At 44.1% G+C, this 57,671-nt stretch carries 55 protein-coding genes, 6 tRNA genes and 2 pseudogenes (1 of these 63 running past the window's edge); 7 read left to right on the top strand and 56 right to left on the bottom strand.

The annotated features are described in order from the left end of the window. From FKX92_RS07280 to FKX92_RS07270, 3 genes are all read right to left on the bottom strand, one after another. Nucleotides 1-995, bottom strand: partial view of a sensor histidine kinase gene (locus FKX92_RS07280; protein ID WP_002928969.1) — the 5' portion only. 319 nt of this gene lie to the left of the window's left edge; only the first 995 of its 1,314 coding nucleotides appear in the window; it begins with the start codon at nt 993-995; its stop codon lies off the left edge, out of view. Beyond that, a complete protein-coding gene (locus FKX92_RS07275) occupies nt 995-1,981 on the bottom strand; it encodes a substrate-binding domain-containing protein (protein WP_149565949.1) in 987 nt (328 codons plus the stop codon). Before FKX92_RS07275 ends, FKX92_RS07280 begins: the two co-directional genes overlap by 1 nt. 280 nt (nt 1,982-2,261) lie before the next feature. Next, entirely contained in the window at nt 2,262-2,657 is a 396-nt protein-coding gene (locus tag FKX92_RS07270; protein ID WP_002896737.1) for a single-stranded DNA-binding protein, read from the bottom strand. A 128-nt stretch (nt 2,658-2,785) separates the two neighbouring features. On the opposite strand from FKX92_RS07270, the pseudogene FKX92_RS07265 reads away from it, so the two are divergent. Then, nucleotides 2,786-3,372: pseudogene (locus FKX92_RS07265) on the top strand (hypothetical protein). An 80-nt stretch (nt 3,373-3,452) separates the two neighbouring features. Here FKX92_RS07265 and ytpR read toward each other — a convergent pair. The 3 genes from ytpR to FKX92_RS07250 are packed head-to-tail and all read right to left on the bottom strand — an operon-like array spanning nt 3,453 to nt 4,695. Next, a complete protein-coding gene (gene ytpR / locus FKX92_RS07260) occupies nt 3,453-4,079 on the bottom strand; it encodes a YtpR family tRNA-binding protein (RefSeq protein WP_060976223.1) in 627 nt (208 codons plus the stop codon). Continuing rightward, the gene (locus tag FKX92_RS07255; RefSeq protein ID WP_149565948.1) at nt 4,076-4,411 is read right to left on the bottom strand and encodes a thioredoxin family protein; all 336 of its coding nucleotides are present in this window, start codon (nt 4,409-4,411) and stop codon (nt 4,076-4,078) included. Before FKX92_RS07255 ends, ytpR begins: the two co-directional genes overlap by 4 nt. Further along, a complete protein-coding gene (locus tag FKX92_RS07250) occupies nt 4,408-4,695 on the bottom strand; it encodes a DUF4651 domain-containing protein (protein WP_002903480.1) in 288 nt (95 codons plus the stop codon). The genes FKX92_RS07255 and FKX92_RS07250 overlap by 4 nt, the downstream gene beginning before the upstream one ends. A 170-nt stretch (nt 4,696-4,865) precedes the next feature. Here FKX92_RS07250 and pepA point away from each other — a divergent pair, with 170 nt between their 5' ends. Together pepA and FKX92_RS07240 are read left to right on the top strand one after the other, a co-directional pair. Then, nucleotides 4,866-5,930, top strand: a complete 1,065-nt coding sequence (gene pepA / locus FKX92_RS07245) for a glutamyl aminopeptidase (RefSeq protein WP_149565947.1) — start codon at nt 4,866-4,868, stop codon at nt 5,928-5,930. Nucleotides 5,931-6,049: 119 nt separating this feature from the next. Then, nucleotides 6,050-7,534 carry a DUF1846 domain-containing protein gene (locus FKX92_RS07240; RefSeq protein WP_149565946.1) on the top strand — a complete coding sequence of 495 codons (1,485 nt, stop codon included), beginning with the start codon at nt 6,050-6,052 and terminating at the stop codon, nt 7,532-7,534. Between the two features lie 54 nt (nt 7,535-7,588). Here the strand turns inward: FKX92_RS07240 and FKX92_RS07235 are convergent, their stop codons facing one another. The 34 genes and pseudogenes from FKX92_RS07235 to pbp1b all read right to left on the bottom strand — a co-directional run bounded on the left by FKX92_RS07235 (nt 7,589) and on the right by pbp1b (nt 41,574). Further along, a complete protein-coding gene (locus tag FKX92_RS07235) occupies nt 7,589-8,023 on the bottom strand; it encodes a hypothetical protein (RefSeq protein ID WP_149565945.1) in 435 nt (144 codons plus the stop codon). 9 nt (nt 8,024-8,032) lie between these two features. Continuing rightward, on the bottom strand, nt 8,033-8,197 hold the full coding sequence (locus FKX92_RS07230; RefSeq protein ID WP_149565944.1) for a hypothetical protein: 165 nt from the start codon (nt 8,195-8,197) through the stop codon (nt 8,033-8,035). Further along, nucleotides 8,194-8,397, bottom strand: a complete 204-nt coding sequence (locus FKX92_RS07225; protein ID WP_002896748.1) for a helix-turn-helix transcriptional regulator — start codon at nt 8,395-8,397, stop codon at nt 8,194-8,196. Before FKX92_RS07225 ends, FKX92_RS07230 begins: the two co-directional genes overlap by 4 nt. A 148-nt stretch (nt 8,398-8,545) precedes the next feature. Continuing rightward, a complete protein-coding gene (locus tag FKX92_RS07220) occupies nt 8,546-9,583 on the bottom strand; it encodes a sensor histidine kinase (RefSeq protein WP_149565943.1) in 1,038 nt (345 codons plus the stop codon). Continuing rightward, a complete protein-coding gene (locus tag FKX92_RS07215; RefSeq protein WP_149565942.1) occupies nt 9,550-10,248 on the bottom strand; it encodes a response regulator transcription factor in 699 nt (232 codons plus the stop codon). Before FKX92_RS07215 ends, FKX92_RS07220 begins: the two co-directional genes overlap by 34 nt. Nucleotides 10,249-10,260: 12 nt before the next feature. Continuing rightward, nucleotides 10,261-10,983, bottom strand: coding sequence for a lantibiotic ABC transporter permease (locus FKX92_RS07210; RefSeq protein ID WP_149565941.1), 723 nt, complete (start codon nt 10,981-10,983; stop codon nt 10,261-10,263). Further along, nucleotides 10,983-11,771 carry a lantibiotic ABC transporter permease gene (locus FKX92_RS07205; protein WP_149565940.1) on the bottom strand — a complete coding sequence of 263 codons (789 nt, stop codon included), beginning with the start codon at nt 11,769-11,771 and terminating at the stop codon, nt 10,983-10,985. Before FKX92_RS07205 ends, FKX92_RS07210 begins: the two co-directional genes overlap by 1 nt. Nucleotide 11,772: 1 nt before the next feature. Beyond that, nucleotides 11,773-12,480 (bottom strand): ABC transporter ATP-binding protein, encoded by a 708-nt coding sequence (locus FKX92_RS07200; protein WP_149565939.1) that lies wholly within the window; start codon nt 12,478-12,480, stop codon nt 11,773-11,775. After that, complete coding sequence (locus tag FKX92_RS07195) at nt 12,434-12,622, bottom strand: hypothetical protein (RefSeq protein ID WP_149565938.1); 189 nt, start codon at nt 12,620-12,622, stop codon at nt 12,434-12,436. Before FKX92_RS07195 ends, FKX92_RS07200 begins: the two co-directional genes overlap by 47 nt. Continuing rightward, complete coding sequence (locus FKX92_RS07190; protein WP_149565937.1) at nt 12,615-13,535, bottom strand: hypothetical protein; 921 nt, start codon at nt 13,533-13,535, stop codon at nt 12,615-12,617. Before FKX92_RS07190 ends, FKX92_RS07195 begins: the two co-directional genes overlap by 8 nt. 235 nt (nt 13,536-13,770) lie before the next feature. Further along, nucleotides 13,771-14,583 carry a 2-amino-4-hydroxy-6-hydroxymethyldihydropteridine diphosphokinase gene (gene folK / locus FKX92_RS07185; RefSeq protein WP_149565936.1) on the bottom strand — a complete coding sequence of 271 codons (813 nt, stop codon included), beginning with the start codon at nt 14,581-14,583 and terminating at the stop codon, nt 13,771-13,773. A gap of 87 nt (nt 14,584-14,670) precedes the next feature. Next, nucleotides 14,671-15,225 carry a GTP cyclohydrolase I FolE gene (gene folE, locus FKX92_RS07180; protein ID WP_002896758.1) on the bottom strand — a complete coding sequence of 185 codons (555 nt, stop codon included), beginning with the start codon at nt 15,223-15,225 and terminating at the stop codon, nt 14,671-14,673. Continuing rightward, nucleotides 15,206-16,599: pseudogene (locus tag FKX92_RS07175) on the bottom strand (bifunctional folylpolyglutamate synthase/dihydrofolate synthase). Before FKX92_RS07175 ends, folE begins: the two are co-directional and overlap by 20 nt. Nucleotide 16,600: 1 nt before the next feature. Further along, nucleotides 16,601-17,557 carry a dihydropteroate synthase gene (folP, locus tag FKX92_RS07170; protein ID WP_149565934.1) on the bottom strand — a complete coding sequence of 319 codons (957 nt, stop codon included), beginning with the start codon at nt 17,555-17,557 and terminating at the stop codon, nt 16,601-16,603. A gap of 194 nt (nt 17,558-17,751) precedes the next feature. Next, nucleotides 17,752-18,390 carry a CPBP family glutamic-type intramembrane protease gene (locus FKX92_RS07165; protein WP_149565933.1) on the bottom strand — a complete coding sequence of 213 codons (639 nt, stop codon included), beginning with the start codon at nt 18,388-18,390 and terminating at the stop codon, nt 17,752-17,754. 117 nt (nt 18,391-18,507) lie between these two features. After that, nucleotides 18,508-19,257 carry a CPBP family intramembrane glutamic endopeptidase gene (locus tag FKX92_RS07160; RefSeq protein WP_187759406.1) on the bottom strand — a complete coding sequence of 250 codons (750 nt, stop codon included), beginning with the start codon at nt 19,255-19,257 and terminating at the stop codon, nt 18,508-18,510. A gap of 143 nt (nt 19,258-19,400) precedes the next feature. Further along, a complete protein-coding gene (locus FKX92_RS07155) occupies nt 19,401-20,594 on the bottom strand; it encodes an acetate kinase (RefSeq protein WP_049553022.1) in 1,194 nt (397 codons plus the stop codon). A gap of 36 nt (nt 20,595-20,630) precedes the next feature. Next, nucleotides 20,631-21,596, bottom strand: a complete 966-nt coding sequence (locus FKX92_RS07150) for a class I SAM-dependent methyltransferase (protein WP_149565931.1) — start codon at nt 21,594-21,596, stop codon at nt 20,631-20,633. 81 nt (nt 21,597-21,677) lie between these two features. After that, a complete protein-coding gene (gene comGG / locus FKX92_RS07145; protein WP_149565930.1) occupies nt 21,678-22,070 on the bottom strand; it encodes a competence type IV pilus minor pilin ComGG in 393 nt (130 codons plus the stop codon). After that, on the bottom strand, nt 22,051-22,488 hold the full coding sequence (gene comGF, locus FKX92_RS07140; RefSeq protein WP_149565929.1) for a competence type IV pilus minor pilin ComGF: 438 nt from the start codon (nt 22,486-22,488) through the stop codon (nt 22,051-22,053). The genes comGG and comGF overlap by 20 nt, the downstream gene beginning before the upstream one ends. Next, a complete protein-coding gene (gene comGE, locus FKX92_RS07135) occupies nt 22,472-22,765 on the bottom strand; it encodes a competence type IV pilus minor pilin ComGE (RefSeq protein ID WP_002911065.1) in 294 nt (97 codons plus the stop codon). Before comGE ends, comGF begins: the two co-directional genes overlap by 17 nt. Beyond that, nucleotides 22,731-23,165, bottom strand: coding sequence for a competence type IV pilus minor pilin ComGD (gene comGD / locus FKX92_RS07130; RefSeq protein ID WP_187759405.1), 435 nt, complete (start codon nt 23,163-23,165; stop codon nt 22,731-22,733). Before comGD ends, comGE begins: the two co-directional genes overlap by 35 nt. Next, nucleotides 23,125-23,442, bottom strand: a complete 318-nt coding sequence (gene comGC / locus FKX92_RS07125) for a competence type IV pilus major pilin ComGC (RefSeq protein WP_002896769.1) — start codon at nt 23,440-23,442, stop codon at nt 23,125-23,127. Before comGC ends, comGD begins: the two co-directional genes overlap by 41 nt. Further along, the gene (gene comGB, locus FKX92_RS07120; protein ID WP_262405265.1) at nt 23,442-24,476 is read right to left on the bottom strand and encodes a competence type IV pilus assembly protein ComGB; all 1,035 of its coding nucleotides are present in this window, start codon (nt 24,474-24,476) and stop codon (nt 23,442-23,444) included. The genes comGC and comGB overlap by 1 nt, the downstream gene beginning before the upstream one ends. Further along, nucleotides 24,406-25,347 carry a competence type IV pilus ATPase ComGA gene (gene comGA / locus FKX92_RS07115; protein WP_149565926.1) on the bottom strand — a complete coding sequence of 314 codons (942 nt, stop codon included), beginning with the start codon at nt 25,345-25,347 and terminating at the stop codon, nt 24,406-24,408. The genes comGB and comGA overlap by 71 nt, the downstream gene beginning before the upstream one ends. A gap of 130 nt (nt 25,348-25,477) precedes the next feature. Then, on the bottom strand, nt 25,478-25,858 hold the full coding sequence (locus FKX92_RS07110; protein ID WP_149565925.1) for a DUF1033 family protein: 381 nt from the start codon (nt 25,856-25,858) through the stop codon (nt 25,478-25,480). Between the two features lie 377 nt (nt 25,859-26,235). Beyond that, on the bottom strand, nt 26,236-27,342 hold the full coding sequence (locus FKX92_RS07105) for a glycosyl hydrolase family 8 (protein ID WP_187759404.1): 1,107 nt from the start codon (nt 27,340-27,342) through the stop codon (nt 26,236-26,238). Between the two features lie 8 nt (nt 27,343-27,350). Next, the gene (locus FKX92_RS07100) at nt 27,351-28,661 is read right to left on the bottom strand and encodes a glycosyltransferase family 2 protein (protein ID WP_002910859.1); all 1,311 of its coding nucleotides are present in this window, start codon (nt 28,659-28,661) and stop codon (nt 27,351-27,353) included. Further along, complete coding sequence (locus FKX92_RS07095; RefSeq protein ID WP_002896778.1) at nt 28,654-28,797, bottom strand: hypothetical protein; 144 nt, start codon at nt 28,795-28,797, stop codon at nt 28,654-28,656. Before FKX92_RS07095 ends, FKX92_RS07100 begins: the two co-directional genes overlap by 8 nt. An 11-nt stretch (nt 28,798-28,808) precedes the next feature. Beyond that, on the bottom strand, nt 28,809-29,597 hold the full coding sequence (locus FKX92_RS07090) for a hypothetical protein (RefSeq protein ID WP_002896779.1): 789 nt from the start codon (nt 29,595-29,597) through the stop codon (nt 28,809-28,811). Then, a complete protein-coding gene (gene wecB / locus FKX92_RS07085; protein WP_002911057.1) occupies nt 29,590-30,747 on the bottom strand; it encodes a non-hydrolyzing UDP-N-acetylglucosamine 2-epimerase in 1,158 nt (385 codons plus the stop codon). The genes FKX92_RS07090 and wecB overlap by 8 nt, the downstream gene beginning before the upstream one ends. A gap of 763 nt (nt 30,748-31,510) precedes the next feature. Further along, nucleotides 31,511-35,158 carry a DNA-directed RNA polymerase subunit beta' gene (rpoC, locus tag FKX92_RS07080; protein WP_149565924.1) on the bottom strand — a complete coding sequence of 1,216 codons (3,648 nt, stop codon included), beginning with the start codon at nt 35,156-35,158 and terminating at the stop codon, nt 31,511-31,513. 40 nt (nt 35,159-35,198) lie between these two features. Beyond that, on the bottom strand, nt 35,199-38,765 hold the full coding sequence (rpoB, locus tag FKX92_RS07075; RefSeq protein ID WP_149565923.1) for a DNA-directed RNA polymerase subunit beta: 3,567 nt from the start codon (nt 38,763-38,765) through the stop codon (nt 35,199-35,201). A 394-nt stretch (nt 38,766-39,159) separates the two neighbouring features. Further along, entirely contained in the window at nt 39,160-41,574 is a 2,415-nt protein-coding gene (gene pbp1b / locus FKX92_RS07070; RefSeq protein WP_149565922.1) for a penicillin-binding protein PBP1B, read from the bottom strand. A 154-nt stretch (nt 41,575-41,728) separates the two neighbouring features. Here pbp1b and tyrS point away from each other — a divergent pair, with 154 nt between their 5' ends. Together tyrS and FKX92_RS07060 are read left to right on the top strand one after the other, a co-directional pair. Next, entirely contained in the window at nt 41,729-42,985 is a 1,257-nt protein-coding gene (gene tyrS / locus FKX92_RS07065) for a tyrosine--tRNA ligase (RefSeq protein WP_149566099.1), read from the top strand. A gap of 92 nt (nt 42,986-43,077) precedes the next feature. Then, nucleotides 43,078-43,926, top strand: coding sequence for a putative RNA methyltransferase (locus FKX92_RS07060; RefSeq protein WP_149565921.1), 849 nt, complete (start codon nt 43,078-43,080; stop codon nt 43,924-43,926). 79 nt (nt 43,927-44,005) lie between these two features. Here FKX92_RS07060 and FKX92_RS07055 read toward each other — a convergent pair whose 3' ends face one another. Next, nucleotides 44,006-45,136 (bottom strand): ABC transporter ATP-binding protein, encoded by a 1,131-nt coding sequence (locus tag FKX92_RS07055; RefSeq protein ID WP_149565920.1) that lies wholly within the window; start codon nt 45,134-45,136, stop codon nt 44,006-44,008. A 176-nt stretch (nt 45,137-45,312) separates the two neighbouring features. Beyond that, nucleotides 45,313-47,706 (bottom strand): SIALI-17 repeat-containing surface protein, encoded by a 2,394-nt coding sequence (locus FKX92_RS07050; protein ID WP_149565919.1) that lies wholly within the window; start codon nt 47,704-47,706, stop codon nt 45,313-45,315. Nucleotides 47,707-48,061: 355 nt separating this feature from the next. On the opposite strand from FKX92_RS07050, the gene FKX92_RS07045 reads away from it, so the two are divergent. Further along, nucleotides 48,062-48,664, top strand: a complete 603-nt coding sequence (locus FKX92_RS07045; RefSeq protein WP_002898690.1) for a TetR/AcrR family transcriptional regulator — start codon at nt 48,062-48,064, stop codon at nt 48,662-48,664. A 212-nt stretch (nt 48,665-48,876) separates the two neighbouring features. Beyond that, nucleotides 48,877-49,449, top strand: a complete 573-nt coding sequence (locus FKX92_RS07040; RefSeq protein ID WP_149565918.1) for a TetR/AcrR family transcriptional regulator — start codon at nt 48,877-48,879, stop codon at nt 49,447-49,449. 141 nt (nt 49,450-49,590) lie between these two features. Here the strand turns inward: FKX92_RS07040 and FKX92_RS12060 are convergent, their stop codons facing one another. The 14 genes from FKX92_RS12060 to FKX92_RS06965 form a co-directional block, all read right to left on the bottom strand. Further along, nucleotides 49,591-50,193, bottom strand: a complete 603-nt coding sequence (locus FKX92_RS12060; RefSeq protein WP_187759403.1) for a DUF6287 domain-containing protein — start codon at nt 50,191-50,193, stop codon at nt 49,591-49,593. Between the two features lie 85 nt (nt 50,194-50,278). Continuing rightward, nucleotides 50,279-50,497 carry a heavy-metal-associated domain-containing protein gene (locus FKX92_RS07025; protein ID WP_149565917.1) on the bottom strand — a complete coding sequence of 73 codons (219 nt, stop codon included), beginning with the start codon at nt 50,495-50,497 and terminating at the stop codon, nt 50,279-50,281. Between the two features lie 20 nt (nt 50,498-50,517). After that, on the bottom strand, nt 50,518-52,761 hold the full coding sequence (locus FKX92_RS07020) for a heavy metal translocating P-type ATPase (protein WP_149565916.1): 2,244 nt from the start codon (nt 52,759-52,761) through the stop codon (nt 50,518-50,520). Then, a complete protein-coding gene (locus FKX92_RS07015) occupies nt 52,761-53,204 on the bottom strand; it encodes a CopY/TcrY family copper transport repressor (protein ID WP_149565915.1) in 444 nt (147 codons plus the stop codon). The genes FKX92_RS07020 and FKX92_RS07015 overlap by 1 nt, the downstream gene beginning before the upstream one ends. Nucleotides 53,205-53,353: 149 nt before the next feature. Then, the gene (locus FKX92_RS07010) at nt 53,354-54,856 is read right to left on the bottom strand and encodes a zinc ABC transporter substrate-binding protein AdcA (protein ID WP_149565914.1); all 1,503 of its coding nucleotides are present in this window, start codon (nt 54,854-54,856) and stop codon (nt 53,354-53,356) included. A gap of 9 nt (nt 54,857-54,865) precedes the next feature. After that, nucleotides 54,866-55,672, bottom strand: a complete 807-nt coding sequence (locus FKX92_RS07005) for a metal ABC transporter permease (protein ID WP_149565913.1) — start codon at nt 55,670-55,672, stop codon at nt 54,866-54,868. Continuing rightward, a complete protein-coding gene (locus FKX92_RS07000; protein ID WP_149565912.1) occupies nt 55,665-56,375 on the bottom strand; it encodes a metal ABC transporter ATP-binding protein in 711 nt (236 codons plus the stop codon). The genes FKX92_RS07005 and FKX92_RS07000 overlap by 8 nt, the downstream gene beginning before the upstream one ends. Then, entirely contained in the window at nt 56,372-56,815 is a 444-nt protein-coding gene (locus FKX92_RS06995; RefSeq protein WP_002896843.1) for a zinc-dependent MarR family transcriptional regulator, read from the bottom strand. The genes FKX92_RS07000 and FKX92_RS06995 overlap by 4 nt, the downstream gene beginning before the upstream one ends. 352 nt (nt 56,816-57,167) lie before the next feature. Further along, a tRNA-Leu gene (locus FKX92_RS06990) sits at nt 57,168-57,251 on the bottom strand. 12 nt (nt 57,252-57,263) lie between these two features. Next, nucleotides 57,264-57,335, bottom strand: a tRNA-Gln gene (locus tag FKX92_RS06985). Nucleotides 57,336-57,348: 13 nt separating this feature from the next. Beyond that, nucleotides 57,349-57,421: transfer RNA gene (locus tag FKX92_RS06980), tRNA-His, on the bottom strand. A gap of 10 nt (nt 57,422-57,431) precedes the next feature. Then, nucleotides 57,432-57,502: transfer RNA gene (locus tag FKX92_RS06975), tRNA-Trp, on the bottom strand. A gap of 8 nt (nt 57,503-57,510) precedes the next feature. After that, nucleotides 57,511-57,591 (bottom strand) — tRNA-Tyr (locus FKX92_RS06970). Nucleotides 57,592-57,604: 13 nt separating this feature from the next. Continuing rightward, nucleotides 57,605-57,671, bottom strand: a tRNA-Phe gene (locus FKX92_RS06965).

Raw genomic sequence — 57,671 nt, 5'->3', positions numbered from 1 at the left:
ATCTCCAAATTAGAGATGGCTTCATACTCACGGATAATCTTAATCAGAGCTTCCTTCAAAGTGTTATTTTCCAGAGCTCCCGGTCGCATCTTATTGAGCGAGCCGCGGACATCACGGATACCATCTCGAACGACGACAGAGACATTATTGAGCTGCTCCTTAGCCCGATTGGTATCAATATCAACCAAGACCTTGACCGCATCAATACCCGCTGAAATTCCCGTTAGGGCATGGCCCAATGTATCATGAATTTCTCTGGCAATCCGCTTCCGCTCTCGATCTTCTGCTATTTTTTCGGACAAGGCCAGATAAGAGTTCAACTCGCGATTGGCCTGAGAAGCCATGCGCAGCTCTTCCTCAATCCGATGACGCTCCGTAATGGCTGACAAGATGTAGAAGAGCAAGGAAATCATAAAGACGACGATATTGAGGGAATAGAGGAAGTTCTTACCAAAAAGCAGTAACAGCCGGACGGACTCTGGGTAAAACCGAATATAGGTATCTAAAGAAGGAAGCTTGATAAAGAGCGACATAAGGTCATAGTTGGACAAAAGCAGCATGCCAAAGCTCAAAATAATGAAAGAAAACCAATACTTCTTGTCCTTGGAAGCATTGAACTCCTTAGAGCCATAGAAAATATCCGCAAACACCAAGAGAATCAAGCCATTGTAGGACGAGTGCAGGACGGAAAAGATGACCAGCATGAGCAGGATTTCAATAATAGTCGCCTTGTCATAGACGGACAGCTGATTGGGGTGGCGCTCGCGATAGTACATGACCAAAAGCAAACTACCATAGAGGCTAATTGATACCCAGAAAATCAAGCTGGGAGAGCCCGGAATAGCATCCAAACGCTCCAAAAGCGAGTGACTGAAGCCCTTAGCTGCTACATAGTTGGTCGCAAAGAGATAGATGGACGCATTATAGACAATGGCAACCAGATTGATGACCATCAGGGCTATTTTGCTGTAAAATATACTTTTTTGAGGTCTCATTATTGCCACCCTGTAACTGTGTATTGACTGATATTATCCCTGTTGACTAAGTGAACTGGAATCAGGTATTGGCTGTCGTAGGATTTCCCCTCTTGCATCAGCTCAATTACCTGCGCCACCTTGCGTCCCATCTGAATGGGCGATTGGGCCACGGTTCCCTCTATATCGCTAGTCGTAGCCAGAAAGTTTTTGATATCTGGTGAGCCATCCACGCCATAGATTGAGATTTTCTTATCAAGGCCTTGATTTTTAATAGCAGCCAAGGCCCCGATGGCTGCTCGATCATTGAGCGCCATAACTACATTAAAGTCTAAACCTTCATCCAGAGCCCCTTTGACCTGTGGCATGGTTTCCTCAGTCTGGCCTAGTGTTTCTTTCTGGGAAATAATCTTGTAGCTACGCTGTTTTTCAATCGTATCAATAAATCCCTGAATCCGGTCCATGGCAGAGACGGCATTGCGGTGCTCTAGAAGGAGAATATTGGCAGAAGGCAGGCGCTTCATCATATCCTGGGCAATCAGGACACCTGCTTGATAGTTATCAGACACAATGGTCGTATCCACTTTTACATCCTGACTGATAGGCGCATCCACTACGATGATTTTAATCCCAGCTTTCTTGGCCTTTTGAAGAGAGGAAATAATACTTGGACTATTGCTTTTCACCGGATTGATGACAATGACATCAACCTTTTCTCGGACAAAAAAGTCAATCTGCTGGCTCTGCTTGCCCTCATCCAGCTCAGGATCCCGAACGTAGAGCCTGCTGCCCTGCTGGTTGGTTTTCTTCTCCAGCTCCGCATTTAAGGTCTTGTAAAAGTCATTGTTCATGGTCATGTAGGTCACCCCGATCTTGACCTGCTTCTCATCTGGCAGAACGCCCTTGAAATAAACAAAAAGCAAAACCAAGATAAGCAGAATGAAAAGCGGCCAGAGAGCCTTCTTCTGATAATGCTGTATCCGTTTTTTGACCTTAGTTGATACCATTTTTCACCCCCTATGCCGTAAGCGCCTTTATGAAACATATAGGATTATTATATTACAAAGCCACCAAAAAGCAAAATCTTTCCAGAAACGGCTATAATAAAAGAGGTGAGACAGAATCTAAAAAATCCATGATTTTTGATTCTTGGTCCCACCTCGGTAATCATAATTAAACTTTTAAAAGCTTGATAGAAAGAGACTTTCACTCCCACAGATCTTGCATCCTGCAAAACTGAATGATGATTTTTTAGAGCAAGGTCATTTCCCAGTCTTTGCTTCTTGCTTAAAAGGGAAGTTCCTCTTCTTCCAACACCAAATCTGCTAAATCAGCTCCGCTATTATTTTCACGCAGAGCGCGCTGAGCCCGACTTTCCAGCAGCTGGAAGCTATGACAGAGCACCTCTGTCACATAATGAGTCGCCCCCTCCTTTTCATAGCGACGAGTCCGCAACTCACCATCTAGAGAAATCAAGCTGCCCTTACTTGCATAGCTGGCTAAAGTCTCAGCTAGACGCCCCCAGACAACCACATTTACAAAATCCGCCTCACGCTCACCGCTCTGAGATTTATAACGGCGATTAACCGCGACTGTTGCGCGGGCCACAGATTTTTCATTCGCAGTCTTGTGCAGTTCAGGCGTAGCCGTCAGCCGGCCGATTACAATTACTTTATTATACATTTTATATCCTCCTAACTTATCATTCGTAAAAGGAGGCAAAAAGTGAAAAAAATATGGTATAGTATAGATAAAAAGGAAAGTTGCAGCTTCTGTCCCTTTCCTATTAGACTTGTACAAGGGAGGCTCCGATGACCATTAAACATTCGCCTGTGAAAAATATTCTTTTTATCTTAATCTCTCTGTGGTTCGGAGGTTTTCTGTCTGGGCTGCCGTAGACTACCTAACTAGCTCCAACCCCTACAAAGACACTAGTTTCTTTGTCCTTAGTCTGCTGGTTGCTGCTTTCTTCTTACTGCTCCTTATCTTTGCTATTCGCAGGCTAACCATTCATGCGACTATCCTCTCCTTTGACCACGAAAATGTAACCTACTATTATAGCGGACTCTTATCAGCTGCCACCTACTGCATTCCTATGCAGCAGATTAGTCATGCTCGCTACAGCCGAGACAGTGAAGAATCCGAGATTAGTCTTTGGATGGAGGACGGTTTCCATGACTTTGCAGCCTTTAACCATCCCCGCCACAAAATTTATCCCTATCCTGACAGCCAGCTCATCGGCATTGTTTTCAAGAGAAAGCGCCTCAAAGCATTGGAAGACCACAGCCTAAACAGCCTTATCTACCAATACAAATACAGCACTCCGAGCCAAATTCCCACAGCCACTCCTCAATCATCAACCGACTCGCAAAGCAATAGCGACAGCGTCTTCTTTTGAGACAGTGTGGACACGAGCCATAAGTTTCTAACAAAAAAGCTCAGAAATTCTGAGCTTTTTAGAATGTTAAATCCTCTACCTTATCCCTGCCAATGTTTGGCTGGGTCAAAGGCAGTTCCAACTAGTTCACTATCGGCTAATTCAATGATGCCGCGTTTTTGAGGCGCATTAGGTAACTGAAGTTCCCGTGGGCTGCACATCATCCCAAAACTCTTTTCGCCTCGAAGTTCTCCCGGGAAAATCAAATTCCCTTTCGGCATCATAGCACCCGGCAGAGCCACAATCGTTTTGAGGCCGACTTTGGCATTAGGAGCACCGGCCACGATTTGAACGGTCTTATCAGCAGCTACCTGCACTTGGCAGATATTCAGGTGGTCACTATCTGGATGAGCTACCATATCAACGATTTCTCCAACCACAAACTTCGGTTGGCTGTCATTAACCAAGTCCGCTGGGAAGCCTTCCTTGCTCAGCTCCTGATTGAGAATAGCCACTTGCTCATCTGTCAAAAAGACCTGTCCTCGCTCTGCAATTTCAAAAAGGTCTGACTGCTCAAAAATATTCCAAGCAACAGTCTGGCCATTATCTTCGCGGTAAACACGCGCTACCCGTCCTTTGCGCTCAGCTGCCAGTTTAGCTCCTTGATTGTCCGCAGCAATAATCATCAGCACGTCGCCGACATACTCTTTATTATAGGTAAAAATCATTTTACGCTCCCTTTTTCTCTTATACTCGCTAAAAATTCATTGATTTGGCCCTTGGTCTTGCGGTCACGATTGACCAGACGGCCAATTTCCTGTCCCTTTTCCAGCACTACTAAGCTGGGAATCCCGTAAATGTCCCACTCTTTGGCCAGATCCAAATAGGTATCACGGTCCACTTGGATAAAGCGATAGTCAGGATTTTCCCCTTCTATCTCTGGCAAAAAAGGTTGGATAAATCGGCAATCTCCGCACCAGTCAGCCGTGAAAAAGAAGACAGTCTTCTCCCCATCATTGACATAAGAAGCCAATTCCTCTATATTTACAGGAAAAATCATGCTTCTTCCTCGTAGCTTAGCTGACCATTTTCATAGACAAAGGCAAAATGACGGTCGTCCTCTAGGACCAGACCGCCAACCAAGCGGTCATCTGTGGACTCGTAGAGCTTGACATAAAGGCAGGAAATAGTACCCTGACTGGAAAAGAAATCTCGCACAAGCTCGACGATTTCCTCCCGATTACGCAGTCGTTTCTGCTCCTGTACGACTTTGGCTGCCCCAAAAGCCAGCGCTCCAGCCCCCAAAAGGGCGGTTGTGGTTAAAATGATTTTTTTAGCTTTCATGTAGAATATTTTAACACAAAAGAGCAGAGGCGACAAACAATATTCCAGATTTTCCTGGGAGAAGCTGGATTCTTGAATGGGCAGTCCTGTTGATTCAGGCAAGCTACAAGATTTCCCTACTCATTTACCGCAAAAAGTGATAAAATAGGGGACAGAAAGAAGGTAAGTTTATGACAACATTATTTTCAAAAATCAAGGAAGTAACAGAGCTTTCTGCTATTTCGGGTCACGAGGCACCTGTTCGCAGCTACCTGCGGGATAAACTCACTCCCCATGTCGATGAGGTTGTCACTGACGGTCTGGGCGGTATCTTTGGGGTACGCCATGCAGAAGCTGAAAATGCTCCCCGTGTATTGGTAGCGGCCCACATGGACGAGGTTGGCTTTATGGTCAGCGAGATCAAAGCTGACGGGACCTTCCGCGTGGTGGAAATCGGCGGCTGGAACCCTCTGGTCGTTAGCAGCCAACGATTCAAACTCTTTACCCGTGAAGGTCGGGAAATCCCTCTTATCTCAGGCTCTGTCCCTCCTCATCTGACGCGCGGATCTGGCGGACCAGTTATGCCACAGATTGCAGATATTGTCTTTGACGGTGGCTTTGCGGACAAGGCCGAAGCTGAAAGCTACGGTATCCGTCCAGGAGACACGATCGTGCCAGACAGCTCTGCTATTCTCACAGCTAACGGCAAGAACATCATCTCCAAAGCCTGGGACAACCGCTACGGCGTCCTTATGGTCAGCGAATTAGCTCAAGCCTTGTCTGGTCAATCACTAGGCAGCCAACTCTATGTCGGCGCCAATGTTCAAGAAGAGGTTGGCCTGCGTGGTGCTCATGCTTCAACAACAAAATTTGCCCCTGAGGTCTTTCTGGCTGTGGATTGCTCCCCAGCGGGCGACATCTATGGCGGCCAAGGAGCCATCGGAGACGGAACGCTGATTCGCTTCTTTGACCCTGGTCATCTCATGCTGCCAGCTATGAAAGACTTCCTCTTGACAACTGCTGAAGAAGCTGGCATCAAGTATCAATATTACTGCGGCAAGGGCGGAACGGATGCTGGTGCTGCCCATCTCCAAAGTGGCGGCGTACCATCTACTACCATTGGTGTCTGCGCCCGCTACATTCATTCTCACCAAACTCTCTATGCCATGGACGATTTCCTACAAGCACAAGCTTTCCTGCAAGCTCTGGTCAAAAAGCTGGATCGCTCAACGGTGAACACGATTACCAACTACTAATTTTAAAAGGCAGCCCGTTCTTCATTCGGGCTGCTATCTCTTTTATCTGATACTTCCCCTTTCAACTTTCCAATTTGAAGAAAATTTTGTTATAATGCTTAGCAGAGGTGAAAATATACATGAAAAAAATTGCTTTTGATTCTGAGAAATACTTAAACCTGCAGCGCGACCATATCTTGGAGCGCATTAATCAATTTGAGGGCAAACTTTACATGGAATTCGGCGGTAAAATGCTGGAAGACTTCCATGCTGCCCGTGTCCTGCCAGGCTATGAGCCGGATAATAAAATCAGACTTCTCAAAGAGCTCAAGGACCAAGTAGAGATTGTCATTGCTATCAATGCCAACAATATTGAGCACTCTAAGGCGCGTGGTGATTTGGGCATTTCCTATGATCAGGAAGTGCTGCGACTAATCGATACCTTTAACGAGCTGGATATTTATGTAGGCTCAGTGGTCATCACCCAGTATTCCGGTCAGCCGGCGGCGGACCTCTTCCGCAGCCAGCTGGAAAAGAATGGCATCGCCTCCTACATCCACTACCCGATCAAGGGCTACCCGACCGACATGGACCATATCATCTCGCCTGAAGGTATGGGAAAAAACGACTACATCAAAACCAGCCGTAATCTAGTCGTAGTAACCGCACCTGGTCCTGGTTCTGGTAAATTGGCTACTTGCCTATCCAATATGTACCACGACCAAATCAATGGCATCAAATCAGGCTACGCCAAGTTTGAAACCTTCCCCGTTTGGAATCTGCCCCTGCACCATCCGGTCAATTTAGCTTATGAGGCAGCGACGGCAGACCTGGACGATGTCAACATGATCGATCCTTTCCACCTGCAAACCTACGGAAAAACCACAGTCAACTACAATCGCGATATTGAAATTTTCCCAGTTCTCAAACGTATGCTAGAGCGCATCCTTGGAAAATCACCTTATGCTTCTCCAACGGATATGGGCGTCAACATGGTCGGCTTTGCCATTGTAGATAATGATGCAGCTATCGAGGCATCTCAACAGGAAATCATCCGTCGCTACTACCAGACGCTTCTGGACTTCAAGGCAGAGCGCGTTTCTGAATCTGCTGTCAAGAAAATCGAACTCTTGATGAACGATTTGGGCATCACACCGCTGGACCGTAAGGTAACAGTTGCTGCGCGTGCCAAGGCTGAAAGCACTGGTGAGCCAGCTCTGGCCTTGGAATTGCCAAACGGTGAAATCGTAACCGGTAAGACCTCTGAACTCTTTGGTCCTACGGCAGCTGTATTGATTAATGCCATTAAGAAACTAGCCAATATTGCCAAAGAGACCAAGCTGATCGAGCCTGAGTATGTCAAGCCAATCCAAGGCCTGAAAATCAATCATCTGGGCAGCCGCAATCCTCGCCTCCACTCAAACGAAATCTTGATGGCTCTGGCAATCACAGCCATGGAAAATCAAGATGCTGCGCATGCTATGCAGCAACTCGGCAATCTCAAGGGCAGCGAGGCCCACTCCACCGTCACTCTGACTGATGAAGACAAAAACGTCCTGCGTAAGCTAGGTATCCATGTAACCATGGACCCCGTTTACCAGTATGATCGACTTTATAGAAAATAAAAACAAGCTCTGTTAAAAGCTTGTTGAGAAAGCTGGCGACGCCAGCTTTTTTTGTTAATAACGCTTAGACAGGAGAAAACGCAAAAGATAGTAAAGTCCCAAAACCAGAATAATGGTCAGGGTCAGAAACTGATTGAGACTTAAGATGATTGGGAAAATCATAGACAAAACGCTCAAGCAGGCTGCCAGCAGCAAAAGGATATTAAAAAGCAAAGTACGAGTCTTTTCGTCAATCATGCGATTGCGCTCGTCAGTCACCTGAATGTAGAGCTTCTCAAAATTTTCCTCCCGTCTTAGGACCAGATTATACCGAATGGTCATCAAAGAAAGCCCCAGCAGGATGCCGACCATGACTCCTTCCTGCTGATTATCCAGAGAGTGAAAGTGGCTCCAGGCCAGTCCTGCCAAGATGATAAAGGTTAAGATACGCCCCACGATAACTTTCCTTTGAAGTTTTTTCCGAAATTCTTGTTTAGTTAATGTTTCCATGTCAGCCTCCTATTTTTCATACGCTTGAAAAATTTTCAACATCACCACAATCAGGAACATTCCCACGAAAGGCAGGATTTCCTTAGGGATAAAATTGGCTTGCAAATGGAGATAAAATAAGCCAACCACCACCAAAATAGCCAATATCCATTTACACAAATAAGTCCATTTCATGATTCATCCTCCTCAAAGAGAAACACTTCTTCAATCCTTAAATTGAAAAAGGATGCAATTTTATGAGCCAAAAGCAGCGAGGCATTGTAGCGGCCTTTTTCCAAAGAAATAATCGTTTGTCTCGTGACCTCTAGCTTCTCAGCCAGCTCCTCCTGGCTGAGCTTTTTTCTTTTTCGTAATTCTTGAATTCGATTTTCCAAGGCTGCCTCCTTTTCATAATGTAAAACAAACTTTACTTTTCAAACATAGTATAGTCTCCTTTACATATTTTGTCAAGAAGAAAGCGGCAAAAAAGAACTGAAACTTTAAATATTTCAGTCCTTTTAGCATCTTTATTGATTTCCTTTGTTATTTGCTTTTTAAAGCCACAGTCAACTCGACACAGGCTCCTCCTTGGTCTGGACTGAGCAGGGTCAGACGACCACCGTGCAAGAGAGCTACCTGCTTAGAAAAGGCTAAGCCGATACCATGATGGGGATTAGCTGAATTGCGGCTTTGGTCACTCTGATAAAAGAGCTGTTCCGCTCCCAGCAGCATCTCCTCTGAAAATGCAGGGCCATTGTTCCAGATAGAAAAAACCAACTGGTCCTGCTGCACTGATACCATCAGCTTCACTTCCTTTTGGTCCTGATTAGCATGTTCAAGCGCATTCAGTAAAATATTGAGCAAAGCCCGTTTGAGATAGTCTAAATGAATTGACAAAATCAGACTAAGCTCACAATCTTCTTGGAGATAAAAACGATAGCTTTCCTGTTTGCTGAACAGTGCCCAATCGTCCTGGAGATAAGCCAAAAAGTCCCCTAAGGAAAGCTGACTGAACTGATTAGAATCAATCTGAAAAGTCTTAGCGTAATCAATCAAAGAGCCACAATACTCTTCCATCTTGTGACTGGCCTGCAAAATCTCAGCAGCATAGTCTGCCTGTGGCTGGCCCAACTGCGCCAATTCCAAGAGCTCAGCATTCCCTTTAATCACAGTTAGGGGCGTCTTCAAATCGTGCGATGTCGCTGATAGCTGTAAAATCAACTCCTGATTATGCTGCTGCTCTTTTTCTAGAAGACGAGCATTTTCTTGACGGCTGCTCCGTAAATCGCTATAGACTTCTAGCATTTCCTCGATCCGAAAAAGCTGGCTTTGATTGTCTTCTAAAAGCTTCTCGCTCTTTAGCATTTTTATTTCCCTGTCGATTTTTCGGAGTAATTTCAAAATATGATAAAAAGTAATCAGCAGCAAGCTCCCTGCCCAAAAGAACAAGGTGAAAAGAACGTGATTACTTCCTTGCGTAAATTCATAGCCTATAAGCACAAAAATCAAAACATGAAAAAAGACGATTTTTAAACTGGTTGTCCAGACTAGGCTTTTGAAATTTCGGGTTCTAATTGCCATCTATAGCCTACTCCTCTCACTGTTGCGATTGCTTGCAGCCCTTCTTGTTTGCATTTTTGGCGAATCTGATATACGTATTCTGAGATGGAGCGAAGCTGTGTTTCTGAGCTTTCTGGGTAAAGCAAGGTATGCAGGCGTTCAGCTGAAAAGGTCTGCTTGGGATTGCTAGCTAGTAAATGCAGCAACTTAAACTCTCGCTCTGAAAATTTCAAGACTTTACCAAAACAGGCAACTTCATAGCGCTCAGGATAAAATTGACAAGAAGCAATCTCAGAATAGCGCTCCTCACGTCTTTCCTCCCGCCGAAGATGAGCACTGACACGCGCCAGCAATTCTTTGGTTCCAAAAGGCTTGACAATATAGTCATCTGCTCCGCGAAAGAGCCCTTCCACTTTGTCCGCCTCCAATTCCTTGGCCGTCAGAAAGATGATTGGACACGAAAGATGAGGACGAATGTAGGAACACAGCTCAAAACCATTAACAGGCTCCATCATCACATCCAGCAGAATCAAGTCATATCCGACAAAATGCAGCAGCTCTAGCTCTTCTATCCGATCAAGCGTCGTCACATCATAAGCGTCGATCTCTAGGACGTTTTTCACTAGCTTCAAAATGCTCCGGTCGTCATCAACCACCAAAATACGATACTGTCTCATGATTTCCATTATAGCATACCTCTAGCGAACATCTCGTTTCAAGGTTAAGAATATAGCAGAGCTCCAAACCAAAGCTAACCATAACAGCTGTATTCCCAGCCCTGAGAGATCTGTTGAATGCTGAAGCCCTTCATACTCAAAAAGATTTAGGGTAGCCAGATCGGGCAGGTATTTTGCTTCTTTGATGAACATTGCCAACAAACGACTGAGACCAATCAAGAGAGGAAAGAGCACCGACACCGGCACAACCCAAGATTGAAAGAGCAAAGCGAGGCCGGCAGTTAAAAAAGCCAGAAAAAGATTGCTGAGAAGACCAAAAGAGCTGTAATAGAGGAATTTCCCCAGTAAGGACCAGCTAAAGTCTAGGTCAAAACGAGCCAGCATAACAAGGAAACAGCTGCCTATCATGATACTGTAGAGGATCAGGAGCAGCACGGCCAGAAAAAGGATTTTCCCAGCTAACCAAGCCTTTCTATTTGATACAGTTAGAAAATTCGTTCGCATCCCAGACTTGACAAACTCCTGGGCAAAATAGAGGGAAGTAAAGATGACGATGACAGGCTGCGCCAGATAGAGGGCATGCAAAGCCTCGCTCAGAGCCTTCGTCTGGCCAACTGCTGTCTGACTGTAGTCAAGATTCATTAGAAAAAATGGAACAGCTACCAGAGCCACCAAGGCTGCACCAAGAGCGAGATAGTAAGAACGGAACTTAATCCATTCACTTTTAAGCAGAACTTTTATCATCAGTATCGCCCTCCTAAATCAGTCTTCAAAAAGCGCAGAGAGGTCATGCCGCCGATGACTAGTAACCATGCACCAAGTATCAACAGTCCTTGTGAGGGATTGTTGGCATATTGGGAAGTCGGCGTTGCCGCAAACAATTCTCCTGCCGGCTGTGGCAAATAAGCCCCCCAACTCGTGTGAGCAGCTAGGTAGTTTCCTAAATTATAGATTTGGGGTACGAGAAATAGCAGAGGAACTAGCATGGTCCGAGCCCATAAACCTAACAAAAATGAAAGGATTCCCAATAGGGTTAGAGATAAGGTTTTCCACAAAATCAGACTCCAAGCTGCCTGATTGAGCAGAATCGGATCAAGCCCTTCCTTTCCTAAAGCCAGGTGCATGACCATATAACTAAAGTAGATTGATAAAAAGCTACTGGCAAGAGAAAAGCAAGCAAAGGTCATGAGTTTCCCCACAAGCAACTTCAGGCGGTTATTACAGGTCAAAAGACTGGTTCTCAAGCTATGAGACTGAAATTCCATAGCTCCCAAAATTCCAGCTAAGATGACCAAAACCATGCCCACCATAGAGGCACCATTGAGACCTAGATATTCCAGCGGATCAATGGCTTCTGCCAGCCCAGGAACCGTTTCAGGTGTGGCATCCAAGCCGACAGATAAATACTGTCGACCCTCCAGCCAGGATACGACAGGCACCAATAGCAACATGAAAGCCATACTCACTTTGAAAGCCTTGGTTGAGCAAATTTTCAACCATTCTGAATGCAATAAGGACATCGTTTCTTTCATCTTAAACCTCCTCTGTCAAATCAAAGAAGAGATCTTCTAGACTGTCTGAATCTTGCAGCACCTCTTCCAATCGTCCCTGCTCAATAATTCGCCCATGATGAATCAAGACCACATCATCTGTCACCATTTGCACCTCTGACAGGATATGGGAAGATAGAAGTACCGTTTTCCCTAAATCAGCCTGCTGACGGATGAACTTTCTAAACCACTTAATCCCACTTGGATCTAGTCCATTAGTCGGCTCATCTAATATAAGAAACTGAGGATCACCCAGCAAAGCTGCTGCCAAACCCAACCGCTGACCTTCCCCCAGAGACAGGCTTGACAAGAGTTCCTTCCTCTTATGAGCGATTCCAGTCATCTCCAAAACCTCATCGATCCGAGACTTGGGAATGGCATTACTCGCCGCAATAATCCTCAAGTGGTCATAGACCTTTCGATTTGGCAGACCGCCAATGCCGTCAAAGGCTGCACCTACCGTTCTGAGCGGATAGGTCATTGACTGATAGGTTTGCCCATCAAAAGCCGCAGTCCCAGACGTCGCCCGATCTAACCCCAAGAGAATCCTCAAGGTCGAGCTTTTTCCTGCGCCATTTGGGCCCAGAAAAGCTGTAATCCGACCGCTTTTAGCTGTAAAAGAAATATCTTCTAAAATCTGCTTGCTACCATGCTTTTTGCAGACTCCTTCTATTTTCACCATATGTTCCATACTGAACTCCTTTTGATTTTTCTTTAGTATACAGGGGCAAGTTCAGAGAAAGTTCAGACAATAAAAAAACTTGCCTTGCGACAAGCTTCTTTTCTATACTTTCAGTTTTCTCAATATGAATTTCTTTTCTTGACTTACTCACTTAGTCCACCTCTTTTACCATTATAGTAATTTTTTAATTCATCATAGGAGTGAATCTCATGTTCTTGACCATCTACAGAATAGTCAGCTTTGATTTTAACTCCAGACAAAGTTTCCTCTCCCTTAGGCGCAAACCAATGAAGGAGTGTATCGAAGATCTCGGCATTCCCCATTCGATCATAGCGCATGGATAACTTTTCATCTCCCTTAATTATCCCCTTCTCTATATTAGGGAATATACTGAATAGGTTGATGTTAGAATCAGGCTTTACATTACTAGAGTTAGTAATACTTCTATAATCAGTTGCATAGTAATAACCTATGTCAGAAATACGATCACTTAAATTTGTCATGGAAAGTGAAATAACATCTAATTCTTTTGTGCTAGGAATTTTATCTGAATCAGTCGGACTATAATATTCTTCCTTTCCAAGATTATAGTAAAGTTTTTTCACTTCGGAGATAGGTTTTCCAGCTTCTAACACCTCAATATAAATAGTATCTTTATAGGCTGGTCCTCCAAATGTAGGAAGCCCAATACGTATAACTTCATTTTTTTTATTCTTTTTACGAACTTTTTCTAACACATTGACCGTAGAGCCTTTCTGAGTATCTAAATCATAGTAAGAAAAACTAATAAATTCTGTATTTATGCTCTTAGAATCTTTCACTCCTCTTTCCTTGTAGCTTCTGCCAAAAAGATACCGTCCCCCTACTAACACTGTATCAGCACCAGAAAGAATGTATTTCTTTTCATCCCCTAGCACTTTAATTTTATTTATATCCAATTCATTTACTGATTTAATAATTTTGGGTTCAGATTCTTTTTCTGAAGAACTCTGATGAAAATAAACGACTCCAAGAACTATAAAAGAAATTGTTACAATCATCCCAATCCAATATCTATATCTCATCGTCTCATCCCCTTATATCAAAACGTTGTATTAGAGCCTACTAAATTTGAAAAATACTTAGAATCCGTCGTTTGCCAATCTGCATAGGAGAAACCTCCTGTCTTAGATAAACTCTGTAATCCGTCATATATAACCTGAAAACGAATTTTTTTCTTATTTTTATCACTAATAATATGATTATAATTAACTTGAAATGATTCCTTTACATTAAAAAGTCTTACAACGAGTTCTTAGTTTATTTTTCAACCTCATCCCAGAGTTGGCGGATGCTTTTTTTCTGCACCGGATCGACAAAGTGTGGGGCGATTTCCACCAGAGATTGCAAGACAAAAGCCCTATCAGCCACATAAGGATGAGGAACAATCAAGTCCGGACTGTATAGCTCTTCTTGTCCTATGTAAAGGATATCCAGATCAATCACACGAGGTCCCCATTTGACCTCCCGCACACGCCCTAAATCCGCTTCGATGGCTAAGAGCGTCTGCATTAAGTCCTCAGGATTGAGCCAGGTTTCAATTTCAACAACTTGATTGAGAAACGGATCCTGCTCAATGCCACCCCAAGGATCTGTCTCAATACGGCTTGATGCCTGCAAAACTCTTAGATTTTGCTCTGCCATTTTTTCCAGAGCCGCATCCAGATTGGCAGCTGGGCTGCCTTGATTGCTGCCCAGAGCGATAAAGGCTTTCCGCTTTCGACGTACTAACTTGACTGAGCAAGTCTCTAAAGGCAGCGGCACCGGTGCCCAAGGTTTTTTGACCTCCAAACTGACCTTCTGCACCAAAGGATGAGTCAGAAAAATCCGATCAATCAACTTGTGAGCCAGCGTCTCAATCAAGTCCTCCTTGCTTTCCTGACACCAGTGGGTCAAATCCTGAGCCAATTCTCCATAGTGGATAGAAGCTGTCAGGTCGCCTGTTTTGGCAGCCCGAGTCATATCATAATCCAAAATCAGATCCAGCACAAAACGCTGGCCCAATTCTTTCTCTGCTCCAAACAGACCGTGATAAGCATATACTTCCAAATCCTTTATGCGCAGCTGATCCATTCTCTTATCCTTTCTGATTCAAGTTTCTGCATTTCATCCTTGATAAAACTATCTAGCCTTTCCCGACACGCTCCACTACTGATAAGATCAATGTCCCATCAGTTTGTAAGCTTCATTTTTCAGGTCCTTATCTGTCGCTAAAACGCCACGCGCCGCTGTTGTAACCGTTGCAGTGCCAGGCTTTCTGACTCCGCGCATATTCATACACATATGCTCAGCTTCCACCCAGACCAGAGCCCCTTGAGCACCCAGATAGTCCATCAAGGCTTCAGCAATCTCTACGGTCAATCGCTCTTGAATCTGCGGTTTCTTGGCATAGACCTCTACCGTTCGAGCCAGCTTGGACAAGCCTGCTACCCGACCATTAGGCACATAGGCGATGTGAACCTTCCCGTAAAATGGCAGGAAGTGGTGCTCACACATGGAATGAAAGAAAATATCCTTCTCCACTACCATATTATTGTCAATGATTTCAAAAGACTTGGCCAGATGCTCCTCAGCCGTCTCACCCAGCCCAGCAAAGATTTCCTGGTACATTTTAGCAATGCGCTGTGGCGTCTCCTGCAAACCTTCGCGGCTTCCGTCTTCTCCAACCGCCTCAATAATCTGGGCTACAGCTGCTTCAATTTTCTTCGTGTCCATATATGCTCCTATGTTCATTTTTTTTTTTGATAACTGACTTGACTGAGAAGGACGCTCAGCAAAGTCTAACTTGCGATTCTCAAGGATTGATTTTCTAACCTGAGCTAGAAAATAAAGAGAACCCGTAATCAGCAAAAGCTCATCTGACTCATGCTCTACTGCTAAATAATCTGCTAAATAATCCGGCCATTCTTTGTAAGACAGCCCTTGCTGCTCGGCCAAGGCTTGCATACTTTCTTTAGAAAAACTCCGCGGATCAGCAAAGGCTGTCAAGCTTATAGCTGCTTTGGGAATCTTTTGCAGTAGCTCCACCATATCATCCAAGGCTTTGGTTTGGATACAAGCAAATAAAATGTGCTTCTTATAAGTCGGATAATGCTGGTCCAGTGTCGCAGCTAGCGACCGCAGAGCATGGGGATTATGGGCTCCATCCAGAAGAATAAGCGGCTGAACCGATATCCTTTCCAAACGACCAGGCCATACAGCAGCAAGCAAGGCTGTCTCAACCTCTGCTTTTGTCAATAAGGGCAGCGACTGCAGCTGACAGTATAGGTCACACAAGTGCAGAGCTAGTCCAGCATTGTCCGCCTGATGCAGTCCCATCAAAGCTGTTTGATACGAGTCTTTGGCCCGATAGGCATTCGAAAAGGAAAAGCTCTCCCCCTTCTCTGACTCTTGATGTTCCACTTGATAGTCTTGAGACCAAGAAAAGAGCGGGGCATCTTTTTCAGCAGCCTTCTGCTCGACTACTGCCAGAGCCTCCGGCTCCAACCTACCGGTCACCATGGGAACTCCAGGCTTGATAATGCCAGCTTTCTGCTGGGCAATAGCCTCTAGACTGTCCCCCAGCAAGGCCACATGATCCAGACCAACTGTCGTGATAGCAGTCAGTAAGGGCTGGCAGACATTGGTACTGTCCAAAAGCCCACCCATACCGACCTCCATAATAGCCACATCCACCTGCTGCTGGGCAAAGTAATCATAAGCTAGGGCAGTTACAATTTCAAACTCAGTCACTCCCTGTAAACTAGAGTCAGCCGCATGCTGGGCCAAAAGCTCTTGGTAAATAGAAAGTAATCTCTGAAAGTCTTGGTCGGAGATCTCATTGCCATTAATGGCAATCTGCTCATTGTAGCTGACCAGATAAGGAGAGGTAAAGGTGCCAACACGCAGGTCTCGCACCTCCAAAAGTTGGCGCAGATGGGCAATGGTTGAACCCTTGCCATTCGTCCCTGCAATATGAATGACTGGCAGCTGCAAATGCGGATCCCCCCGCAACTCCAGCAAAAGCTCCATCCGCTCCAAGCCAAAATGGGGACTGGCTGTCCGATAGGCTTCCAGCCAACTTAAATCAGGTAATTCTTGTTTTTTCATCTTACTTATACTGACCTAGATTGAGATCTTCTGTCTGCTGCGCTAGACGAATCGCATCGCCAACGGCAGCAGCCATCCGGTGCTTAGCCACTTCGTGCACTCTGACAACTTCAACGCCTCTGCTAGCCGCAAGGGTAGTCAGATGGGCTGAAGCTGTATCACGGTTTTCGAAGCCTTCCTGAGTCTCAGGATTGACCTCAAAGTCGTTTTCTTCTAAGATACTAACGAGAAACCGCTTACGAGAAACCCCAAGAAAAATAGGGAAACCAGCCTGATGGAGACTATCCAGCTCCTGCAAAATGAGAAGATTCTCCCGCTTGGTCAAACCGAAACCAATCCCTGGATCCAGCATGATATTATCACGCGAAAGACCGGCGTTTTCGGCCACCTCCAAAGATTTCTCAAAACACTTCCACATCAGTTCTGCAATCGGCAGCTCTGCAAAAAGAGATAACTCTTCCTTAGTAAAAGCAGGGCTAAAGCCAAATTCTGGGAAAATCCTTGAGCTGGCATGTTGAGGACGAGCCATCACTGGATTAAACATGACAATGACTGGCGCGCCATATTTCGCAGCAGTCTCTGCCATCTTTTCATCACCCAAAAGACCGGTAATATCGTTGATGATATCTGCACCCGCAGCCAAAGCCGCTGCTGCCACTCCCGACTTCCAAGTGTCCACAGAAATCAGAATATCACTTTCCTGACGAATAGCTTCAATGACTGGCACTACCCGCTCTATCTCTTCTTGAATAGCCACAAAATAATGACTGCCTGGCCGAGTAGACTCACCACCAATATCCAGCATGTGAGCTCCCTCAGCAATCAGTTTTCTAGCCTGAGCCAATGCCGTCTCAACCGTGTTGTAGCGCCCACCATCTGAAAAGGAATCCGGCGTCGCATTGATAATACCACAGAGGCCCGTTCGGCCATCTGGAACAATTGCTTTTAGATTTACCATTTGACTTTCATCTCATTTCTATTTGCTGCCCTGCTCTTCAACAAAAAAGGCACACTCATCTAGTGTACCGCAAAGCTCTCAGCAGATGCAGCATCCAGTCCTATGAACTACACTCGACTTCACAAGAAGACCTTATCTAGTCCCTTGTTTCATTTACCATTTTACCATAATTCTTCTATTTGACAAAACACTTTCTAAAAGCAAAAGGGTAAAAGGCTGAGAATAATCATATTTCGGAGAATATGGGCCAGCATAGACAGCTCCAAACGCTGAAAATAAGGCCTGAGGAGATGGGCAAAGACTAGTCCCAAAACTAGATAGGAGAGAAAACACAGAGTCTCCTGAGGATTTTTCGCAAGGGAAAAGCAGAGCAAACCTAATGCAATCCCCCAGCTCTTCCGATAGCGAAGGGAGAAGTCACTGTCAACAAATTTCGGTGCTGCAGGGGATAAAACGGCTATATCAATCCCCAGAAGCAAAAGAGAAGATGACAGAAAACTCTCCGTTAGTACCTGCTCCAACGCCTGAGCTGACTCGACCTCCTTGCCACACAGCAGAAGAACCCCCGCAGCATTGACCAAAATCATCAAAAAATACAAGAAAAGCAGGTGTCGATAATTGCTTGACTGACGCAGGGAACCTTTGATTTCCTGCAGTTGTCTGGAAAAATAAAAGGCACAACAAAAAAGCAATCCCAGCAAGCCCACCATAAAAAGCAGATTAGCCTGACTAAAGACCAAGCGATGAGGCATTGGATGAAGCATGAGTAGCAATCCCGTCTGAGTTAACATAGCCAGTAGTAACAATTGAATGATTTTTTCTAATTTCAGCATATTCTCTCCATTCTTCTCTTATCATTATAGAAGAAGTAAGAGCAAACTGGGAGAAATCCCCTCAAATGTCCTAATTTGTGCCTCAAATGACAAAAAAAGCAGATATTCTCTGCTTTCCTACTTGTTCACCAAACCTGTCAGTATCATAATGAGTACTGCAACTCCATTTCTCAGCATGTGCGCCAAAATAGACATTTCCAAACGCTTAAATATGTAAGCAATCGCGGCTAAAACAGCACCCATACCTGCATATATAACAAAACTACCGATATTGGTCGGACCATGGAAAAGACCGAAAAGAATGACTCCTACAACCAAGCCCCAAACATAATGCTTGGTAAAAATTTTCTGAGGAATCAAGCCGCGAAAGACTACTTCCTCCAAGATAGGAGCCTGAATCACAGCACCTACCACTAATAAAATCTTGGGTACATGCTGAAATAATGCGTTCAAGGCATCCTGATTGGCAGTAGAAATAGCCTGACCTTCCAGCAGCATAATAATTGCTCCCAACATGTTGACCCCAATCATGACAACATTAGAAACAGCTAACCAGCCAAACGAAGACCATTTAAAAAAGCTAAAGTCAAGGCTCAGCAGTTCTTCTTGCTTAGCCATTCTCAGAACAAAAAAGACAATCAAAAGATATACAACCAGCACAAAGATAGTCTGTCCAGCTGAAAAACTCTTCTCAGAAGATGTCATTTGCCGGATAAATATAAATGGTATCTGGCTGAGAAATAAGACAAACAAAGTCAGTAGAATGTACTCTAATTTTTTTAGAATTGCTTTCATGTCTTCCTCCTTTTCCTTCCTAGTATAGCTCAATTTTCTCTTTTTGTATAGACAATTCTTAACTGCAAGCATTTTGTATATCACTTATTGAAAACTAGTGCTGATAGTGACTATGAGAACGAATCGCTCAATGTTTTCAAGGCCAGCAACCAAGAAAATCCGTTCTTAAAACATACAAAAAGCCCAGTCAAACTGAGCTTTTGAATTTTCTTAATTTATTGATTTTTGAAACGTTCGACGTCACGCGCAATGACCAATTCTTCATCAGTCGGGATAACCAAGACTTTGACCTTGGCATCAGGACTGGAAATCACGCCTTCTGCACCACGCACATTCTTTTCTGGATCTACGTTACAGCCAAACCAAGAAATACCATTAATAACCAGTTCACGAATGGTCACAGAATTTTCACCGATTCCTGCAGTAAAGATGATAGCATCAGCTCCATTCAAAACAGCAAGATACTGACCAATGTATTTTTGAATCCGGTCCACAAAAATGTCATTAGCTAATTGAGCCTTGGCATCACCTGCCCGCATTGCTTCATGGATATCACGCATATCACTAGACTTCTCAGAAACTCCAAGCAAGCCAGATTCACGGTTCAAGACACGGCTAATATCTTCTGGAGTATTAAAGTCATCTGTGTATTGCATCAGGTAAGGAATGATAGCGGGGTCGATATCTCCTGTACGCGTTCCCATCATGACACCGCCAAGTGGTGTGAAGCCCATAGAGGTATCTACAGAAACGCCCTTGTCAACTGCTGTGATAGAAGCTCCATTCCCGATATGGCAAGTGATAAGCTTGAGTTCTTCAATCGGACGACCCAAAATTTTAGCAGCTTCCTTGGCTACATACTCATGGCTGGTCCCGTGAGCTCCGTACTTGCGGACCTTGTTTTCAGTGTAATATTTAGTCGGAATCGGATAGCGATATGCTTTTTCCGGCATAGTTGTATGGAAAGAGGTGTCAAAGACTACCACGCTGGTGATGTCTGGCAGAATTTCTCTAAAAGCACGGATGCCTGCAGCATTGGCTGGATTATGCAATGGAGCTAGAAGAGACAACTCCTCTACCTTTTGAATCACTTCTTCATCAACGAGGGCTGAATCCTTAAAGTATTCACCGCCAGCCACAACACGGTGGCCCACACCGGTAATCTCATCATAAGATTCAATGATATTAAAACGTTTCAAATCATCCAGCAAAATTTTTACGGCCTGCGTGTGATCTTCAATATCAAGAACCTGCTTCTCTGACCGACCATCAAACTTCACTGTTGAAATAGAATCCTTGAGACCAATCCGTTCCAGCAAGCCCTTAGCCAAGACTTTTTCTTCCGGCATCAAATAGAGTTGCCATTTTAAGCTTGAGCTTCCTGCATTAATGGAAATTGTTTTCGACATTTCTTCACCTCTTTAAGCGTTTTCAAAATTATTATATCAAAATTTTGTTTGAATTTCACTATCTTTGTACCAGTTTTGAAAACTTTGACGGAATTTAAACATTTCATCATGATCCTGCAAATCCCGCAGAGGATAGATAAAAGGCTGAATGTTATTCGCTTCTTGTTTCCTCAAGACAAAAAGAGTTTTGGCATGCTTGCTGCTTGAGAAAATAGACTCTGGCAAGGTTATCATCGCGATAAACTGAGCCTTGGCTAGGAGCCATTTTTTCAGCAGAGGAGCTTGAGCGCTGGTCAAGAGGTCATTCGGCGCCAGAAATATGGCATAGCCTCCCGGCTTCAGATATTTGAGCGATTGCTCCATTAGAAGATGATGGGCATATGTGTGCTCATCCGGACTAGCTACTTCATAACGAGAGGCGATACTGTCGTCCGGATAATAACCGACCGGTAAATCACTGATAATGATGTCACTCTCTTTCAGAACCTGAGGCCGAACCGCATCCCCCTGAGCAAAGTGAGCCTTGGAGTTCATAACCTCTGCAACACTGGCAGAAAGGTCGATTAATAAATCGTCTAGCTCCAAACCTAAGTAGTCTATCTTCTTTTGGGTATGATTGAGAATAGTCTCAGCCAAATTTCCGGTACCGCTGCCGATTTCTAATACATCAGCTTCCTCTCCGTGAGCTAGCTGGTCCAATAAGAAAGTAATCAGAAAACCAATTGTGTCAGGTGTGAATTGATGATTGACCTGCATGGGCTCCGTCTGGGCAGCCTTCATTAGGATAAACTGATAGGCTCTCCGCCACTCTTCCTTGTTCAAATGCAGAGAGCGGATTTTTTCATCGTTGGTCAGAACTTCTTGTAAGTCCGTATCTCCATCTAGGTAAATGCCGTTCTGCTCAATCAGAGCATCATAAAAATTAGTCGCCAGAGCGTTTTGGATATTCTGGACGTTTTCGAGAATCAGAGTATAAGTTTGTTCTATCTTTTCAAAATTCATGGAATCCTCCGTTTATCCTATCATACCAAAAATAAGGAACCTTTCCAAGATATATAAAATTACAAAGATTTTACATTTATATTAGTCCGATTTACCAGCTTCGTCCGAAATCGCTTTCTCTTTTTTGTCAGTTGCTTTCTTGTCTTCCTTTGCTTTATCCTCATCTTTCTTAGAAGTACTAAAAGTAAAGGAATAGGAATGACCGCTGCTGAGTCGACTGCTGATTTCAAAATTCTTTCCTTGCCTGCGGTAGACAGCCTTGCCCTGTTCAAACTCCATCTCACCGCTATCCTCCTTGGCCCCAGCTTTTGTCAGAACTGCCATTGCATAGGCTTCTGTCCTTTCCCTGTTGAAAAGCTGCAAACGCTGACTGCTGACTTGACGATTGAGATAAAACTGCAGGAGCAGGCTAAAGACAGCGGCCATCAGCAGCGCATACAGTAAAATACCAGCCTCAACTTTCTTCTTCCACACGATAGACGAACTCCCTCTCTAAGCCTTTTTCAAAGCGAAAATGAAGATGGACAAGCTTACCGTCCTGACGCACATCAGCTGCTTCCAAACCATAAATCATAGGCTGGTAGCCGCGACCGCTCTTATCTGTTTTACGGAAATCATCTCCCTTGGATTTACCCAAGGCCAGGTCCCTGCCATCCTGTCTGATGTAGATTTTATTGTCTTCTACCTTGTCAAATTGACTTCGCGAAAGCTCCGTCTCCAGTTGATCGGCAAACAAAAGCCACTCTTGCTGCTGATTATTTTCCTGCTGATGCAGTTCTGAAGATAAGAGCTGAGTCATGGCCTGAAAGACCAATATTCCACCACTAAGGACCAGCAGAGCAACCAAAGTTTCCAAGAGAGTAAAAGCCTTGACATTAAGGTTTTTGGACACGGATAACTACCTCCCCTTCGTGATAGACCAGCAGCTGCTTATCTGTCTTAAGCTGACGCACAGCAATTCCATTGATATGAAGCTCTTCTTGTCCTGTTTGCAGGGCCATACGAGCTACCCGAAGCACCTCTTCCTGCTGCAGAAGGATCTGCTGCTCTTTACGAGACCGGCTAATCTGTCCCAGAAGCAGACTGGCAATAGCCGCAAAAACTGCCATGGCCACCAGAGCTTCCAGCAGAATGCTAGCTTGAAGCTGTCGTCTTTTTAAACTTGCCATTGCCCATATAAAGCTGGTAAACAACTGTCCTATCCTCCGTCTGAAAAGTAATTTTGCTGAGTGATGAATTTCCCCCAGCCCGGTCAAACAGAATGACCTGCTGCTCATGTTCCTGCAAAGTTTGCGGAAAATCCAGTTCTTGATAGCCATTGGAAATCTGCCGTCCTGAAATCTTGAGAGAAAGCTTCTCATGCCCAGCTAAGCTCAGCCTCTGCGTCTCCTGATAGAGCCTCTCAAACTCTAAAAAGAAGAGTTGCTCTTGAACCTGATTGAAGCCAGCACTCACCGAGCCAGATAAGCCTAGTAGTAGAAAACTAACGACAAAAAGAACGAGGAGACTTTCCAGCAGTGTAAAAGCCTTAATTGGCAACCGCTTGAGTTTCGCCACTGTGTTTTCCATAGTAAGCCTTATATGAATCTGCCTGTTTCTGGCTGATATTTCCTGCACTGACTAGCTTGCTTAGGCTAGCCTTTTCATTGGTATTCTTCAGTTCATACAGCTCCGCCTGGCTTTCTACCACCTTGACCACCGCTGCAGTTCCTGTATCTGAAACAGCATCTTTTTGCTTGGTCAGATTAGGCACAAAGAGCAGCAAGAGTACGCTGATAACTAGCAAGACAATCAGCATTTCCACAAGGGTAAATGCTTGAACTTTTAAGGTATTAAGTTTTTTCATTACAAATGAACCTCCATATTCTGATAAATGGGCAAGAGCATTGCCGCATAAAGTAAAACAATCACTAAGGCAACAAAAATAAATACTAGGGGCTGAATGAAATTCATGGCTCGGTTGATACGTAGGAAAAATTCCTCCCAGGTCTTTTCAGCATAGACTTCCAGTTCACTCCCCAGCTTGGACTTGACCTCACCATACTCGATCATCAGGGACAATTCTTTCTTAAAGAAAGGATAGCTTGCTACCTTATCCGCATATCCCTGACCACCCTGCAAAGCTGCAGCCATGTCTGCTCCGATTTCCTGAAAGAGTTGGGACGGTTGATCCTGCATAATCGCAAAAATCTGACTCAGTTCCAAGCCCTGACCAATCATATTTCCCCATTCACGAGCATAATAAGCGGTCAAGTAAGCTTGTACCAAACGTCCAAAAAAGGGCAGAGCTGCTAGTTTGCTGAAAAAACGAATCTTGGATGACTTTCGATAGTAAAAGAGAGCCACTGAAACCAAGACAGCTAAAGCAAGGCTGCTCCACAAAAAGATTTGAGGCAGGTGATTAATAAGCTGAGTAGCTAGATTCTGGCTGTCCAATTGAGGCAGAAGATAGTTGCGCAATCCCAGCATGATAAGGACCAAAAAGCCCAGCAGCATGAGAGGATAGGTTCCTACCTCTATCAATTTTTTCTTAACCTTGGATAGATTTTCCAGATAGGCCTCAATTTTGCCCAGACTTAGAGTCAGATTGCCATGCAGCTCAGATAAGGACAGCTGGGTTACAACGTTGTCGGAAAATCCCAATCGACTGACAATCTCTGAAAAGGACTGACCAGCTGACAAGCCAGACCGCATTTCTGCGACATACGCTTCCTCCAGCAAGGCACTTCGTCTCAGAAAGTCTACAATCTCTGCCAAGTGAAAACCGCTGCTGAAAAGATTATGAAAGAGCTCAATAATCTTTTTCTGCTTAGGCGTAGACAATTTTTTCGGTCTGCCTTTGCTCAGCACTGATATGTCCTTCTGCAAAAAGCTGATCAATCTGCTGATTCCAGATCTCGGATTCGTGCTCTTGATAGTTTTGACTGACAAAATCAACGACACCTCCTCCCCCGATTAAACGCTGGTAACAAACACCTTGCAGCACCATTCTTAGCTCATCCTCACTGACGCCCAATTCCAAAAGCCGCTCATAGACACCTCGAACACTCTTGGCATGAATCGTTGAAAATACCGTAGCTCCAGTCAAACTTGCCCGAACCACTGCTCTAGCTGTCTCTCGATCACGGATTTCCCCTATAATCAAGAGATCCGGACGATGTCGCAGAGACAGCTTAATCAGACTGTCATAAGTCATGCCAATGGTTTCGTTCAGCTGCAGCTGCAGCATAGCCTCTTGCTTAATCTCAACCGGATCTTCAATTGACATAACCTGCTGACCAGAAAATTTGAGCTGGGCCAAATGGTACATCAAGGTCGTCTTGCCACTGCCGACCGGACCCGAGAAAAGATAGAGACCGCGAGCCTGAATTTTCTTGCGCAGCTCCGGCAATTGCTCAAACCAAAAGCGCAGCTCCCTGTCTTCATCATGAAGGAGCCGGATGACCAGACTTTCAAAACCACGGTAATCCCCAACTGTCGACAGCCGGATTGAAACCTTGGCTTCCTCGCAGTCATAATCGCAAGACCCAAGCTGACTGCGGCGTTTCTCTCCAACATTCATACCTGCGACAAACTTAAAGTGGCTGATAACAGCTGACAGAAGCTCAAAATCATAAGTTTTTATAAAGCGGCGTTCATCACCGATTCTCATATAAAGCTCATAGCAAGTAGTCTTAGGAATGAGGTAAATATCCTGCGCCCCTTCTTTTCGAGCCTGCCTAATCATTTCTTTTGCAATTTCTTGAACCATACATCCTCCTCACCTTACTATTCGCAAAAAATCCAGAAAAAGAAAAAAACAGCGGAAGAAACTTAACTTCTAACAAGTTAGGTCTCTTCTGCTGCTCTAATATCAGATTTGCAAAATATATTCTGTCGATTTAAAGAGGCTTAGAGGATTTTAGTTTAGTTGAGCAAGCTCGGTGCTTTTCAAGGCCGTTCTGCTTAGTATAGCCTGGCCGGTATTTGCTCTTAGGAATCTTGCAGTCATTCTCCAGCAAAAACAGTGAGTGGTACTGCTGAACATTCTCATCGCACTCCTCGCACCAGCGCTGATCCTCCGGATTCCAAAAAATAGTCATTAAATCACTGCGGCTCTTATACAAAGGTGACTGGTCTGCCATTTGCAGCCAGCGGTTTTTATAATACTTAAGGGCTTCATAATAATCATCGAACTGCTTCTTTGCAACGACATCCTCTTCCCAGCCATCCAGGAACCACCACGGTTCGTAATCCCCGTACATCTCAATTACACAATACATACTCGTCCTCTCTTTGTACCGTATATTATATATGAATTCTTTGACGAACAAAACTATTTTGCTCAGAATCAGAGAGCAAGAACATTATTGGAACGAAGACAAGCACATCGCTCTTCATAATATGAAGAGTAACATCATGGATGGTGCTCTTATCCATGCGAACAAATAGTGTCGGACCATTTGAACATATGACAGACTTCTCAACATCTAGAAACTGAGTAAGTCCTGATTTAACATAAACACAGGCTTTCTATTTTAACGCTTTGCGAAATAAATCTCAATCCTTTTATTCAAAAAAGGATGAGACAAACATTATTCTGTCCCACCCTATTGTCTGCATGATCTTAAGCAAAATTTTCATCTTGCTTGTTTCTGCATTATAAAGTTTCTAAAGCAATCATTGTAGTCACAGCTGCGTCATAGTAATTATCTGACGGTAAGCCTTGCATGAAGAGATATTTATTCTGCTGCACCAATTTGCGGAATTCTATATTGTTGTTAGCCGCATAGAATACTGGAGCGGTAAAGCTGCCAGCCTGATTGCTATTGAGAGCCTTGCCTTTCAGGTTGTAGCCCGCATAAATCTTTTCTTGATTGAGGAAGAAGTTCAACATCTTCTTCAGCATTTTTTGACTTTTTTCATCCTTGCTTTGAGCCAGGTTGTAAGGAAGTCGGCAGGCATTATAAGAATAATAGCCATCATTTGCAGATTCAACCGTATCAGCATCAGCTGCCCGAACTTTGTCGTCTTCAACCCAGATAAAGTCTGGTATCAAACCAGTCTTATTATCAGCACTGATTGCTTCAAGTTTGCTGAGCATGTTATCCCGGATTGTCAGCCACTGCTTATCCTTTGTCAACTCATAGAAAGCTTGGAACTGCTGCGGCAATGTATCAGAAGTCCGCATGAGATTATAAAATTTCGATTCTGCATTTGCCCAGTTCCCAACCGTCAAAATACCGTTGCTTTCATTATAGTTATATGCCAAGACATCTTTCAGAATAGCCTGAGCCTGAGCTTGGTATTCTTTAGCCTTGTCTGGCCACTGCTTAGCTGCCTGAATCAAAGCATAGGCAATGTAGAGATCGCCGTCTGTAGCATTGTTTTCGTCTTCATGATTGCTCTTACCATCCTTAATCGTCTGTTTCCAAGACATAAGCTGGGTATCTTTCAGACGATGAGCTAGATAATATTGGTAGAGCTTTTCAAAATCAGCCGAACTAGCATCGCCTTGCTTAGCTGCATCCACAGCAATCACCATGCCATAACCCTGTGCCTCAGACAACACAACATCTTCAGTCTTACTGTTTGTTGTCCTGATATAAGACAATTTGTCCTTGGTTACGACATATTCTTTAGACCATTGGCTGTATATTTTCTTTTTGATATTAGGAGTACTGCCCATGCGGGTGTACAACAGGATACTAGCCAAGACAGCCAGAATTATCACAAACCAAATAAATCTTAATCTTGTTCTTTTCACACTTTCTCCTAACCTGCAAATCGTTTTGTTTTAACCCACTTGGTTTCTTTCCGCTTCAAAATCTTGTCCAAGATAACAGATCCTACTGCATCTAAAGAAACAACGATAAAGAGCTGAGAGTAAGTCAAATAGGACACAAGGGCCAGCCAAATCTGTTTGGTAGTCGCCTGTCCAAACTGAGAAGCCAGGGCGATATTGATCTGCAAAAGATAAAGCAAAATCATCAGAAGCCAGTTAAAGAGCATCAGCTGGACGATATAGATATTCTGAGCATCAAAAGCGAAAGGAATCCGCACATCCGGGATAAAGAGCTGGGTAATCATTGCCGCTACATTGGCAAAGAAAACCAAGTCAGATAAGACAATCGCCAGATTGAACCAGAAGAAGATACAAGAATAATTGAACACTTCCAGTTTCACGCGCCAATTACCGCCGCTAAAAAGATGCTTGAAGTTGTCAATAACCACCTCATAGTTCCCCTTAGCCCAGCGCTTACGCTGCAAGTAGTAGGACTTGAGGGTCTCAGGTTCTTGCTGGAAAGCCTCGGAGTTATAAGCCAAGGCAATCAGCTTGCCGCTCTGCATAATCTTAAAGGAAATTTCCGTGTCCTCTGTCAAGGCACCGTTTTTCCAACCACCAATACTCTTAACAAACTCCGTGTTAATCAAGAAGTTCGTACCTGGAATCCGTCCAATCTTGAAGAGATGCCACATACCTACGTGGTAAACACGCTGAGTCACAACGATTTCTTGGTTGATACAGCGAGTCAGGAAGTTCTGGTTGGCATTGCGGGTCTTATTGCGTCCAAAGGAAGCAACGTGACGTTCTGGATCTTCTAGGACTTTCTTGACTAGGAAGTAGAGGGCATTCTTTTCTGGCATGGCATCCGCATCATAGACACAGATATATTCACCTTTGGCCATCTTCAGGGCATCATTCAGCACCCCTGCCTTACCTCCCGTACCAGTACGATCTGTAATTATAACATTGCGTCCAGCATACTCAGGCATAGCCTGTACTTTCAGCATTTCCTGATAGGTATCGTCCGAGCAGTTGTCCGCAAAGAGCAGCACTTCCACTCGGTCATGAGGATAGTCCAAATCCAGAATGGCCTTAGTTGTCTGAGCGATAACCACATCTTCATTGTGGGCTGGGACAACGACTGTAACCATAGGATAATGTTCCAATGGGCTGGTATCCACGTTGAAGTCACTGCGTTTCATCCAGAAATGCACGGAAGAGCATAGAATAACCAAGGCCCAAGCCAGAGACATCCAGATGGAGAACAGAGTGACAATCATAATAAGTTGACTAATCATGACGAGTCACCGCCCTAAAATTTTTATTGACCCGATTGTAAATAACCAGATAATAAATGAAGAGGACCAAAAAGCTAATAGCAAAAAAGATACTTAGCACCATAGAGATGATAAAAAATACTTCTGTTAAAGACATGTGTTTACCTCCTAGTATTCTACGATAATGTCGGTTTCAAGCTGACGCTCCAGATTGCTCAAAGCGTCATCAAAATTATGGAATTTGTCAATGTTTTGAGCGTTCAATTTTAAACTGCCGGACTGAAACTGAATTTTTTGGTCAGTTTTCTTATTCTCAAAGTGCATCATCGTTAAATCGTCACGCACTTTCTCTTGGAAATATTCCTTGACTTCCTGATCCAGATCTTCTACCAGAACGAGAAAGTTACCATTGGATACATAGTAAACTGTTTCTACATTCTGGAAGTCCCAGTTAAGCAGTCGTAAAATTCTCTTGAGCATCCGCTTGTACTCCCGAGAGTGAATTTGATAAAAATGATGATTATGCGCCCAATGGACCAACAAGGCCTGAAAGGCTGGAGCTTGTTTCTGATTTACTTTCTGAACCATTTCTTCATAGGCCTCAGCAGCATCTTCACTGTCATCCTGCACTAATCCCAAGCGCTGATGGAGATAAAAATTCACTCGACTGGTCAGCCAAGCGCTGACAGGGAAGACATAAAGCAAGAAGAGAACTTGATTATCTGGTAGGTAGGTTACATCAAAGAGCAAGATTAAAGTTGCGATAACCACACCCAGAATCATAGCCCATGTCACCAAGAGATCGGATAGGACAAAGACACTAAAAATACCTAATAAAATCAGCGCGATTCCGATATAAAATATGTTAGCTGCAAAATTCCAACTGTAGAAAAGAATTAGTCCAATTGCCAGTACAAAGACGGCTAATGATTTTTCTAGTCCTTTTTTCCTAAACATTCTTTACTCCTGTCTTAAATTCTTCCGGCCTAGCCGTCTGCTTAAAATAGTGGGCAATAGCTTGAGCAATCCGCTCAGAAGCCTTACCGTCACCATACGGATTGCTGGCTTGGGCCATTTCCTGATAAAGTGACTCATCTGTCAGCAGGGCTTCCATTGCCTCTGCTACTGCTTGAGTTTCTGTACCGACCAGCTTCAAGGTGCCGGCTTCAACTCCTTCTGGTCTCTCTGTTGTATCACGAAGTACCAGTACAGGCTTACCTAAGGAAGGTGCTTCCTCTTGTACTCCGCCTGAGTCTGACATGATAAAGTAGCTTTTAGCTGCGATATTATGGAAATCCAACACATCCAAAGGCTCAATCAGATGAATTTTCTCATTGTCACTTAGAATTTCTCTGGCCGCCTCCTGAACCGCTGGGCTCAGGTGAACCGGATAGACAATTTCCACATCATCATGGGCATCTACAATCTGTCGTAGAGTTCGAAAGACCCTTCTCATCGGCTCGCCTTGATTTTCCCGGCGATGCATGGTCACCAAAATCATCTTGCGAGCTGGATCAATACGATCAAGCACCTCATGCTGATAATCAGCCTGGACGGTCAGCTTGAGAGCGTCAATAGCTGTATTTCCTGTCACAAAAACTGTTTCTGCCGGATGGTTTTCCTTGAGCAAGTTAGCCTTACTCTGATCTGTTGGCGCAAAATACAAGTCCGTCAAAGAGTCAGTCATCTGACGATTCATCTCTTCTGGGAAAGGAGAGTATTTATTCCAAGTCCGCAAGCCAGCTTCCACGTGGCCGATACGAACTTGATTATAAAACGCTGCAAGACTAGCCGCAAAAGTTGTTGTCGTATCACCGTGCACCAGCATAATATCTGGCTTGTTTTCCTTTAAGATGTCATCTAGCTTATGCAGGATCTTGACAGTAATATCTGTCAGGGTTTGATTCTTCCCCATAATATCCAAATCATAATCAGGCTTAATCTTAAAAGTTTCAAGTACCTGATCCAGCATCTGACGATGCTGAGCAGTCACAACTGTTGTCGTTTCAAACAAGTCTGCCTGCTTCTTCAGTTCAATAACCAGTGGAGCCATCTTAATTGCTTCTGGACGAGTTCCAAAAACAACCATTACCTTAATTTTCTTCATTTTTCCTCACCAAAAATCAACATTCTTATATTAACTTTTTACTAAAAAATGTTTGTTTTAAGTAACCTTAGTTATTTTACCATCAAGCGTTTCAATAATCAAAGCATGAACTATTATTTTATACTTTCTTAATAGTAATTTACATGTTGGTAACTTATTTAAGATTATTTTAATTTTCTTAACTTAACTGTAACTTAAAATTACTGAAATTTTTTGGTTTTCTCAAAAAAATAAATAAAAAGGAAAGAACTTATAGGCTTAAAGCCCTGATTTATGCAGAATTTTGTGTTTTTTACCTATATTTTTTAATCTTTATTCATTGTAATAAAATATTATTCTATTTGTAATCTAATTGTTTTCTATTCTTTATCTTCCAAAAAACCTCCCTTCATGAATGAAACAGCTAGATAAATGCCAGCTACTGATCTTTACAATCTCCGACCACTACCATTAAAACTAACCTCCTCTTTTTAATAATTTCAAACCTACCCCTCATACTATTTTAGGAATTTTAAAATAGTATAACCTAGCGCTATCATACTACAAAAAACCAGCTACCTCCCTGATTAAAAATAAATATGGCATCTCGCATCATAGAAAAACTGAAACAGGAAATCTTGAATATTTCTTCTATAGTCGTTGATCCATAAAGGAGAGCTTAAAAACAACTTTCTAAGTATATTATGGGATAATATTTAGTTGCGAGCAAGAAATTATCGGCTGCAACAAAAAATCCCTCCCGAAAATCGGGAGGGAAAGTTCTTTATTTAAGAACAATATTTTCTTCAGTTTCAAATCCATCTGGCAGTTCTGTCACTTCGTCAATAATTTCAACTTCATTGACAGCCTGAGGCTCCAGATTGCGGTAGCGGGCCATACCAGTACCTGCTGGGATAATCTTACCGATGATAACATTTTCCTTGAGGCCAAGGAGATGGTCTTTCTTACCACGGATAGCAGCATCTGTCAGGACACGAGTTGTTTCCTGGAAGGAAGCTGCAGACAGGAAGCTATTTGTCTCAAGGGAAGCTTTGGTGATTCCCATGAGGACTGGACGGGCTGTCGCAGGCACTCCGCCTGAAATAACCACATCACGGTTAGCATCTGTGAAGTCTGTAATATCCATGAGAGTTCCCATGAGAAGATCTGTATCTCCTGGATCCATGACGCGCACCTTGCGAATCATTTGGCGAACCATTACCTCGATATGTTTGTCGCCGATTTCTACCCCTTGGCTGCGGTAAACTTTTTGTACCTCAGCAAGCAGATAAGTTTCAACAGACAAGACATCGCGGACAGCCAGCAAGTGCTTAGGCTGGATTGAACCTTCAGTCAAGGCAGCACCACGAGAAACTTGGTCACCCACTTCAACCTTCATACGGGCTGTAAATGGTACCACATACTCACCTTCGCCAGTTTGGCCTTTAACAAAGACCTTCTTGGTACGAGTAGATGCATCTTCTTCGATAGCAGTAACCTCACCCTTGACTTCAGTGATGACTGCTTCCCCTTTCGGATTGCGGGCTTCAAAGATTTCTTGGACACGAGGAAGACCTTGTGTGATATCGGTATTAGAGGCAACACCACCCGTGTGGAAGGTACGCATGGTCAGCTGTGTACCAGGCTCCCCGATAGACTGGGCAGCGATGGTTCCGACTGCTTCACCGACTTCAACTGCATCACCCGTTGCCAAGTTGATACCGTAACAGTGACGGCAGACACCGTGGCGGGTGTTACATGTAAAGACGGAGCGGATTGTCACTTCTTCAACACCAGCATTAACGATTTCACGCGCCTTGTCTTCTGTGATCAATTCATTTGGACCAATAATGACCGCACCAGTTTCTGGATGTTTAACTGTTTTCTTAGTGTAACGACCATTGAGACGCTCTTCCAGAGACTCGATCATCTCCTTGCCTTCTGTGATAGAAGTGATAAGAAGTCCACGATCTGTACCACAGTCGTCTTCACGGATAATCACATCTTGGGCAACGTCAACCAAACGACGAGTCAGGTAACCCGAGTCGGCTGTCTTAAGGGCCGTATCGGTCATACCCTTACGAGCACCGTGAGTTGAGAAGAACATTTCCAGAACAGACAGACCTTCACGGAAGTTAGACAAGATTGGCAATTCCATGATACGTCCATTTGGCGCAGCCATCAGACCACGCATACCGGCCAACTGGGAGAAGTTAGAGATGTTACCCCGGGCTCCAGAGTCCATCATCATAACGATAGGGTTCTTAGGATCCTGGTTAGCAACCAAACGTTTTTCCAATTTCTCACGAGCTGCCCGCCACTCAGCAGTAACTGCATTGTAGCGTTCATCGTCAGTGATCATACCACGGCGGAATTGTTTAGTAATTTGTTCAACACGCTTATGGGATTCTTCAATAATCTCAGCCTTGTCTTCGACAACTGGGATATCAGCGATACCTACTGTCAGACCAGCCAAAGTAGAATGGTGATAACCCAAGTTCTTCAAGCGGTCAAGAAGAGCAGATGTTTCTGTTGTACGGAATCGTTTGAAGATTTCTGCGATGATGTTACCAAGATTTTTCTTCTTAAACGGAACATTGATCTCAAGCTGTTCAATGACTTCCTTGATGTCTTGTCCTGACTCCAAGAAGTACTTAGCTGGCACACCTTCTGTCAAGTTAGCATTGGTTGGCTCTTGCAGGTAAGGCAATTCCTCTGGCATAATCGCGTTAAAGAGAATTTTACCAACAGTTGTAATCAAAATCTTATGCTTCTGGTCTTCTGTCCAAGGCTTATTAAGACTGTCTGTTGCGATACCAACACGAGTATGCAAGTGAACATAGCCATTACGGAGGGCCATCACCGCCTCATCCATATCCTTGAAAATCATGCCTTCGCCTTCGCGGCCAGCCTCTTCCATGGTCAGGTAGTAGTTCCCCAAGACCATATCCTGAGATGGTGTTACAACTGGTTTACCATCTTTCGGATTCAAGATATGTTCAGCAGCCAGCATGAGGATACGAGCTTCAGCTTGGGCTTCCTCCGACAATGGTACGTGGATGGCCATTTGGTCACCGTCAAAGTCGGCATTGTAGGCTTCACAGACCAATGGATGCAAACGAAGAGCTTTACCATCAATCAGAACTGGCTCAAAGGCCTGAATTCCCAGACGGTGAAGGGTCGGTGCGCGGTTAAGAAGCACAGGGTGTTCCTTGATCACTTCTTCCAGAATATCCCAGATACGCTCATCTCCACGCTCTACCAAGCGTTTTGCAGCTTTTACGTTTTGCACGATATCACGCGCAACAATCTCACGCATCACAAATGGTTTAAAGAGCTCAATCGCCATTTCACGCGGCACACCACATTGATACATTTTCAACGTAGGACCAACAGCGATAACGGAACGACCTGAGAAGTCAACCCGTTTACCCAGCAAGTTTTGACGGAAACGACCTTGTTTCCCTTTGAGCATGTGGCTCAATGATTTAAGTGGACGGCTACCTGGTCCAGTAATTGGACGGCCACGGCGACCATTGTCAATCAAAGCATCAACCGCTTCTTGAAGCATCCGCTTCTCATTTTGCACAATGATACCAGGTGCATTGAGTTCCAATAAACGAGCCAAACGGTTGTTCCGGTTGATAACCCGGCGATAGAGATCATTGAGGTCAGAAGCTGCAAAACGACCACCATCCAGCTGAACCATCGGGCGCAAATCTGGCGGAATAACCGGCAGGATGTTGAGGACCATCCATTCTGGCTTATTGCCAGACTTGTAGAAGGCGTCCAAAACATCCAAACGACGGACAGCCTTGATCCGTTTTTGACCTGAAGCAGTTTTCAATTCTTCTTTGAGGACAGCAATCTCAGCTTCCAAGTCCACTTGTTTCAAGAGGTCTTGAATAGCTTCTGCTCCCATTTTGGCTACAAATGAGCCTGCACCATACTCGCGTAAACGCTCACGGTACTCACGCTCCGTCATGATGGACTTGTGCTCTAGCGGTGTGTCCTTAGGATCAATCACCACATAAGCGGCAAAATAAATGACTTCTTCCAGAGCACGTGGACTCATATCCAAAGTGAGCCCCATGCGGCTTGGAATTCCTTTAAAGTACCAAATATGTGAAACAGGTGCCTTCAATTCGATGTGGCCCATACGCTCACGACGAACCTTGGCGCGGGTTACTTCAACGCCACAGCGGTCACAGATGATTCCTTTGTAACGAATCCGTTTGTATTTACCACAGGCACATTCCCAGTCCTTAGTTGGACCGAAGATCACTTCGTCAAAAAGGCCTTCGCGTTCTGGTTTCAGGGTTCGGTAATTGATTGTTTCAGGTTTCTTCACTTCCCCATAAGACCATGAACGGACCTTATTTGGAGAAGCTAGGGTGATTTGCATACTTTTAAAACGATTTACATCAACCACTATTTCTTACCTTTCTTCATTTTCTAATCAGTGTGAATTCTTATTCTTTTCCTTCAGCCTCAAAAGCTGCTTTCGCTTCTTGAGCTGCTTTTTCACGCGCTTTTTCAAGATCGTCAACGTGAATCACATCATCATCTTCACCTTCGTCTAGGTCACGCAGTTCTACTTCATTGTCATCTTCATCGAGAACGCGCATGTCCAGACCAAGAGATTGCAATTCTTTGACAAGAACGCGGAAGGATTCTGGCACACCTGGTTTTGGAATTGGTTTCCCTTTGGTAATAGCTTCATAAGCCTTCAAACGTCCGTTGACATCATCTGACTTGTAAGTCAGGATTTCTTGCAGAACGTTAGAAGCACCGTAAGCTTCCAAGGCCCAAACTTCCATCTCACCAAAACGTTGTCCACCAAATTGAGCTTTACCTCCGAGCGGCTGTTGGGTAACCATTGAGTAAGGTCCTACTGAGCGGGCATGGAGTTTATCATCTACCATGTGGTGGAGCTTAATCATGTACATGACACCAACAGATACACGGTTGTCAAACGGCTCACCGGTACGTCCGTCATAAAGAATAGTCTTGGCATCGCTGTCCATACCAGCTTCGCGTACTGTATCCCAGAGGTCTTCTGAGCTTGCTCCATCAAAGACTGGTGTTGCAATATGGATGCCCAAGTTACGTGCCGCCATACCAAGGTGAAGCTCCATAACCTGACCGATATTCATACGTGATGGTACCCCGAGTGGGTTCAACATGATATCAACTGGTGTTCCATCTGGCAAGTAAGGCATGTCTTCTACAGGAACGATACGGGATACAACCCCCTTGTTTCCGTGACGACCGGCCATCTTATCTCCGACCTTGATCTTACGTTTTTGAGCGATGTAGACACGAACCAACATATTAACGCCAGATTGCAGTTCATCACCATTAGCACGGGTAAAGATCTTCACGTCACGAACCACTCCGTCGGCACCGTGTGGCACACGCAGAGAGGTATCGCGGACTTCACGAGACTTGTCACCAAAGATAGCATGAAGCAGACGTTCTTCAGCAGAAAGGTCTTTTTCACCCTTAGGAGTGACTTTCCCGACTAGGATGTCACCTTCCTTGACTTCCGCCCCGATGCGGATAATCCCCATTTCATCCAGATTGCGCAGGGCATCTTCCCCTACGTTTGGAATTTCGCGGGTAATTTCTTCAGGGCCAAGCTTGGTGTCGCGAGTTTCTGATTCGTATTCTTCCAAGTGAACAGAGGTGTAGACATCGTCTTTCACTAGACGCTCACTCATGATAACCGCATCCTCGAAGTTGTAACCTTCCCATGTCATGTAGGCAACGATTGGGTTTTGTCCCAGGGCCATTTCTCCCTTTTCCATAGAAGGTCCATCAGCGATAAAGTCACCTTTTTCAACGACATCGCCAACTTTCACTAAGGTGCGTTGGTTATAAGCAGTTCCTGAGTTCGAACGGCGGAATTTTTGAATTTGGTAAACATCAAGAGAACCATCTTCACGGCGGACTTCAACCTTGTCTGCATCTGCATAGGTAACCTTACCATCATGCTGGGCAATAACTGCTGCACCAGAGTCGTGGGCAGCTTGGTATTCCATACCAGTACCAACGTAAGGCGCTTTTGGATCAATCAAAGGCACAGCCTGACGTTGCATGTTGGCTCCCATGAGGGCACGGTTGGAGTCGTCATTTTCCAAGAAAGGAATACATGCTGTCGCTACGGCAACTACCTGCTTAGGCGATACATCCATGTAGTCTACTTGGTCTGATGGGAATTCTTGGTTATTACCTTGGTGGCGTCCCATAACGATAGGCTCTGCAAAGCCGCCTTTTTCATTAAGCTTAGAGTTGGCCTGCGCTACGATAAATTCATCTTCCTCATCAGCTGTCAGCCAAACGATTTCGTTGGTTACTACGCCAGCTTCACGGTCTACCTTACGGTAAGGCGTTTGAATAAATCCGTATTTATTAAGGTGTCCATAAGAAGACAAGTTATTGATCAAACCGATGTTTGGTCCTTCAGGCGTTTCAATCGGACACATACGACCGTAGTGAGTATAGTGCACGTCCCGCACTTCATAACCAGCACGGTCACGTGTCAAACCACCAGGTCCTAAGGCAGAAAGACGACGCTTGTGAGAGAGCTCAGACAGCGGATTGTGTTGGTCCATGAACTGTGACAACTGTGAAGAACCAAAGAATTCTTTAATGGCTGCAGTTACGGGACGGATGTTGATGATTTGCTGTGGAGTCAGTACTTCATTATCCTGAACAGACATCCGTTCACGAACATTGCGCTCCATCCGAGAAAGTCCAAGTCGAACTTGGTTAGCCAAAAGCTCACCAACTGCACGAATACGACGGTTCCCCAAGTGGTCAATATCATCCACACGACCGATGCCTTCAGCCAAGTTGAGGAAGTAGCTCATCTCAGCCAAAATGTCAGCTGGTGTCACAATCCGTACCTTGTCAGAAGGATTTGCGTTACCAATGATGGTCACAACGCGGTCTGGATCAGTCGGTGCTACAACCTTGAACTTTTGCAATTCTACAGGGTCTGTCAAGACAGCTGAGTCGTTTGGAATATAAGTGATTTTATTCAAACCATTGTCCAGCTGCTCTGCAATGCTGTCAATGACACTACGGGTCATAACTGTACCAGCTTCAACCAAGATTTCTCCTGTTTCAGCATCTACCAATGGCTCAGCAATGGTTTGGTTCAGCAAGCGTGTCTTGACGTTGAGTTTCTTATTAATCTTGTAGCGACCAACTGCTGCCAAGTCATAACGATGCGGATCAAAGAAACGCGCTTCAAGAAGGGAACGAGAACTTTCAGCCGTCTTAGGCTCGCCTGGACGAAGACGCTCATAGATTTCTTTCAGGGCTTCATCTGTACGAGAGTCCATAGGGTTCTTGTGAATATCTTTTTCAATGGTATTGCGCACCAAGTCGCTGTCACCAAAGATGTCCAAGATCTCATCATCACCTGAGAAACCAAGCGCACGCACCAAAGTGGTAAATGGAATCTTCCGTGTCCGGTCAATACGAGTGTAGGCAATGTCTTTTGAGTCTGTTTCCAACTCTAACCAAGCACCACGGTTAGGAATAACTGTTGAACCGTAGCCAACTTTTCCGTTTTTGTCAACTTTATCGTTAAAGTAAACCCCTGGAGAACGCACCAACTGGGATACGATAATCCGCTCACCACCATTGATGATGAAGGTTCCCATTTCAGTCATGATTGGGAAATCACCAAAGAAGACTTCCTGAGTCTTGATTTCACCAGTTTCCTTGTTAATCAGACGGAAAGTCACAAAGATTGGCGCTGAGTAGCTGGCATCGTGGATACGTGCTTCTTCCAGCGTATATTTAGGCTCACGGATTTCATAGCCGACAAACTCCAATTCCATGGTGTCGGTAAAGTTTGAAATAGGAAGTACATCTTCAAAGACTTCCTTCAGACCATGATCCAAGAAATCTTGGAACGAATCCGTTTGGATTTCAATCAAATTTGGTAAATCAAGAACTTCCTTAATTCTTGAAAAACTACGACGGGTACGGTGTTTACCGTATCGAACTTCATGTCCTGCCAAGTTTTTACTCCTTTATGATAAGATACTAAGCCCTTGATAAAGCGAGAGGAAACCTATCTTTACTTCACGCTTTTTAGAGCGAGTTCTGTGAAATGTTTTCAGAGAAAAATCCTCTGTCATTTACAATGCTGCAAAACAGCCACAATCAGTCCCTTTTGTTTAATTTTCAGAAAAATTAAATTATGGTTACATAATTCGTTTTTCCTAAAAATAGGCACAAAAAGAGCAGCTAAATCTGACTTATTCAAGTTTGATTTAACTGCTGTAAGCTTCTATTTGGACAATATTTCAAATAAAGCACACGACAAATTATTGTTATCATTATACCTTATTTAGCTAGAAATTGCAAGGATTTCATCCGCTTTCTGAAAAGTTAAAAACTGTTCTTGATGCGCTAGTTCCCCTGCCGGTTATTGTTAGAATTGGAGCTGGAATTAGAATTAGAGGTAGAACCGCCCAGTATAGCTGACCAAGCCTTCTGATAATCCGCATCTGATGCCCCGATACCAAAGCGGTATGTCGTGGTCGGAGCACCGTTTTTAGCCCAATAGCTAGGCACTGTCGGACCGCTGAGATTAACAGAGCGGCCGTTTACCGTTACTGTACCTGGCTTTTCCCCTGTGGACTTGAGTACATCAGACTTAATCACACTCGGATCAAGAGTAAATTTATCACCAACACCCCAGGCATTTGGATCTGCCTGATAGATAGCATCTGCCATATAGGCCATGTAGGAGGCATTATTATTATAACCAGTCAACGCCGCCATAGAGCTATTATCATCATGACCAATCCAGCCTCCCAAAGTCATCTTAGGAGTAGAAAGCATCAGCCACATATCACCGTTGGTGTTGGTCGTTCCAGTCTTACCAATCCAATCGGCTCCAGCCAAGGTTCCATTGACCTGACTGATTCTGGATTTATAGGTCGTAGTAGCCCCAGAATTGATAACTCCCCGCATGAGCTCCTGCATAATCGTAGCAGCTGCTGGACTGTATATCTGAACAGGATTGGCCTTATGCTGGTAAATCACCTTGCCATCTCGGTCTGTGATTTTTTCAACCATGTATTTTTTTTGGTAGGTTCCATTATTAGCCAAGGTTTGGAAACCATTGGTATGCTGAGCTACAGATACTTCGATTCCCCCGCCCATTGGGAGACTCTCAATGCTGTAGTCATCGATGTAATAGCCCATTTTTTCCATATAGCCACGGACATTGACACCCTTTTCGCGTAATCCGCGGTAAGTCCAATAAGCCGGAATATTCCAAGAAGTATTGAGCGCTTCTTGCAGGTCCATCATGGCTGTACCACGGCTGTCCACGTGCATGATTGGGTCACCGCTTGAAAAGTTAGTCGGATAGTTAGAAAGAACGCTGGCGCTGCCCATCAGGCCTTGGTCAATAGCAATCCCATAAGCCAGAATCGGCTTAATAGTCGAACCTGGCGAGCGTTCCGTATCAAAGGCGTGATTGTTCTGATTGGAAGCATAGTCTCTGCCTCCTACAAAGCCAATCACAGCACCGGTTTTGTTATCCAAGAGGACATTTCCCACTTCAACTGCACCAGTTCCGTCATCCAAGATGCCGCCATAGTTGGCTACTGCATTTTGCATAGCGGTGTGGATGTTCTTGTTAATCGTGGTGGTGACAGTATAGCCGCCATCGCTCAGTTCTTTAGCAGCCAATTCCTTGTAGGCTTTAACAGTGTCATTGTTTTTCAGCTCTTGCTGAGAAACATTGTCCCGCTGAATCAAGTACTCGTACATGGTCTGCTGGGCTTCTTCGACCGCTGTGTAGTAAAGGTAGCCATGCGAAGATTTTTCTGAACTTTCAGAGGGCTTGAAATCCTTGGTCAAGTCGTAGTCCTTGTACTCCTTGTACTCTTTCTCGCTTAGCTTGCCCGTCCGATACATATTATAGAGCACATCCTTGGCACGTTCCAAGCCCAGAGCCATATCTCCTGCATTCTTGAGACTGCCATCGGCTGCATAAGGCGAATAAACAATTGGACTCTGTGGCAAGCCGGCAATAAAAGCAGACTGGGGCACTGTCAAATCCTTAGCAGAGACACCAAAAATTCCTTGAGCAGCTTCTTCCACACCAGCGATATTCTGCCCCTTATTATTGCGCCCGAAAGGCGAAACGTTCAAGTAGGTCGTCAAAATATCATCCTTGGACATGTAACGCTCCAAAGCCAGCGCATCAACAATTTCCGCTGCTTTCCGCTTGAAGGTCGGTGCATCACCCACCACCTGCTGCTTAATCAACTGCTGAGTAATAGTTGAACCCCCGCTAGACGAGCCAACTCCGACAACAGAACCGAGCGTAGCCCTAAGCACAGCCTTAGGCACAACTCCGTTATGCGTTTCAAAGTTCTCATCCTCTGTAGCGATAACGGCTTTTTTTACATTTTCAGAGATGGCGTCACTCTTAACCGGAATGCGGAGCAAATCATTGTCCACTTCTGCAATCAAGCTGCCATCAGCATAGGTAAGCTTAGAAATACCAGAGATATTATTCACCTGCTTGACCAGATCTTCTTGCTTGGGCACTTCAACCTTACTGAAAAGACTAGCTGCATAGCCTATCCCGATCCCAGCACCGATTACGCCACCGAAGAAGATAAACACAAAAGCCATATTCATCAGAAGTTTAAAAGTCCGCAAGAAAACAGCAAAAACATCACCGATAGACCAGCCATTGTTGCCACTAACGATCTTCTTGCTCCATTCTGGAAGATGTATTTTTTTGATAAACTGCTGGGCTTTTCCCCAGAACTCTTTTAATTTCTCTATTAATTGTTCCAAGTTTGATTCTCCTTGTTATCTTCCCATTATACCAAATATCTATGATTTATTTCAAGGAAACATTGCTATTTAAAAGCTTTATGATACAATAGAGTAACATAAATTTAAAATATAGATAAGCCAATTTCTTGGCTTTTAGAATAGGAGAGACATGATGCACATTTTTGATGAGCTAAAAGAACGTGGCTTGGTATTCCAAACTACTGATGAAGCAGCTTTACGCAAGGCCTTAGAAGAAGGACAAGTCTCTTATTATAGTGGATACGATCCAACCGCTGACAGTCTGCACCTTGGCCACTTGGTAGCCATTCTGACCAGCCGTCGCTTGCAACTAGCCGGACATAAACCCTACGCTCTGGTTGGAGGAGCGACTGGATTGATTGGCGATCCATCCTTTAAGGATGCAGAACGCAGCCTCCAAACCAAGGAAACCGTGGAAGGCTGGGTAAAATCTATCCAAGATCAGCTTTCTCGTTTTCTGGACTTTGAAAAGGGCGATAATAAGGCAGAAATGGTCAATAACTATGACTGGTTCAGCAGCATCAGCTTTATCGACTTCCTACGCGATGTCGGCAAATACTTCACTGTCAACTACATGATGAGCAAAGATTCTGTCAAGAGCCGGATTGAGACAGGGATTTCCTATACAGAATTCGCCTACCAGATCATGCAAGGATATGACTTTTATATCCTCAATCAAAACCACGGCGTAACCCTGCAAATCGGTGGTTCTGACCAGTGGGGCAATATGACAGCAGGTACAGAACTCCTGCGCCGCAAGGCTGACAAGACTGGCCATGTGATAACTGTTCCGCTCATTACCGACGCTACTGGCAAAAAATTTGGTAAGTCAGAAGGCAATGCTGTCTGGCTCAATCCTGACAAGACTTCTCCTTACGAAATGTATCAATTCTGGATGAATGTCATGGACGCAGACGCTATCCGCTTCCTGAAAATCTTCACCTTCCTGTCCTTGGATGAAATCGAAGAGATTCGTCAGCAGTTTGAATCAGCACCACACGAACGCTTGGCTCAGAAAGTCCTGGCTCGCGAAGTGGTCAGTCTGGTTCACGGTCAAGAAGCATATCAGGAAGCCCTCAACATCACTGAGCAGCTCTTTGTCGGAAATATCAAGAACCTATCTGTCAAGGAACTCAAACAAGGTTTGCGCGGTGTGCCTAACTATCAGGTCCAAGCAGAAGACAACCTCAATATTGTAGAACTGCTTGTGACAGCCGGTGTGGTAAACTCCAAACGTCAAGCTCGCGAGGACGTCCAAAACGGTGCTATCTACCTCAATGGCGAGCGCATCCAAGATTTAGACTATGTTCTCAGCGACTCAGATAAACTGGAAGACGAGCTGACAGTTATCCGCCGTGGTAAAAAGAAATACTTTGTCCTTACCTACTAAAGATAAAAATCCGATTACCTGAATCGGATTTTTCTATGTCTTACCAATAAGAAGTCATCCAGTTTTATAAAAACAATAGAAAGAGAGCGCCTATGAAACCAAAACTTGCCCGCTTTGCCCAAGCTCCAGCTCTGGCCTGTCCACTCTGCCAGCAAAGCTTGGCTATGGAAGAAAACAGCCTCAAGTGTCCTAATCGCCATTCCTATGACATCTCCAAATCCGGTTATGTCAATCTAGCTCCCCAGGCCAAACAAGCTAAAGACTATGACAAAACAAGCTTTCAAAATAGGCAAGTCATCTTGGAAGCTGGCTTTTATCAGCATATCCTAGATGAGTTGCAGGATCTGCTGCAGGCCCTGCCTGAAGAACAGACTATTCTAGACATCGCTTGCGGAGAGGGATATTATGCTCGAAAAATCCAGGAAAAATTCCCCAACAAAGAAATTTATGCTTTTGATTTATCCAAAGATTCTATCCAGTTAGCTGCCAAAAGTGATCAGAGCCTTGCTGTAAAATGGTTTGTTGGTGATTTGGCACACTTGCCCGTTCAGGATCAAAGCATGGATGTCTTGCTGGACATCTTCTCACCAGCTAATTACCATGAATTTCAGCGAGTATTGAAAAAAGAGGGATTCATCATCAAAGTCATCCCAACAGAAAATCATCTGAAAGAAATTCGTCAAAAAGCTGCTCAATATCTGGACAAGAAAGATTATTCTAATCAAGATATCATCCAGCATTTCCAGAAGCACTTTACGATCCTATCTAGAAAGACCGTAGAATCAACCCATGCCCTGCATTCTGAGGAGAAAACTGCCCTGCTGCAGATGACTCCTTTACTCTTTCATGTTGAAAAAAATCTAATCAATTGGGAGCAGCTTACACATGCCACCATTTCAGCCGAGATTCTTATCGGAAAGCTAAAACAAGAAAAAATCTAAGCTCCTTTCAGTAAAAAACGCTGTTATAACAGCCATTTTAAAAACGCAGACAGGACTGTCTGCGTTTTTTATCTACTGATTAATAGACCGTCTTCTCTGTCTCTGGATCAAAGAAGTGCGCTTTATTGAGGTCGAAGCCTAGGTCAATACCTGCACCAGTTTCTAGGTAATCGCGTGAATCCACACGCGCTACAAACTCACTAGAACCCACTTGGCAGTAGAGATGAGACTCTGCTCCCAGCAATTCTGAAACAGAAATTTTAGCATGCACAACTGAATTCGGGAAAGTTTCCAAGAAAGCAGCTTCCGCATTGATATCTTCCGGACGAATACCGAAGATCAGCTCCTTGCCCTCGTAATTTTTCTCCCGCAGAACCTTGAGAGCTCCTTCTGGCACAGTCAAGCGCAGACCTTCTGCTACAATCTCATTCCCTTCAAGCTTAACTGGGATAAAGTTCATAGCTGGGCTGCCGATGAAGCCGGCAACGAACTTATTAACTGGGTTGTTATAGACTTCTTGAGGTGTACCAATCTGCTCCACTCGTCCAATCGTTCCAGTTCCAGCAGGATTCTTGGTCGCTGACATGATAACAATCCGGTCAGCCAGAGTCATAGCTTCAGTCTGGTCGTGGGTAACATAAATAGTTGTTGCCCCGATACGACGGTGAATCTTGGCAATCTCCGCCCGCATAGAAACACGCAGCTTAGCATCCAAGTTAGACAGAGGCTCATCCATAAGGAAAACCTTTGCATCACGAACGATAGCGCGTCCCATTGCTACCCGCTGACGCTGACCACCAGATAAATCAGCTGGCTTGCGCTGCAAGAATTCCTTCAAACCTAGGATTTCTGCTGCTTCATTAACCCGTTTGTCAATATCTTCCTTGCTGTACTTGCGCAGCTTGAGGCCAAAAGCCATATTGTCGTAGACAGTCATGTGCGGATAAAGGGCATAGTTCTGGAAGACCATGGCGATGTCACGGTCTTTGGGTGCCACATCATTAACCACTGTACCGTCAATAGAAGCAGTTCCTTCTGTGATGTCTTCAAGACCCGCAATCATACGCAGCGTAGTTGATTTCCCGCAACCAGATGGACCGACAAAGACGATAAATTCCTTGTCCTTGATATCTAGATTGAAGTCTTCCACTGAGTAGTGGTCGCTGTTGGGATATTTTTTATAGATATTTTTCAGATTTAATTCGACCATAATAAGCCCCTTCTTTTGAATAAAAATATTTTCTTTCAAGCTCTCGTTTGCAAAGCGCTTTCACATTGTCCATTATATCGTTTTTTTTTGACTTTTTCAAGCACTTTTAGTAAAACGTTTGCATAATTTTTAAAATTTTCTCCATCAAAAAAGAGGCCACTGGGCCTCTTTAAAACTTATTCTTCTTTTTTTCTACTACGGAATGACAATCCAGCTGCGCCTAAAGCGCTGATAAGTCCTGCAACTGTGAAAAGAGCATTAGAAGCTTGACCCGTATGCGGCAAGACTGACGCACCACTCTTACTTTCCTTGTTTTTAAGCTGAGCTGGCTGGGTGACCTTAGCTGATGAAGACTGCTCTTGTACTGATTTGGTCCCATCAACTGCTGGCAAAATACCGCTAGTTACTTGGTAAGCAGGTAAAGCATCAGCTACTGCCGCGTCAGCAGCATTGACACCGCCGGTAAATTCCGGAAGAGCCGCCATTTGAGGAGCGCTGTCTGGATGTGCACTCCTGACTGATGGCTGAACGCCAGCATCATAGGCGTTATTTTCTGCCATAGTTGGCTCAGAATCATTGACGCCTCCTGTAAATTCAGGCCGTGTTACTGTTGCTCCTTCTGAATCATTTACATTGCCACTAAATTCTGGTTGTACTGAAGACTGCGGAGCTGTATCGGGATGAGTTCCAACTTCATGGCTGGACAAATCATATTCCGACGCCGTTGCCGTTGCTGGCTCAGAGTCGCTGACGCCTCCACTAAATTCAGGCCGTGTTGCTGTTGGTGCTTCTGAATCATTTACATTGCCACTGAATTCTGGTTGTACTGAAGACTGCGGAGCTGTATCGGGATGAGTTCCAACTTCATGGCTAGACAAATCATATTCCGACGCCGTTGCTGTTGCTGGCTCAGAGTCGCTGACGCCTCCACTAAATTCTTGCCTAGCTTCCTGTGGTGAATCACTTGGAATAGAAGAAGCTGTCTTAGCTTTAGCAGCATTCTTGACAATCGCTTCTAGATTTTCAAGAGCTTTTGTCTGCTCAGCAGCGATCTGTTCCTGCAGTTTCTCTGCTTTTTCTGCACTGTCTACACTATCGTCTAGCTGTGCAATCGCATCTGTTACCGTCTTTAATACTGCTCGAATCTTTTCTTTAGCTTGCTTTTTATCAAGTTCTGAAAGTGTTTGGTGATGTTCAATAGCTTCAAGCTGTTTGTCGACTTCTTCTTCAAGCTCATCTAAAACCAAATCTTTGCCAACTGGATGAATCGTGTCCAAGCTAGCAATTCCAGCTTCCTCAATTCTCTCCAGTTCCTCTTCGGTATCAGCCTTTTCAAGCGCTATTTTCGCATCTGCTAGAGTTGCTTCCGCTTCAGCTTTAGCCGTAGCCTGTTCTGCCTCTGACAGATTCGGGTTGCTCCGTAAGTCTGCTAGCTTATCAGACAGAGCAAGATCTAGTTTCAGCCCAGTCGTAACTTTCAGCAAACCTTGCTTCTCTGCCGCTACCTGTTCTTGAATTTTTTCGGCATCATCAGGACTTTCAACCCAAGCATTATAAGCTGCAATTGCTTTTTGAGCTATGGCTGCTGCATCTTCAATTTTCTTTTTAGCTGCAGTTTTTTCCTCAGCAGAAAGACTTTGATTCTTCTCAACAGCCTCGATAGTAGCTGTTTTTTCTTCCTGAATTTCTTTTAAGAACTGCTCTTTGCCAATAGGGTGAATCTTGGCTAAGTGGGCTATGGCTGTTTCTTTTGCCCGGTCATAGACTTCCTGAGAATCTGCTCCTTCAATAGCCTTCTTGGCTGCTTCTACCACCTGCTCTATCTCACCTCTAACTGCTTTCTTTTCTGCTTCTGAAAGATTGGGATTTGCTTCCAAGTCAGCTAACTTGGAAGCCAGAGTAAAATCTACGGTTGAACTTGCTATAAATTTGAAAAACTTATCTTCCTCGGTTACTGCCTGCTCTTGAATCACTTCCGCCTGCTCTGCTGTTGCTGCATTAACATCTAATTTCTGAATTGCATCCTCTGCTTCTGCAGCCTTCTTCCTTACAGACTCTTGGAAGCTTTTCTTTTGCTCCTCAGGCAGTAAATCGCTACTATCTACAAGTTTATCAAACTCTGCTTTTCCATTTTGGATTTCATCTAGAAGCAAATCTTTGCCGACTGGATTGATAGAGTTGATGTCTGCCAATCCATCTTCCTTAGCTTGATCAATCCTTTCTTTATCCTCAGCTGCAGCAATTTCATTCTGAGCCTTTGCAGCTGTTTGATTGACTTCCTCCTTAGCTGCTGCAAGCTCCTCAGCTGACAAATTTGGATTATTCCCAAGATCTGTCACTTTCTCAGCCAGAAACGTGCCTACTTCTGTATTAGCAGCCTCCCTGACCGTTGTCAAATCCTGATTTACTGGCGATGCAGCGACCGGAGTCTCTACTGCATTTGCCACTGGCCGCTCCTCATCTGCCGCCACCATACTGTGACCTAAAAACAGAGCACAAATAAGGACTGAACTAACACCTAAAACTGACTTCCGAATAGAATATCGCAAAACTTTTTCTGTTCTTTTCATTTTATTCTCCCCTGAACATAGTTTATTATCCCGATCAGTAACCCTTAATAAAAAGTCCAGTCAAACCTCCCATAAATCTTTCAGATTAGGTAATCTTTAAACTACACTTTCTATTTGACTTCTGATAAGATTTTTTATTATTTTATCATATTAACTTTTTAAAATAAAAGAATTATCGGCTTGATTTATGTACATTTTTGTGAAATCGTCCAGTTTTTAAACAGACATGATGTCCAGAAATTAAACTAAAAATTTTTCCATTTAACAATGTGTAAACTTTTTTAGTAAAAATTCCGGGCTATTTTCTAGCTTATTTCAGACAGAAAAAGTAAAATGGTATAGGAGGGATAAAATTATGGCTCTTAATACACGAGATAGGATTTTAGATGCATTTTTTGAATTAGCAGATAAACAGCCAGACAGGTCGCGTTTTACCTTTACAGAAATCGCTAAAGAAGCCGGCTTGTCCAGACAGGCTATTTACAAACGACACTTTAATAACACTACTGAAATTATCGAATACATTCGCCAAGATATGGTAAAGCAAGCTTTTGCTCCTAACTGGAATAGCAACAAAGCTGAAGCGGACTTAGATCCTTTCACCTTTTTGGCTCAAACGATTCTTCCCGCTATTTATGAGCAACGCCAACGCATTAAAATATTATATACTAGTTCTGTCGATCCCTTGTGGAGCGATTTTATTACTGCCAGTTACAAGGACTGGATCGAGCAAAATCTAAATCTTGACCACCAAAAATTAGGTATTCCTGAAGACCTGGCCAATCAACTGCTGGCCGGCTGGATTAGTTCTCTTATCGAGAATTGGATCACTCAGGATGACCCCGTTCCTTGCAAGCAGTTCTCTAAAACATTTCTCAACCTTGTATCTTCACCCCTAACCAGCTTTGCTGCCTATGATAGTCCAGCTGGTCCTTCAAATAAAATTGTTATCGCATAACCAACTAGAAGAAAAACAGAGAAATGACAGAACCGGTCCTTATAAGGGAAGACTGGTTTTTTAATATTTTTATATTAAATTTTAAAAATAATTGGACATTTCCTCTATAAAGTGTTATCATTTTAGTTGACAAGCGGTAAACTATTTTGTTGGGATTTGCTCTATTTTTAGACAAACCAGCAAGAACTTAATAAAAAAGAAGGAAGGTACTTATGCCCCAAGATACTCGAGACAAAGTCGTCAATGCCTTAATTGAGCTGGCAGAGCAAAATCCTGAAAAGTCTTATTTTACTTTTTCAGAGATTGCTAAACAAGCTGGTCTATCGCGCCAGGCTATCTATAAAAAGCATTTTAGCAATGTTGAAGACATTATCCAATACATCCGCCAGACAATTATGACTCCGTTTTTGCCCCTGTATGAAAGCTACGAAGAAGGAAGTGGAGAAAATCCGTTCTGTTTCTTTGCCCAACATATGATTCCTACCCTATATGAACATAGAAAATGGATGAAGGTGCTCTACACTACAGCTATCGATCCTTTCTGGAGTGACTATTTATCTACCTTCTTCACTCAGTGGGTCGTGCAAAATTTAGAAATTGACTCTAAAAAATTGGGAATTCCAAAAGAAATGGCTACGGAAATTGTTGTTAGATGGATTAATTCCCTCATTGAAATTTGGATTATCAAAGAAGAACCTATGCCTGCAGAGGATTTCGCCAAGCTCTTCCTGAATGTGATTTCAACCCCTATGGATCAGTTTATAACACCTCACAGTGAATCCTAATTCAGCTCAAAATTATGAAGCCCGCCTAATTTAGGCAGGCTTTTTTGTCGGTAAAATTTCTTACTCTCCCCCAAAAAAAGAGCAGATGGTCTTCTGCTCTCGTCAACTATATAGACTTTAACATCAAAAGCCAAGCTTCGTTTAATCTACTCGATAATAGAAGCTGCCTTGCTCGTCAAAGCTATTCAGGCCAACACCTGTCCAGATTCTGTCTTGGCCAGCATCGGAGTTGTCTGTAAAGTTTTCCTTGTCTGCGACCTTAACTCCCTTAGGAAGAAACTCAATCAGAAAACCTCCGCTTTCTCCGCCGTAGACACCGCCAGCAGCAGTACCATAGTCTGTCAGAGAAGCTCCATACAATTCATAACCACTTGAAACCAAGCCCTTTTCATCAAAAACAAGCTGGTTGCCAGAAGCATCCTGCCAGGTTCCTTTAACGCTAGCATAATTACCATTTGCAAGTGCTGAAATGTCCATCGCTTCCTTCTTTTCCTTGGTTTTTTCTGTGCTCGCACTCTCTGAGCTAGCGCTGCTAGCTGCTGAAGATGCTGCCGCAGTTGATTGACTGGATACCTGCTCCACAGAACTTGTTACCGAGCCAGTACTGCTAGTAGGCGTCTCTGATTGATTCGTAGCACTGCCCTTTGAGCAAGCTGTCATAGCTAATAAAGCAGCTCCTGTTAGTAAAAAAGGTAAAGCTTTTTTCTTCATTTTTCTCCTCTTTCTCACGGTAAGATAAATCATGTGATTAGTAACATTATAGATTATTTTATCGCTTTTTACAAGAAGAATTCTAGCAGCTGGGCAGGCGCATAGCTACTGACTTTATTCACTCAGCTTCTGCCACATCCAGAACCCTGTAGATTGTTTTTGCCAGAGCCGCTTCATAATCAGATGCACCATAAGGCTTATCAGTCGTGACTTGGGCTGTCTGCTTTTCTAAGTCCACAACCACATCTGACACTCCCTCCATAGATAGGAAGTGCTGGGCGACGTGTTTGACACAATTTTGACAAGATAAATTTTCTAACTGAATTGTTTGTTTCATAGATTCATTCCTCCGTATATTTAGTTCATTTTAAAGCGTCCTAGACGCAGAGCATTGACGACAACCGACACTGAGCTCAAGCTCATGGCTAGACCAGCCAGCATAGGATTGAGCAAGGGACCGCCGAAAAGATGCAATAGCCCCATAGCAATCGGGATGCCTAGTGTATTGTAGGCAAAGGCCCAGAAAAGATTTTCCTTGATATTGCGGATAGTCGCCTGGCTGAGCTTGATAGCTTTGACTACATCCTGCAAATCACTATGCATGAGCACTACATCTGCCGACTCAATAGCTACATCAGCGCCTGATCCGATGGCAATTCCAACATCTGCCTGAACCAGAGCTGGAGCATCATTAATACCGTCTCCGACCATGGCTAGTTTTTTCCCAGCTTCCTGCAAGTCTTTTATAGCAGTGGCCTTACCATCTGGCAATACACCTGCGATAACTTTTTGGATGCCAGCTTTCTGGGCAATAGCTGTCGCAGTTTCTTCACGATCTCCTGTCAGCATGATAACTTCCAGCCCCATAGACTGGAGCTCCTGCACCGCCTTCAGGCTGTTGGACTTCATCTCATCTGCTACCGCTAAAATACCTGTCAGCTGTCTATCTATTGCGACAAACATGGCTGTCTTCCCTTCCTTGGACAGCTCTAACAACTGTTCTTGAAAGGCACTGCTGTCAATGTTCTTTTCTTTCATCAAAGACTCATTTCCCACCAGAAGATGCTTACCTTCAACCTGAGCTGACAAACCTCGGCCAACAATGGCCTCAAAATAGCTGACAGGCAGCAAATCAAGCTCCTCCTGCTGAGCAGCTTCTAAGATAGCCTGAGCCAAAGGATGCTCAGAATGCTGCTCAGCACTGGCTATTAGCTGCAATAAGTCAGAGCGATTAAAACCTAAAGGCACCAAATCCGTCAGGCTGGGCTTTCCAACCGTAATCGTCCCAGTCTTATCAAGAACAATAGTATCCAGTTGATAAGCTGCTTCCAAAGCTTGTCCAGACTTAATCAAAATCCCATTTTCAGCCCCTTTGCCAGTCCCAACCATGATGGCTGTCGGAGTTGCTAAACCTAGCGCACAAGGGCAGGCAATGACCAGAACTGCGACAAAGATTGACAGGGAAAAGCTAAGACTCTCACCAGCTAGAAAATACCAGCCAAGAGCGGACAAAGTAGCCAAGCCCAGCACGATTGGGACAAAATAGAGCGAAATCTTATCGGCCAAAGCCGCAATCGGAGCCTTAGACCCCTGCGCTTCCTCCACCAATCTGACAATCTGAGCTAAGGTCGTATCCGAACCCACCCTAGTTGCTTGGTAATCAATACTACCATTTTGATTGATTGTGGCACTGGTAATGGTGTCGCCGACCTTCTTTTCAATCGGGACACTTTCACCAGTCATCATGGACTCATCCACAAAGGTCTGCCCCTCTATTACAAGGCCATCTACCGGCATACGCTCCCCTGGCTTGATACGGATAATATCTCCAACTCGGATATCCTCCGTATCAATGGTCACAGCCTCTCCATAGCGAATCACTGTCGCCTGACTAGGTACTAGCTCAAGTAGAGACTGAATCGCCTGAGACGTTCGACCCTTGGCAGAACTTTCCAGATATTTACCCAGAAGAACCAAGGCAATAATCACTGCAACAGACTCAAAGTAAAGCTGATGAACAAAGGCATGATGACCTAGAAAAACCTGACTGACCGAGTAGAGACTGTAGAAAAATGCTGCACTAGTCCCCACCGCAATCAAACTATCCATATTAGGATGCCTCTTGATAAGATTGCGAAATCCCCTCTGATAGAAACCACGACCAATCCACACAGCAGGCAGAGTCAAAAGTAGTTGTGACAGAACGAAGACCAAAGGGTGCGCCATATGGTCCAAGAAGCTAGGCAGAGGAAGACCGACCATACTTCCCATAGAGATATAAAGTAAAGGCAGAGCCGTAATCAAAAGAATCAGTAACTCTTGTTTCTTTTTTTGCAATTTCTGAGCTTTAATCTCAGCTTCTTCGCTTACATCAGACGGTCGGTCTTTTCCTTTTTCTTCTGCCTGATAACCAGCCTCGGCTACAGCAGCCAGCACTTGCTGGCTGTCAAATCCCGCCTTAGGAAGCAAACTGAGGCGTTCTGTCGCCAGATTGACACTGACATCCTCGACCGTTTCCAAGTCCTTGACCGCAATCTCTATCGTCATAGCACAGGCAGCGCAGGTCATACCTGAAAGCTTGTATTCTTTCTTCTCGCTCATCAATACGTCTCCTTTCCGTGCCCGCAACGACACTGGCCTTGAGGACAGTGGCATTTGATTTCCAAAGGAGCCGAGGCTCTTTTCTTATCGATGACTTGGCTGAGACGTTCCAAGTCCCCTTGACTAAACTGACTTCTCTCAATCATCGAAATCAAAAGATCTCCGTGTTTAGTATTACAGATATTGTCAAAAAGCGCCTGCCATGTACTTTCCAGATGGTCCGCTTCTAAAATCCGAGCATCGTAGTAAAACTTGCCCTCGATTTTTTCCATAGCGATAAATTCTTTGGTCTTCAGACGATTCAAAAGAGTCTTGATGGTTGCCGGTTTCCAGGAAAAATCGGCTTCCAACCGCGCTATAATCTCTGTACTGCGACTGTGTGGATAAGCCCATAACACACGCATCACTTGCCATTCTGCTTGGCTAATATTTTGCTGTTCCATTGTTTAACACTCCCTTATCATTTACATTTGTAATCCAACTCTTTATTAATTTACATTTGTAATCGTAATTTGTCAAGTGTTTTTATCGTCATTTCCTGATATGCAAAAAAAAGAAGGCGGGATAGTCCCGTCTTCTTACTTTATTTATATTAGTGCGCCAACATCTCTTGGGCAATTTCTTGACCGGTCAACTTACTTGGATAGTAGGTTGGCCAGTTTTCCAGCTCGTCAAAGAGTGCCTCCTGGCTTTCGCCACCATAGAAGATATGGAAGTGAGCCGCCTTGGTCGGTGCAATGTTGTGGTCGCTAAACTGAACATACTTGTACTCCCCAGCATCCTCGTCTGTCGCTTCAAACATGAAGCGAACTCCACGATTTCCCTTAGAGTAAGTCAGAGTGTGCTTGCCAACGTATTTATACGTATATTTCTTGGATTTTCCATCTACCACAAATTCCATAGTCTTGTCTGTGATATTGATATTGGAAACATCTGTCTTGTAGCCTTTGTCATAGTAGTCCTTGTATTCAGCTGCCGTCATTTTTCCAGTCAGCTTAGCCTTGTAATCAAAGACTTGGTCCAATGTCCCATCTTTCAGATAAGGGTAAACAGACTGCCACTCGCCAGCATAATCAGACAAGGTCCGATCCTTGATGGCACTGTCTTCAAAGTAGCCGTTTTGCACTGTCTTATCGTCTTCTTCTTTCTCGGCTGCAATCTCCGCTCCCTCTTGGTCAGTTGTCTTCTTGAGAGCCTTTAGATTGGCCTGCATGATAGAAACATAGTCTGCCCCATCCTTGGTCTGCTCCTCGGTCAAGCTTTCCAGCGGATTCAGGACATCAAGTTCTACCCCTGTTTCCTTAGCCAGAGTAGAAGCCAGAGCCTGAGAGGCATTCTCTTCAAAGTAGATATACTTGATTTTATTTTTCTTGATATACTCGGTCAATTCAGCCAAGCGTGAAGCGGATGGCTCACTGTCTGGTGAAAGTCCAGAAATTGGCACCTGCTTCAAACCATAGTCCAATGCCAGATAGTTAAAGGCTGCGTGCTGAGTGACAAAGCTCTTTTGCTTGGCGTTGGCCAATCCATCTTCATATTCCTTATCCAAGGCTTCCAGCTTCTTGATATAAGCCGCTGCATTTTTCTCAAAAGCAGCTTTCTTGTCAGGGTAAGACTTGCTCAGGCTATCACGGATGTGCTCCACCATTTTAATAGCTCGCTTCGGTGACAGCCAGACATGGGGATCATAGGCATGATGATGTCCCTCTTCACCATGGTCATGGTCTTCTTCCTCTTCACCACCAGGCAGCAAGAGCATATTCCCTGTCGCTTTGATAACCGTTTCTTCCTTATTTTTTAAAGTTTTTAGCGTATCTGGGACCCAAGTCTCCATATTTTCATTTTCATAGACAAAGGCATCTGCATCCTGAATCGTCGCAACTGCCTTAGCTGAAGGTTCATAATCATGCGGCTCTGTACCTGCCCCGATTAGAAGTTCAACATTGGCCTCATTTCCAGCCACCTGCTTGGTAAACTCATAAACAGGATAAAAAGTCGTGACAATATTGAGCTTGCCATCTGCATTTTTTTGATTGGAACAAGCTACTAAGAAAATACTCAGTAAACCTGCTAATAGTAAGCTAATTTTTTTCATTTTCTGCTCCTATTTCATAAATTTTTTGACCAGATTGACCAGCAAGAACAAGCTGACGAAGATAATCGTAATGCTAGCACTAGCTGGCGTCTCTGCATAGTAAGAAATATAAAGTCCGGCAATCATACCAAAGAAACCAATGGCATTTGCCAGCAAAATAACCGACTTGAAATTTTTCCCAATCCGCAGAGCAATACTGGCCGGCAAGACCATAATGGTCGAAACTAGCAAGGCTCCTGCAGCTGGAATCATGAGGGCGATCGCAACACCCGTCACGATATTAAAGAGAATGGACATGGTCCTCACCGGCAGCCCATCCACAAAGGCTGTATCCTCATCAAAGGTCAAGATGTACATAGGCCTAATAAAGAGGAAGGTCAAGACAAGCACCACAGCAGCAATGATAAAAAGGGAAATCACCTGCTCCGTACTGATAGTCACAATGGATCCAAATAGATATTGGTCCAGACTCATTGAGCTAGAACTCTTGCCTTTACTCATAACAATCAGGGAAATAGCTAAGCCAGTTGACATGAGAATAGCCGTCCCGATTTCCATGAAATTCTTATAGATAGTTCGCAGGTACTCTAAGAAGACTGCTGCAATAATGACAACAAGTACCGTTGTGAGAGTGGGCGATAGTCCAAGAACCAAACCAAAAGCCACACCTGCCAGTGAAACGTGGCTGAGCGTGTCACTCATAAGGCTCTGCCGCCGTAAAATCAGGAAAGTCCCCAGAATCGGCGAGAAAAGGCTCATGGCAATAACGGCCAAAAAGGCTCGTTGCATAAAATCATAGGAAAATAGATTAAGCATTGCTCACCTCCTGTCCATTGTCACTTTCATGCACATTGAAACAGCGCCAAGGTGAGTCCTGATTACGGACCAGATGAATGTTGCGGTCAGCATATTTACGAACTTCTTCCGGATCGTGTGTAATCATCAAGACAGCCTTCCCATGCTGATGAGCACTATGGTGCATGAGCTTGTAAAATTCATCTTTACTGCCTGCATCCATCCCCGTTGTCGGCTCATCAAGGACAAAAATATCCGGATCCGAAGCAAACATCCGAGCAATCACAGCCCTCTGCTTTTGCCCACCAGAGAGAGAACCAATCCTCTTATCCCGATGTTCCCACATTCCAACTGACTCCAGACTAGCCTTGATATGCTCTTCATCATGCTCATTCAAACGACGAAACCAACCCTTACGCGGATAACGTCCCGACTTGACAAACTCATATACCGTACTAGGGAAACCTGCATTAAAACTAGCAATCTGCTGAGGTAGATATGCAATCCGCAGTTTCTTGCCTTGCACATTAGTCTTGGAAATCTTCACTTCCCCATACTTAGGTTGCAAAATACCCAAACTAGCCTTGATAAGTGTCGTCTTAGCAGCTCCATTTTCCCCCGTCAAAGTTACAAACTCCCCACTGTCTAGAAAATAATGAATATGCTCCAGCACAGGCTCCTTGTCATAGTAAAAGGAAAGATTATCGACTGTGATATATCTCATTTACCAATCTCTCCCACCAAGGCTTCCAAGAACTTCGAAATTGTCGCCTGTTCACTAGCAGAAAACTGCTCAGCCAATTTTTGATACGTCTCCAAAGTATGTGCGTGATGATGCTGATGTTCCTTTGCAATCGGCTGAGCTAACTCAGTCAAACGGTAAAAGGTAACCCGTGCATCTCTCTTATCTTTAAAGGCTTGCAGCATCTCTTGCCGAACCAAGGATTTCACAGCCTTGGTCACAGCAGCTTGACTCACATTCAGTTTTTTTGCCAAATCAGAATTTGTCAAGGATTCCTCAGACAAAAGCATCAAAATATGCTCCTGCGTATTAGTTAAAGGCACATCACTCGTGCAAGAACCAATCAGAATCTCATGCTGATTTTCTGCCTTCAAAATAACTTCATTTAAAAATTGATCGATCTTATCTGCTAAATGAGTCATTTCCTCCTCCTTCTCTTAACCAGTTAAAGCTTTACTGGTTAATTATACCACAAAAAAGAAAAGAGTCAAGAATTTTCAGTAAAAGTAAAATGCTTTTCACAAAAAATATTTAATCATACAATTAGATTCTTAAGTCCTAAATAAAACTCAATCATAGAATGAAAAGCAACAAACTAAGCTGCCTCTTATTAGCATTCTAGATTCTATAAACAATTTGATGGTGAGTCCATTACATTAGTTGAGTGTGGATTTACAAGTAAAATCATGATGCAATCTTCCGCATTAGCTTGCAAATAATTACTAAAGAGAAAACAAAAAAACGAAGTAAAAATACTCCGCTAAACTTAAGCTATACCGGCGGCCGGGGTCGAACCGGCACGTCCGTGAGGACACTGGATTTTGAGTCCAGCGCGTCTGCCAATTCCGCCACGCCGGCTCAAGTTTTTAACTGGGGTAGCTGGATTCGAACCAACGCATGAGGGAGTCAAAGTCCCTTGCCTTACCGCTTGGCGATACCCCAATAATATTAAATAGGCGAGTGATGGGGATCGAACCCACGCATGCCAGAGCCACAATCTGGTGTGTTAACCACTTCACCACACCCGCCATATTTAAACACGGGCAGTAGGAATTGAACCCACACTGAAGGTTTTGGAGACCTTAGTTCTACCTTTAAACTATGCCCGTAAAGGTTATGGAAGGGGAGGGATTCGAACCCCCGAACCCGAAGGAGCGGATTTACAGTCCGCCGCGTTTAGCCTCTTCGCTACCCTTCCGATTATAAAATTATGGCGCGAGACGGAATCGAACCGCCGACACATGGAGCTTCAATCCATTGCTCTACCAACTGAGCTAC

This window comes from Streptococcus sanguinis (assembly GCF_008329445.1).
Lineage (GTDB): Bacteria > Bacillota > Bacilli > Lactobacillales > Streptococcaceae > Streptococcus > Streptococcus sanguinis_O.
This window is presented reverse-complemented; position numbering and strand designations above follow the sequence as displayed.

Coding starts and splice junctions, on each gene's coding strand:
- FKX92_RS12060 (WP_187759403.1), bottom strand. CDS start 50,193: ATGATTTATCTTACCGTGAGAAAGAGGAGAAAAATGAAGAAAAAAGCT.
- FKX92_RS07005 (WP_149565913.1), bottom strand. CDS start 55,672: ATGCTTAATCTATTTTCCTATGATTTTATGCAACGAGCCTTTTTGGCC.
- FKX92_RS07095 (WP_002896778.1), bottom strand. CDS start 28,797: ATGTCTTTAACAGAAGTATTTTTTATCATCTCTATGGTGCTAAGTATC.
- FKX92_RS07215 (WP_149565942.1), bottom strand. CDS start 10,248: ATGGAAATCATGAGACAGTATCGTATTTTGGTGGTTGATGACGACCGG.
- folE (WP_002896758.1), bottom strand. CDS start 15,225: ATGGACACGAAGAAAATTGAAGCAGCTGTAGCCCAGATTATTGAGGCG.
- FKX92_RS07100 (WP_002910859.1), bottom strand. CDS start 28,661: ATGATTAGTCAACTTATTATGATTGTCACTCTGTTCTCCATCTGGATG.
- pepA (WP_149565947.1), top strand. CDS start 4,866: ATGACAACATTATTTTCAAAAATCAAGGAAGTAACAGAGCTTTCTGCT.
- FKX92_RS07220 (WP_149565943.1), bottom strand. CDS start 9,583: ATGGCAATTAGAACCCGAAATTTCAAAAGCCTAGTCTGGACAACCAGT.
- FKX92_RS07010 (WP_149565914.1), bottom strand. CDS start 54,856: ATGAAAAAAATTAGCTTACTATTAGCAGGTTTACTGAGTATTTTCTTA.
- FKX92_RS07150 (WP_149565931.1), bottom strand. CDS start 21,596: ATGAATTTTGAAAAGATAGAACAAACTTATACTCTGATTCTCGAAAAC.
- FKX92_RS07250 (WP_002903480.1), bottom strand. CDS start 4,695: ATGAAAGCTAAAAAAATCATTTTAACCACAACCGCCCTTTTGGGGGCT.
- comGE (WP_002911065.1), bottom strand. CDS start 22,765: ATGGCAAGTTTAAAAAGACGACAGCTTCAAGCTAGCATTCTGCTGGAA.
- FKX92_RS07090 (WP_002896779.1), bottom strand. CDS start 29,597: ATGTTTAGGAAAAAAGGACTAGAAAAATCATTAGCCGTCTTTGTACTG.
- comGA (WP_149565926.1), bottom strand. CDS start 25,347: ATGGTTCAAGAAATTGCAAAAGAAATGATTAGGCAGGCTCGAAAAGAA.
- FKX92_RS07000 (WP_149565912.1), bottom strand. CDS start 56,375: ATGAGATATATCACAGTCGATAATCTTTCCTTTTACTATGACAAGGAG.
- FKX92_RS07155 (WP_049553022.1), bottom strand. CDS start 20,594: ATGTCGAAAACAATTTCCATTAATGCAGGAAGCTCAAGCTTAAAATGG.
- FKX92_RS07235 (WP_149565945.1), bottom strand. CDS start 8,023: ATGGAAACATTAACTAAACAAGAATTTCGGAAAAAACTTCAAAGGAAA.
- FKX92_RS07040 (WP_149565918.1), top strand. CDS start 48,877: ATGCCCCAAGATACTCGAGACAAAGTCGTCAATGCCTTAATTGAGCTG.
- FKX92_RS07015 (WP_149565915.1), bottom strand. CDS start 53,204: ATGGAACAGCAAAATATTAGCCAAGCAGAATGGCAAGTGATGCGTGTG.
- FKX92_RS07020 (WP_149565916.1), bottom strand. CDS start 52,761: ATGAGCGAGAAGAAAGAATACAAGCTTTCAGGTATGACCTGCGCTGCC.
- FKX92_RS07110 (WP_149565925.1), bottom strand. CDS start 25,858: ATGTATTGTGTAATTGAGATGTACGGGGATTACGAACCGTGGTGGTTC.
- FKX92_RS07230 (WP_149565944.1), bottom strand. CDS start 8,197: ATGAAATGGACTTATTTGTGTAAATGGATATTGGCTATTTTGGTGGTG.
- FKX92_RS07275 (WP_149565949.1), bottom strand. CDS start 1,981: ATGGTATCAACTAAGGTCAAAAAACGGATACAGCATTATCAGAAGAAG.
- FKX92_RS07205 (WP_149565940.1), bottom strand. CDS start 11,771: ATGAAAGAAACGATGTCCTTATTGCATTCAGAATGGTTGAAAATTTGC.
- FKX92_RS07190 (WP_149565937.1), bottom strand. CDS start 13,535: ATGAGATATAGATATTGGATTGGGATGATTGTAACAATTTCTTTTATA.
- FKX92_RS07200 (WP_149565939.1), bottom strand. CDS start 12,480: ATGGAACATATGGTGAAAATAGAAGGAGTCTGCAAAAAGCATGGTAGC.
- ytpR (WP_060976223.1), bottom strand. CDS start 4,079: ATGATTTTTACCTATAATAAAGAGTATGTCGGCGACGTGCTGATGATT.
- comGD (WP_187759405.1), bottom strand. CDS start 23,165: ATGGAAAACACAGTGGCGAAACTCAAGCGGTTGCCAATTAAGGCTTTT.
- FKX92_RS07050 (WP_149565919.1), bottom strand. CDS start 47,706: ATGAAAAGAACAGAAAAAGTTTTGCGATATTCTATTCGGAAGTCAGTT.
- tyrS (WP_149566099.1), top strand. CDS start 41,729: ATGCACATTTTTGATGAGCTAAAAGAACGTGGCTTGGTATTCCAAACT.
- FKX92_RS07025 (WP_149565917.1), bottom strand. CDS start 50,497: ATGAAACAAACAATTCAGTTAGAAAATTTATCTTGTCAAAATTGTGTC.
- FKX92_RS06995 (WP_002896843.1), bottom strand. CDS start 56,815: ATGACTCATTTAGCAGATAAGATCGATCAATTTTTAAATGAAGTTATT.
- FKX92_RS07055 (WP_149565920.1), bottom strand. CDS start 45,136: ATGGTCGAATTAAATCTGAAAAATATCTATAAAAAATATCCCAACAGC.
- folK (WP_149565936.1), bottom strand. CDS start 14,583: ATGGATCAGCTGCGCATAAAGGATTTGGAAGTATATGCTTATCACGGT.
- FKX92_RS07045 (WP_002898690.1), top strand. CDS start 48,062: ATGGCTCTTAATACACGAGATAGGATTTTAGATGCATTTTTTGAATTA.
- comGC (WP_002896769.1), bottom strand. CDS start 23,442: ATGAAAAAACTTAATACCTTAAAAGTTCAAGCATTTACCCTTGTGGAA.
- folP (WP_149565934.1), bottom strand. CDS start 17,557: ATGGTAAATCTAAAAGCAATTGTTCCAGATGGCCGAACGGGCCTCTGT.
- FKX92_RS07060 (WP_149565921.1), top strand. CDS start 43,078: ATGAAACCAAAACTTGCCCGCTTTGCCCAAGCTCCAGCTCTGGCCTGT.
- FKX92_RS07240 (WP_149565946.1), top strand. CDS start 6,050: ATGAAAAAAATTGCTTTTGATTCTGAGAAATACTTAAACCTGCAGCGC.
- FKX92_RS07255 (WP_149565948.1), bottom strand. CDS start 4,411: ATGATTTTTCCTGTAAATATAGAGGAATTGGCTTCTTATGTCAATGAT.
- FKX92_RS07165 (WP_149565933.1), bottom strand. CDS start 18,390: ATGCTGAAATTAGAAAAAATCATTCAATTGTTACTACTGGCTATGTTA.
- wecB (WP_002911057.1), bottom strand. CDS start 30,747: ATGAAGAAAATTAAGGTAATGGTTGTTTTTGGAACTCGTCCAGAAGCA.
- FKX92_RS07270 (WP_002896737.1), bottom strand. CDS start 2,657: ATGTATAATAAAGTAATTGTAATCGGCCGGCTGACGGCTACGCCTGAA.
- FKX92_RS07160 (WP_187759406.1), bottom strand. CDS start 19,257: ATGCTTGCAGTTAAGAATTGTCTATACAAAAAGAGAAAATTGAGCTAT.
- FKX92_RS07210 (WP_149565941.1), bottom strand. CDS start 10,983: ATGATAAAAGTTCTGCTTAAAAGTGAATGGATTAAGTTCCGTTCTTAC.